General features: G+C 62.3%; 26 protein-coding genes and 1 pseudogene (1 of these 27 only partly in view). 10 read left to right on the top strand and 17 right to left on the bottom strand.

Features of this window, described 5'->3' with window-relative positions:
- Together EKO19_RS26550 and EKO19_RS26545 are read right to left on the bottom strand one after the other, a co-directional pair.
- Positions 1–1,151, bottom strand: a 1,151-nt coding sequence (locus EKO19_RS26550) for an acyltransferase family protein (RefSeq protein ID WP_175597197.1), incomplete at its 3' end; no start/stop codon positions are given.
- Between the two features lie 184 nt (positions 1,152–1,335).
- Complete coding sequence (locus EKO19_RS26545; protein WP_129780196.1) at positions 1,336–3,447, bottom strand: carboxypeptidase-like regulatory domain-containing protein; 2,112 nt, start codon at positions 3,445–3,447, stop codon at positions 1,336–1,338.
- Positions 3,448–4,558: 1,111 nt separating this feature from the next.
- Here EKO19_RS26545 and EKO19_RS26540 point away from each other — a divergent pair.
- Positions 4,559–5,473, top strand: coding sequence for an SDR family NAD(P)-dependent oxidoreductase (locus EKO19_RS26540; protein WP_129780194.1), 915 nt, complete (start codon positions 4,559–4,561; stop codon positions 5,471–5,473).
- A 37-nt stretch (positions 5,474–5,510) separates the two neighbouring features.
- On the opposite strand, the gene EKO19_RS26535 is transcribed toward EKO19_RS26540, so the two are convergent.
- Positions 5,511–7,739, bottom strand: coding sequence for a TonB-dependent receptor (locus EKO19_RS26535; protein ID WP_129780192.1), 2,229 nt, complete (start codon positions 7,737–7,739; stop codon positions 5,511–5,513).
- Between the two features lie 313 nt (positions 7,740–8,052).
- Here EKO19_RS26535 and EKO19_RS26530 point away from each other — a divergent pair, with 313 nt between their 5' ends.
- Positions 8,053–8,640 (top strand): MarR family winged helix-turn-helix transcriptional regulator, encoded by a 588-nt coding sequence (locus tag EKO19_RS26530; RefSeq protein ID WP_129780190.1) that lies wholly within the window; start codon positions 8,053–8,055, stop codon positions 8,638–8,640.
- 29 nt (positions 8,641–8,669) lie between these two features.
- Here EKO19_RS26530 and EKO19_RS26525 read toward each other — a convergent pair whose 3' ends face one another.
- Positions 8,670–10,088 (bottom strand): Rieske 2Fe-2S domain-containing protein, encoded by a 1,419-nt coding sequence (locus tag EKO19_RS26525; RefSeq protein ID WP_217705603.1) that lies wholly within the window; start codon positions 10,086–10,088, stop codon positions 8,670–8,672.
- Between the two features lie 37 nt (positions 10,089–10,125).
- On the opposite strand from EKO19_RS26525, the gene EKO19_RS26520 reads away from it, so the two are divergent.
- Together EKO19_RS26520 and EKO19_RS26515 are read left to right on the top strand one after the other, a co-directional pair.
- On the top strand, positions 10,126–10,440 hold the full coding sequence (locus EKO19_RS26520; protein ID WP_129780188.1) for a 2Fe-2S iron-sulfur cluster-binding protein: 315 nt from the start codon (positions 10,126–10,128) through the stop codon (positions 10,438–10,440).
- Positions 10,437–11,663, top strand: coding sequence for an NAD(P)/FAD-dependent oxidoreductase (locus tag EKO19_RS26515; protein ID WP_129780186.1), 1,227 nt, complete (start codon positions 10,437–10,439; stop codon positions 11,661–11,663). The genes EKO19_RS26520 and EKO19_RS26515 overlap by 4 nt, the downstream gene beginning before the upstream one ends.
- 5 nt (positions 11,664–11,668) lie before the next feature.
- Here the strand turns inward: EKO19_RS26515 and EKO19_RS26510 are convergent, their stop codons facing one another.
- From EKO19_RS26510 to EKO19_RS26495, 5 genes and pseudogenes are all read right to left on the bottom strand, one after another.
- A complete protein-coding gene (locus EKO19_RS26510; RefSeq protein WP_129780184.1) occupies positions 11,669–12,979 on the bottom strand; it encodes a Rieske 2Fe-2S domain-containing protein in 1,311 nt (436 codons plus the stop codon).
- Positions 12,980–13,043: 64 nt separating this feature from the next.
- Complete coding sequence (locus tag EKO19_RS26505) at positions 13,044–13,940, bottom strand: hypothetical protein (protein WP_246038960.1); 897 nt, start codon at positions 13,938–13,940, stop codon at positions 13,044–13,046.
- A gap of 117 nt (positions 13,941–14,057) precedes the next feature.
- Positions 14,058–14,261 (bottom strand): annotated as a pseudogene (locus EKO19_RS40010) (Rieske 2Fe-2S domain-containing protein); the annotation flags it as partial.
- Positions 14,262–14,409: 148 nt separating this feature from the next.
- Complete coding sequence (locus EKO19_RS26500) at positions 14,410–15,222, bottom strand: TIM barrel protein (protein ID WP_246038974.1); 813 nt, start codon at positions 15,220–15,222, stop codon at positions 14,410–14,412.
- 54 nt (positions 15,223–15,276) lie between these two features.
- Positions 15,277–16,401 carry an alpha-hydroxy acid oxidase gene (locus EKO19_RS26495; RefSeq protein ID WP_246038973.1) on the bottom strand — a complete coding sequence of 375 codons (1,125 nt, stop codon included), beginning with the start codon at positions 16,399–16,401 and terminating at the stop codon, positions 15,277–15,279.
- Positions 16,402–16,631: 230 nt separating this feature from the next.
- On the opposite strand from EKO19_RS26495, the gene EKO19_RS26490 reads away from it, so the two are divergent.
- The 3 genes from EKO19_RS26490 to EKO19_RS26480 are packed head-to-tail and all read left to right on the top strand — an operon-like array spanning position 16,632 to position 19,644.
- Positions 16,632–17,561 carry an alpha/beta hydrolase gene (locus EKO19_RS26490; protein ID WP_129780176.1) on the top strand — a complete coding sequence of 310 codons (930 nt, stop codon included), beginning with the start codon at positions 16,632–16,634 and terminating at the stop codon, positions 17,559–17,561.
- A complete protein-coding gene (locus tag EKO19_RS26485) occupies positions 17,558–18,385 on the top strand; it encodes an SDR family NAD(P)-dependent oxidoreductase (RefSeq protein ID WP_217705602.1) in 828 nt (275 codons plus the stop codon). Before EKO19_RS26490 ends, EKO19_RS26485 begins: the two co-directional genes overlap by 4 nt.
- 17 nt (positions 18,386–18,402) lie before the next feature.
- Positions 18,403–19,644 carry an MFS transporter gene (locus tag EKO19_RS26480; protein ID WP_157995448.1) on the top strand — a complete coding sequence of 414 codons (1,242 nt, stop codon included), beginning with the start codon at positions 18,403–18,405 and terminating at the stop codon, positions 19,642–19,644.
- Positions 19,645–19,661: 17 nt separating this feature from the next.
- Here the strand turns inward: EKO19_RS26480 and EKO19_RS26475 are convergent, their stop codons facing one another.
- Entirely contained in the window at positions 19,662–20,420 is a 759-nt protein-coding gene (locus EKO19_RS26475; RefSeq protein WP_129780172.1) for a class II aldolase/adducin family protein, read from the bottom strand.
- 110 nt (positions 20,421–20,530) lie between these two features.
- Between EKO19_RS26475 and EKO19_RS26470 the strand changes: the two genes are divergently transcribed.
- Positions 20,531–21,481, top strand: a complete 951-nt coding sequence (locus EKO19_RS26470; protein WP_129780170.1) for a D-2-hydroxyacid dehydrogenase — start codon at positions 20,531–20,533, stop codon at positions 21,479–21,481.
- 167 nt (positions 21,482–21,648) lie between these two features.
- On the opposite strand, the gene EKO19_RS26465 is transcribed toward EKO19_RS26470, so the two are convergent.
- Both EKO19_RS26465 and EKO19_RS26460 read right to left on the bottom strand, forming a co-directional pair.
- Entirely contained in the window at positions 21,649–23,322 is a 1,674-nt protein-coding gene (locus EKO19_RS26465) for a cyclic peptide export ABC transporter (RefSeq protein WP_129780168.1), read from the bottom strand.
- 30 nt (positions 23,323–23,352) lie between these two features.
- On the bottom strand, positions 23,353–24,921 hold the full coding sequence (locus EKO19_RS26460; protein ID WP_281281110.1) for an FAD-dependent oxidoreductase: 1,569 nt from the start codon (positions 24,919–24,921) through the stop codon (positions 23,353–23,355).
- Between the two features lie 137 nt (positions 24,922–25,058).
- On the opposite strand from EKO19_RS26460, the gene EKO19_RS26455 reads away from it, so the two are divergent.
- A complete protein-coding gene (locus EKO19_RS26455) occupies positions 25,059–26,495 on the top strand; it encodes a diaminobutyrate--2-oxoglutarate transaminase (protein WP_129780164.1) in 1,437 nt (478 codons plus the stop codon).
- Between the two features lie 167 nt (positions 26,496–26,662).
- Positions 26,663–28,870 carry a TonB-dependent siderophore receptor gene (locus EKO19_RS26450; protein WP_129780162.1) on the top strand — a complete coding sequence of 736 codons (2,208 nt, stop codon included), beginning with the start codon at positions 26,663–26,665 and terminating at the stop codon, positions 28,868–28,870.
- A gap of 80 nt (positions 28,871–28,950) precedes the next feature.
- On the opposite strand, the gene EKO19_RS26445 is transcribed toward EKO19_RS26450, so the two are convergent.
- The 5 genes in view from EKO19_RS26445 to EKO19_RS26425 are tightly spaced (at most 8 nt apart) and all read right to left on the bottom strand, a layout consistent with a single transcriptional unit that may run on beyond the window.
- Positions 28,951–33,054, bottom strand: a complete 4,104-nt coding sequence (locus EKO19_RS26445) for a non-ribosomal peptide synthetase (RefSeq protein WP_217705601.1) — start codon at positions 33,052–33,054, stop codon at positions 28,951–28,953.
- 2 nt (positions 33,055–33,056) lie between these two features.
- Positions 33,057–36,176, bottom strand: a complete 3,120-nt coding sequence (locus tag EKO19_RS26440; protein WP_129780160.1) for a non-ribosomal peptide synthetase — start codon at positions 36,174–36,176, stop codon at positions 33,057–33,059.
- A complete protein-coding gene (locus EKO19_RS26435; protein ID WP_217705600.1) occupies positions 36,173–37,228 on the bottom strand; it encodes a TauD/TfdA family dioxygenase in 1,056 nt (351 codons plus the stop codon). Before EKO19_RS26435 ends, EKO19_RS26440 begins: the two co-directional genes overlap by 4 nt.
- 8 nt (positions 37,229–37,236) lie before the next feature.
- Entirely contained in the window at positions 37,237–46,347 is a 9,111-nt protein-coding gene (locus EKO19_RS26430; protein ID WP_129780156.1) for a non-ribosomal peptide synthetase, read from the bottom strand.
- On the bottom strand, positions 46,344–52,452 hold the final stretch of the coding sequence (locus EKO19_RS26425; RefSeq protein ID WP_129780154.1) for a non-ribosomal peptide synthetase. The gene runs 13,211 nt beyond the window's last position; the window shows 6,109 of its 19,320 coding nt (coding positions 13,212–19,320); the start codon falls outside the window, past its right edge; it ends in the stop codon at positions 46,344–46,346. The genes EKO19_RS26430 and EKO19_RS26425 overlap by 4 nt, the downstream gene beginning before the upstream one ends.

Below are 52,452 nucleotides of genomic sequence, written 5' to 3'. Positions count from 1 at the left end.
TGCGATGAGGCACGAAGCGCCGCCTGCCCGGTGCCCAAGGCGATCACGCCGCCTGCGATGGTCAGCGTCGCGCCGAGACCGACCGAACGCATCGGTCGCGCGGCGAGCCACGTGCTGGCCCGGACAGGATGCTCCAGCAATTTGAATCCCGCGGCGGCACACGCCAGCGTCAACACGCTGCAGACGAAGATTCGCTGCAGCGGATCTTCGACGTTCAAGATCGTCGCGTACACCACGATGGGCCAGTGCCACAGATAAAGCGAGTAGGAGTGTTTGCCCAACCATTGCATCACGGGCAGTTTGAGGAGCGTGGCCGGGCTCCCGGATTGGCCGCTTGCTCCACTGACGAGCACTGCGGCCGTCGCGGCGACGGGCACCAGCGCAATCCAACCCGGGAAGCGCGCTTCCTCCGTCAACCCGAAGAACGTCGCGATCAACCCGGCGAGGCCCAACCATCCCAGTAGCGCAGCACCCCGGAAGCGACGTGCCCAGTCCGTCACGGGCTTCAAGGCACACAGCGCGCCGATCCCGAATTCCCAGGCGCGGGTGGGGGAGGCGTAGAACGCCCAATCTTGTTTGCGATAGCTGAGCCACAGGCACAGCGCGAAGGAGAGCACCGAGAGCGCACCGATCGTGCCGGCCATGACGCGCACTGTCGGTCGCCAGCGCCACACGATGAGCAACAGCGTGGGCCAGATCAGATAAAACTGTTCCTCGACCGACCGCGACCAGGTGTGCAGAAACGGATTCGAGGCGCTTTCGGGGGCGAAGTAGTCGGCCAGCAGCGTCATGAAATAAAAATTGCTGGCGTAGAGCGAGGAGGCGAGCGCGCCCTTGGTTGCAAACAATTGTTCGGCGGGCGCGAGCAAGAACGACGCCGTCACCAACGTGACTACGGTGACCAACAACGACACCGGCAGGAGTCGGCGCGCGCGCCGACCATAGAAGCGCCACAGATCGATCGATCCGGTGCGCTCCAATTCGGCGAGCAACAAGCCGCTGATCAGATAGCCGGAGATCACGAAGAACACGTCGACACCGACGAATCCTCCGGACAGGGTCTTCACGCCAAAATGAAAGATGACGACCGAGAGGACCGCGATGGCGCGCAATCCTTCGGTGTCTTCACGAAACTGCTTGTCCAATGCCAAGAGATTCCCTGAGTGCCAATCGTCGGCGCAGCGCATGTTACCGACGTCTCGGCGGTCAGGCGACCCCTTCGTTGTTCAAGCAAAGGCTCGCCACGACGCGCGAGCTCGCGCTTGCCGAATCAAGTGGCATTCGAGCCGCCGCGCTCGCGCAAGTGTCAGCGGCGCGTCAGTGGTGATTGGAGCGTCAGCGACGCTCTCGTCGCTCTCGTAGTTGCTTCAGCTGCGCCGGGGCGATGGCACCACCCTGGCGCACGCGGTTCTTGGTGGCAAGCATGGGCTTGCTGCTGCTCGGAGCGGCCTCGCCAAACGGCTCGTAGTCATACATCGCGATGTAAGTCTGCCGCGATGAAGACTCATCCACACCTTGGCCGTCGTACAGATAGCGCACCAGCGAGTAGCTGCGAGCACCATCACTCGCGAGCGGAATGTGGCGCCGCTGGTCGTACACCACACACTGCGGATCGTCCAGCAAGGAACAATTGAAGCTGTCGAACGAATCACGCGTTCGCTCCAGGATCAAATCATGGCCATCAAGGTGCCAGAACAGTCCCCAGTTCAACCCCAGGAGGTTGGCCTCGGTCACATCCAACACGCTCACGTTGCCCGACTCATCGACGATTTCATCCTCTCGCGAGCCGGTGCCGTCGGCGTCGAGACGCGAACGATAACCTTTGATTTCCGGTGGCGCGCCCGCGTCGCCGATGCCGAGCCAGTAGTGGCGTCCCACAACGTTGTTGGGAGTGAATGAAAAGGCGGGCTCATCGGCAAGGATAGAGACGCTGGCGCCAACGTGGCGGTTGCCGTTGGGCAGCGTGAGGTCGTAAAACACATCCGTCGCAACATCCTCGACATCCCGCAATGACCGATACTTCGCGACAGTCCCGTCGGCAAACGTCGCCGTAACGACCTTGGCATTCGCATCCAGCGCCCAGGTGAATGTCTTACCGAACACTCGAGTCGTGCCCGTGCCATCGGCGTGCAGGTCTGCAATGTCCGGCATGACGATGACAGCGAACGGGTCATCCTCGTGCGGATCTGAAACCTCGTCGTACACCCACAGGGTTCGGGTCGTATCACCCAAATCGGCGGCGTCGATGGACTGAGTGTTGCTCGAATCGATGATGGTGCGGGCGGTAGTGAAAGTCTCGGTCTCTCCGGTCGGACCGCAATCGCGATAGGAGATGAGCCTGTCTTCAGTGACCGCCAGAATGTGATCGCTCAACTGCCTGAGGGTTGCGCCACGGCTGGTGTAGTCGAAGGTGATCTCCTGAACGCCATAGCCGAAGCCGGGCACCTCGGGACACACGCCACGCTCGATACCGAACGATTGGATCGGGCTCGCGTAGACAATGTCGATGCTTCCGCCCGAGACGCTCCAGGTCATGTTCCGGTGCCAGTAGCTGCTCGTCGCGGTACCGGTGCCGTCAACATCAAATGTATAGGCGATGGCGCGATCCACGCCTGCGTAGGTATTGGGAAGATCGCTCGGCAGGGTGGTCGCAATCAGATTGCCTGGCACGCTCGAGGGCGTGATGGGTTTGACCAGCGTCGCATCGCTGACGATTGAGTTCTGCGTGGCCACGAACGCTGCCTGGTCGAGCAAATACGCAGCGTCGATCAACTCCTCGCGTACGGTCGTGTTGGAGAGCAGGGCGGTCATCGATGGCTGCCCGTCCGGCATCGGATAATCCTCGGCATGATCGACCAGGAGCTTGATCGCGGTCGCCAGATCCAGGACGTCCTGACTGTTCAAGCTCGCGGACAAGGTCCGCATCAATGTTTCGCTGGTAACAGCCTGACCGCTGTTGGCTTCTCTCAGTAAGACTGCGAGCGCCGTGCTGACGTTGGTGATCTGAGTGGCAAAATTCTCGGTGCTCGACAGCGTCGCATCGCTCCCGGCTTGCACGAGCAACGAGGAGAAGGTTCCGAGCAGACTGGTGAACTCGACATACGACTGCGAGCCCGCCCCCTTCGCCGACAACGTCACGAAACCGCTGGTGGCATTCTGTGCCAGCGAGATTTCCAGACTGTAGTTGCCGTTCGCATCCGCGGTCGCCGTGAATGTCTGGCCACCGACAGTTGCCGTCACCACAGCGTTTGCAATTGGCGCATCGGTGACCGTGCCCGTGAGCGTCAGACGGCTCATCGTAGGCTGGGGCGGATTGGGATTGCCGCTCGGAGGAGGGGTCGTCGTCGTACCTCCGCCACCGCCGCCACCACAGCCCGCCAGAATTCCCAACAACACTGCAGTAAGCGTCACGACGCCCGTGCGCTGGGCGGCTCGGAAATGATTCATCGGGAAACGAGTCCTGTATCCGTACAAGCTGACGGCGCGAGTGTATCTATCGACGCCGTTCGGATACGTGATCCGATACAGATTTCAATCAGACAGCGGTACGTTCAGCCTGCCATTTTCACTGCTGTTTCATAACGTCGCGACAGATCTCAGCTGCCTTCAATCGTGCTTCCTGGCTGCCATAGGTAAATGGGCCAACCGACGCGAGCGTTCGGTCCATGCATGCTTCGAAGCGATCGGTAGCGGCTTCGGCGGCTCTCTCTTCAGGCCTGGTCGCACATCCGCTGAGTGCGGCCACGGCGATGACGATGCAGGCTCGGTACATGGAACATTCCCTGTGTGGCGAAGAAGCCCATAGGCTACGGCCCGCATTTGCGGTGTGGCTGTGATCGCAATCCCAATAGTCCGCCTATCGCGAAGCTCTTGTCCCCAATGGCGTCACTCCATGAGGCGCATAATGAATATTATGGTAAATTTGATATCGAGCGTGTTCCGCCGGACGCAGAGCCACTGGTCTGCATGAATCGGCCGGCCTCGATCCCTCATCCCTGCCTCAATCTCGTACTAAAGCCATATGGGCACGCCGCCGACCACACCCGTATGGACTTGAGCACTTACGGACTGTCCGTGCTCCTGTTGGCACGGCTCGGCGGCGTGCACCTCGATACCGCACGACGCTGGAAGCGCCTGGGACAGTTCCCACGGCGCTTGATGCCATTTGGTCGATCTGATCGTCAACGGCGACCTGAGTGCACTTCACGACGCCTGGAGCGGCTTCCGATTGCATCAAGGCCTCATCTGGACGCCTGAGAGCGAGTCGCTGCGGCCAGGAGATCTGCGAGCAATCCCGTTGCGTGCACAACAGCTGCAAGCCTTGCAACGCGACACTGCAATAGCCTCGCCGCCCCCCTGCGGCCGTCGCCGAGGCTCAAGAAACGCTCAAGCACCGGATACGTCAGGTCGTGGCCGAGGGCCTGGCGCCGGAAGCTCGCGTGAGAGTGACGCAGATCGTGTTCGGCCCGCCCTCGCTTCGCCCTGCCAATTCAGCTACGATCTTCCGTGGAAGATAACTTTGCCTTGGGTCGAGGCTAAAGCGGGCTCTGGAGCGCACATGATTCATTTGCAAGGGCAAGTTGTAGTCATCACTGGCGCAGGACGTGGCATCGGGCGCTCGCACGCTCTTGCCTTCGCGACTCGCGGCGCACGTGTGGTCGTCAACGATCTCGGCGTCTCCTACGACGGCGCGCGCGAGACCCTGTCGCCGGCGGACAGCGTCGTCGAAGAAATTCGCCGAGCCGGAGGCGAGGCAATCGCCGACTACAACGACATTTCGAATTGGGACGGCGCCCAAGCGCTGCTCGACGGCGCGCTACGAGCGTTCAATCGCGTCGATACATTGGTAAACAACGCTGCCATCATCCGACCTGCTCCGCTGACGGACACAACGGCACGAGATCTGGACGATGTCGTGCGAGTGAACGTCAAAGGCACATTTGCGCCGCTGCAGGTATTCGCGGCTCATTGGAAGACGGAAGGCACCCGATCGCCCGGTGGCCACAGTCGCAGCGTGATATGCACGACGTCGCGCGTGGGCTTTCGACCCGCGCCCTACTATGTCGTGTACGGCCTCACCAAATCGGCGGTTGCGTACCTCGTCGAGGGCGCCGCTGCTGAGCTTGCCGGACTGGGCATCCGCGTAAACGGGATCGCACCGCGTGCGGATACAAGGATGATGGGCGATGCAACGCGCAGACTGAACGAGATCGCAGGTTCAGTAGGAATTGCGGGGGTCTTCGGCGACTCATCCGCGACAGAACGCCCCGCGGAGCCGGTCGAGAGTATCTCCCCATTGGTACTGTGGCTCGCCAGTGCCGCATCCCGCGCGGTTACGGGAGCAATCTTCTCGGTCATGGCGGGACGCATCGCGCTGTTAGATGGTCGCCACGAGCGATCGGTCTTCACATTGCCAGTCACGCATACGCCTGAGGATGTTGACCACGCGCTGAGCGGTCTCGAGGCGCCCTGATGAGCGCCTCTTTGACGTTTGCTATTCGCGAAGAGCTTTAGAAGCTCGCACCGAAGCGGATGCCATAGGTCCGCGGCGGTCGAATGGTCAGAGAGTCTCCGCCGAACAAACCACCCGGCCCCGCGCCGACTTGATTGATCGAGGAGTACACCTCCTCACCGAGCAGATTGTCACCATACAGTGAAACGCTGTACTTACTCGTCGCGCCCAGGGTCCATTTGACCGAAGCATTGACCCATGTGTAGCTGTCCTGCTCCCGAGTATTGGCGAAGTCGAAGAAGAACCCGGAGTTGTAGTAGACATTGGCGCCCAGGTCCAATTGATTGGCCCCGACGGGGATTGCGTAGTTGATCGCGACGGTCGAGGTGAGCTCGGGAGAGTTCACGACATCGTTATCGGATGCATCCCTGGGTGTTGCCGTGTTGCCGATACCCGGCGCCGGCACCGGGACAAAGAGCGGTGCGGTCGGAAAGCTGTCGTACCTGGCGTGCAGGTAGGAACCCGTCCAGGAGAGTGTCAGCGAGTCGGTGAGTGCCGCGACGAATTCGTAGTCGAGACCATAGATCTTCGAAGATGCCGCGTTGAGCAGCGTACGGGTCGCACCGATGAACGCGTTGACCTGCTGATCCTTGTAGTCGTAGTAAAACAGTGCCGTGTTCACTCGCAGGCGCTGGTCTAGCCAGTCGGACTTTAGACCAATCTCGTAGGCCGTGATTTTTTCCGGTTCAACGACCAGCGCCACGGACGCCGGCTGCCCCGGGACACTCTGCAGCGTTTGAGTATTGAACAGACCTGACTTGAAACCGGTGGACACCTGCACGTAGCCGAGCGCATCCGGTGTAAAGCGATGATCGAGACCGACTCTGAAGGTCGTCTTCGGAAAACTCCTGTTGGCAATCTGAGTAACGCTCGCTGGCGGCGCCGCCGGCGCCGACTGGTCCAGCCGGAAGTCACGCTCATCGTTCGTGTATCGGACACCCACTGTGAGCCTCGTTTCGGCAGGCAATGGGATCGTAGCCTGCCCGAAGCCCGCCCACGAGTTCGTCTTCATCTCCGAAGTTACGGTCGTGTCATTCAAGCCGATTGCGTTCGGCTGCGGGTAGTCGATGAACACCGGGTGATAGCCGCTGATGTCCTGGTAGTAGTAGAGGCCAAGCACCCAGGAGACAGTCGCCGCCTCGGGTGAGAGCAGCTGCAGCTCTTGCGAGAAGGTTTCCTGCGTGGGTTCAAAGCGCTGGTGCGAACCATCGTTCGGACCGAGATCGAAGTCGACGCGACCGTCCCAGTCCTGCTCGTGGTACGCCGTGATCGAGCGCAGATTCAGCGCTCCGAGCTCTTGCTGCCAGTCGATGCTGCCGCCCTTCGTTTCAGTGATCACACCGGAGGGGTAGTTCAGATTCACATCGTAGAAGCCGCCGGAATACTGAAATCCGCCGCGGCCGCGCTGATCGAGACCGAGCTCGCCATTCCTGGGCAAGCGCGTCGCGAAGCCGGTCTCATTGTGCAACTTCGACCAATCGGCGATGAAGGTGATCTCGGTGTGCTCCGAGGGCGTCCAGAGCCACTTGGATCGAGCCGAGTAATCGTAGCTGGTATAAACATCGGAGCCGTCGAACAGATTCGTGCCATAGCCCTCGTTCTGATCGCGGTAGGAAAGTGCCAGATCGGCGGCAAGCGAGTCGCTAAACCCGGTGGTTGCATAGAGCTGGGCTTCGGTGGTGTCGTAGTTGCCGTAACCGACCATCACGTCAGCGGTCGTTTCGTGACTGGGTCGACGGGTGTTGATCTGGATCACGCCACCCGTTGCGTTCCGGCCGAAGAGCGTTCCCTGCGGACCTTTATCGACTTCGATCGAGGCAATGTTGTTCAGCCCCATCAGGCTATTGCCTTGCGCGGACATATACACGCCGTCGACAAACAAGGCCACGGTGGCCTCAGCGCCTACCGACGAAACGGCTGCGCCCACCCCGCGCAAGAACGGCACGCTCGAAGCACCAATCGCCTGGAACTGCAGCCCCGGCGTGACCAGGGCGACATCAGTGACCGAATCCACACCCGCGCTCTGCAATTGCTCGGCAGTGAACGCGCTGATAGCGATGGGCACATCCTGCGCCGATTCGCTGCGACGCTGCGCAGATACGATGACCTGCTCCAGCGTCACCTGCTCGACTGCTCGGTCCGGAGCGATTGGCGCCTGCGCGCTCACCCCTGCTGATATCGACAGCCCGCCGACCAGCACGACCGTCGATTTGAACCCACCTGTCATACCGCGCCCCCTCTGTCATCCAGCTGTTGCTTCCGCCACTGTGTGCGGAGTTTTGTTCTGAGCTTCCGCAGAAGACATTAATCTTCCATGGAAGACGATATTAGAATGGGCGCAAACCCAAGCTCGCGTCAAGTACCATCGTAGCGGAATTCGGCGCTCGCTGACTCACACAGCAAGCGATGGGATTGAGCGACATTCGGCCTTCAGCGCGTCTCGCCACCTTCGCCGGATACCTCCCCTGTTCCGCTCCATCGCTGGCAGAGCTAAACTCACACCTTACGATGTGGTCGGAACGATGGAGCGAGTCACACCCATGGGCGAAACGCAAAGGCGAGCTATCAGTCACATTGAAGACGTAGTCACGTCCTGGGAGCGGGAACGACCGGATCTCGACCTGTCGAATTTCCTGCTCGCCATTTGCGTGATGCGCCTGGGGCGGGTGCTGGACGACGCATACGATCGCCTATGCAGGTCCCGCTTTGGCGTAAGTGGCGCGGATATGCGCGTGCTCTTCGCACTTCGCCGCGCCGGCAAACCGTATGCACGACGCCCCACAGACCTTTTCAAGGCGTTACTGGTCACCTCTGGCGCCATCACCAAACAGGTGGACCGCCTGCGTGATCTGGGATTCGTGGATCGAATCAGTGATCCCAGCTACTCCGGTGGCGCCCTCATCGCACTCACCACCAAAGGGCTCAAGGCGACCAATGCTGCTACCGATCTGTTAGCAGAGGGTTCTCCGATCGCAGCGGGCGTGCAGCGGATGTCCGCAGCCAACCGAGCCGCTGTTCGACAGTTCGTTCAACAAATGCTCGAGAGTCTCGAGCACAGCGCCACGGAGGACGAGACTGAGCGACCCAAGCCCTTACGGGCAGGGCGTCGGCGCGCTGCCAAGGTCTAGTCCTTCCAATTAATAACGGGGGCGCCCTGCTAAGCGTTTGCGGACTCAGCATTCTTCCAATGCCCCGGCGAAAGCTCCTGCCAAGTAGTGCGTGCTGATGAGGCAATGAACGTGTCCGGCGCGCCTACGTCGGTCACATCACCAGGCATGGCCACCGGGTCACCCCCTTGCTCCACATTCTTCGCCGACCGCAGCAACATCTTGCGGAGCGCAACCACCGCCCGATCGGCCGGGACCAGGTGCTCCTGCGAACGATCGATGATGGGCCCCATTGACAAGGACATCGCGGCATCCTCCTGCTCGATACCGTTGAGGCCACTCCAGCTCTCCTGCAAACGCTGGCGGTCCTGCCCGAAGCGATCATCCCAAGTAGCCCGGTACATACAATCGCGTTCACTGTAGACTTTCGGATCGTCGAGACCCAACAGTGCGATGTTCTTCGCCCTGTCAACGGGCGCCTTGCCGTGGATCACGATGAACGTGCTGGTATGCTCGTCGTCCGCAGGCGTTTCGAAGACAGTGTAGAGCGTCGTCGGCGCGGGAATGATGCGCGTCGAAGGCATGATGAATGGGACGACACGGACGTTCAACTGCGCATCGCCACTTCGTCGATCCGTGCGGAATGCGGCGTAGTAGAACCCGAAGTCGGTCTCGCTCAACTCCAGCTCCGGATCATTGTCCTCCACTGCCAGCACCGCGGGATTATCTTTGTCCGGATTGGGCGTGAACGTCGCATTCATCCAGCCGGGACGTGCGATGTTGCTGTGAAGGATACCCACATGCGAACTGTCGAACCCCCCTTCTACCAATTGCAGGTAGTTGGCGTTGACATTGATGCGAATCACCGTGCGATTCGGCTCGGGCGCATCCATGAACGCGTATCGCGTGAAGGGGGGTTGCTTTTCTTTCGGACCTAAATAGGCCCACACCAGACCGCCCTCTTCGCGTACTGGATAGGCTCTCGCCCTGACAGTGGATTTGATCGCGCGCATCGAACAGTTCGGAGCATCCTGCAGCGTCCCGTCTCTACCGAATTTCCAGCCGTGGTACAGGCAGCGGATGCCATTGTCCTCCACCCTGCCGAGCGCCAGAGAAGCGCCGCGGTGCGGGCAATTCTCTTGAACCAGACCGACCGCGCCGGTGCTGTCACGAAAAGCCACGAGGTTCTCGCCCACCAAGCGAACCCTGAGTGGGTCGCAGTCAGCCTCGGGTAGCTGTGCGCTCGTGCACACTGGTAACCAGAAGCGTCGGAAAACATTGCCCATCGGCGTGTTCGGTCCTACACGGCAGATGCGTTCATTGTCTTCTTTGCTCAACACGGTACGGCCTCCCAGCAGCGTCGACGCCCAGGTGATGCGTCGTCTCTTACGTTTCTTCCATGGAAGATCGCATCGTTTGCTGCGCAGGTCAAGCTCCGCCGACCGACTTGCATTCAAGTTATCTTCCATGGAAGATCACTATTCACGTGCATGCCGGGGATCGCGGATGACAGCGCTGCGAGTAGTAGATATGCAGGGCAACGAGCATCGAGTCGATGGCCTTGCGGGCCGCAAGCTCATGGAAGCCCTTCGGGAGTTTGATTTCGGAGTAGCGGCGATCTGCGGGGGGATGTGTTCCTGCGCAACGTGCCACGTCTACATCGATCCTGAGTGGCTCTCCCGACTGCAGCCAGCAGAGCCCGCCGAGCGTGACCTCCTCGCCGAGCTCAGGCATGCACGCCCCAACTCTCGCCTGTCTTGCCAGATCGATCTCACCGACGCCTTGAACGACCTGGCCCTCACGATCGCACCCGAAGAATGAGTACGCTCCGGCAGATTGTAATCGTCGGTGGCGGCCAGGCCGCCGCCCAGGCGGTCGATACGCTTCGGCGTCGAGGCTACGACGGCGGGCTCACGCTGTTGAGCGACGAACCGCATCTACCCTATCAGCGCCCCCCGCTATCGAAAAAATTCCTGGCGGGCTCGTTTGAGCGGGATCGCCTGCTGATCCGGCACGCCGGTTTCTACAGCGAGCATCGTATCGATGTTCGCCTCGGGTACCGCGTGGTGCAGATCGATCGAGACCAAATGCAAGTATCGGGCGCGGACGGTTCCAAGTACGACTACGACGCGCTCCTGCTCGCGACCGGCAGTCGCCCCCGAAGGCTATCGATCGAGGGAGCCGATCTGCAGGGCGTCCATTACTTACGCACAATCGCCGATGTCGACCGCCTTGGTCGCGAGCTCGTGCCTGGTCGCCGAATCGTCATCGTCGGAGGCGGCTATATCGGGCTCGAAGTCGCGGCTACCTGCCGCGAACGGGGCTTGGAGGTCACCGTACTGGAGATGTCCGATCGGTTGATGAATCGCGTCGTCTGCCCTGAGATCTCTTCGTTCTACGAAGAAGAACATGCCCGCCGCGGCGTGGATATCGTCTGCCGAGCATCGGTGCAGGGAATTCATGGCGATGAGCACGGGCGTGTGCGATCGATCATCTGCTCGGATGGCAATCAATATATCGCAGACATCGTGTTGATCGGTGTCGGCGCCCTCCCCAATGACGACCTGGCTGTTGCGGCCGGATTGGACTGCGCGAACGGGATCATGGTGGATGCTCACTGCCGTACGTCCGATCCTCGCATCTACGCAGCAGGTGACTGCGCATTGCATCGGAGCCATCAGTGCGGCGGATCGGTGCGCCTCGAGAGCGTCGACAACGCGTTCGAGCAAGGAACGAACGCCGCGTTGGCGATGCTTGGAGAATCTCCACGAATGCCTGCCATTCCATGGTTTTGGTCCGATCAGTACGATCTGAAGCTGATCATCGTGGGCTTGTCGACAGGCTACGACCGTACCGTGTTACGCGGCCGTCCGTTCGATCGCAGCTTCAGCGTGTGCTACCTGCGCGACGGTGAGTTGATCGCGATGGACACGATCAACAACGCCAAGGATCAGATGGCCGCGCGTAAGCTCGTCGGTCAGAGAAACCGGCCAATCCTGGACAGACTGGCCGATACGAGCCGCCCGCTTCGTGACTGCTTCTGAGACCTCTAAGCCACTGGCTCCGAAGCCGCCGCCGCCGAAGGTGGACGGTGTGTCGGCACGAGAGTTCGCCAATTCTGATTCGGCGCCAGCGTTCCATGAGTACCGCGAATGTCTCGAGTGTTTGCCTTTGAGGCGAGAGGTTCTGCGCCTTCAGCCACCCGCTTCGCCATGTTGAGCAGCACTCGATACAACCGACCGATCGCATGATCCGCAATGCAGAGCATTTCCTTGGATCGATCCCTGATGGCGCCGCCGGAAACCGATACGGCGACATCTTCCTCGGTGAAGCTGAAGATGCCGGTGAAATGGCCTTTGCGCACCAGCTCGCGATCTTGATGCCAGCGATTCTCTCGTGAAGGCCGAAGTGGACCGTCGATCGTACCGGGCGTGAGCCCGTGTCGCGCCAACGCTTCATCATCCAGCCCGACAAATTTCAGCTGCTGACTTCTGAGCGGCTCTTCGCCAATCGGGCGCTCGCTGTTCCACCAGACATGATAGAACCGCGTCACCTCGTCATTGACCGGCACGCACGCAAAGAACAGATCTCCATTCGGATTGTTGATGAAACAAGGGGCGATGAACGCGGCCACGCGGGCCTCGATGCGATGTCCTTCAGGGCCTTCGATGTCTCGCATGGCGACATAGTGGAAGCCGAAATCCGTGAGCTCCGCCTCGATCCTCGGCGCGGCATCGAAGGCCATATGCTCGGTCTTTCTGGCAAAATCGAGCTCTGACTTATCGGCTTGACTCAGCGGCGTGATGTGCAAAACGCTCAGGTGCGAGGAGTCGACCAAACCCTCCATGATCTGGACGAAATTGCAAGGCACCAGCGCCATCGCGTTGATGCGGTGGGCATCGGTCACTTCCATCCAGGGCCACTCCGGGAAGGATGGTTGTAACTCGGTGGGACCCAGATAGGTCCAGATCAAACCGCCAGCCTCGCGCACTGGCCACGCCTTCGCGCGAATGCGGTCCTTGAACCTGGCGTCTGGAACATTGGGCGTTTCCAGCACCTTCCCATCTACAGCGAACTTCCAGCCGTGATAGATACATCGCAGTCCGCAGCCCTCGACCCGCCCCAGCAACAGCGAAGCGCCCCGGTGACAACAGGCTTCGTTGAGCAGCCCGACGCGACCCTCCTCATCTCTGAAGGCGACGAAATGTTCGCCGAGCAATTCCACGTGCACGGGATCTCCGCCGGGTTCGGGCAGTTCCGAAGATGCCAACGCCGGCAACCAGTAGCGGCGTAACGCCGCGCCCATGCCCGAGCCTGGACCCACCCGGCACATCAGCTCATTCTCCGCCTGCGTCAGCATGATCGCCCCCGTCGCTATTCACAACCATCGAATTGAATTAACAAAGCCCGACAACTCTCCGCGATCAGCCCGCGCCTCGTCGATGCAAAGGCACCAGGGATCGCCAGTCCTTCGCATCTGACAGCTGCGCGTTGAGACCGCGCGCGACAGCTAGATCTATACCGGTCGCGAGTCCGATGGGAACACCACCGCCGAGCACTCGCCGAACCGAGTCGAGATACACGCGATGCAGGCGTCCCACAGCAAGATCCGCTATGGAAAGCATCTCCTTGGATCGATCCCGAATCGCCCCACCGCTTACCGAGACGGCAACATCTTCCTCGACCAAACCGGTAATGCCGCTGAAGCTCTGATTGGTGCGGATCGCCTTGCGGTCCTGATGAAAGCGATTCGAGCGTGCCGGACGCCGCGCTGCTGTGCTGTCGGCAGCAATGCCATAAGCCTGCATGGTCTGCGCATCAAGTCCGACAAAGCGCAAGGTTTCGGTTCGCAGCGGCTCCTCCGCCACAGGCCGCGTCGCATCCCACCAGATATGAAAGAAGCGCGAGCGGGTATCGCTGGCAGGCACCACAATGGTCGCCACGTCGCCGTTCGGATTGAGCACGATACAGGGCATCACGAAAGCCGTGACCCGGGCTTCGCGAAAGCCGTTCAGGCCATCGCGCAAAGCGACGTAATGGAAACCGAAATCGGTGCCCTCTTCTTCGATACGAGGGGCCAGATCGAACTGCATGCTCGCTACTTTGTCGGCATAGCTGAGATCCGATGTGAGACTGGCACGCAAACCATTGTTATGAAGAATCCCCAAGTGAGACGAATCGACCAAACCTTCCAGCACTTGGACGAAATTACAGTCGAGAGAATGGTGGGTGACCAGCACCTGCGGGTTCGGCAGCGAGTGCCATGACCAGTCCGGGAAGGCCGGCTGCAGCTCTGCCGGCCCCAAATAGGTCCAGATCAATCCGCCGGCCTCGCGCACCGGATGAGCGCGCCCGCGAACTCGATCCTTGAATTTGGTGTCCGGCACATTTGGCGTCTCGAGCACCCTGCCGTCAACAGCGAACTTCCAGCCGTGATAGATGCATCTCAACCCGCACCCTTCCACACGCCCCAGCAACAGCGAGGCACCTCGATGACAGCATGCTTCATCGAGCAGCCCGACGCGCCCCTCGCTGTCTCTAAACGCGACGAAGTGTTCCCCCAATAACTCCACATGCACCGGGTCTCCACCGGGCTCGGGCAGCTCCGAAGACGCCAACGCCGGCAGCCAATAACGGCGCATTGTCGTGCCCATGCCTGTGCCCGGCCCGACCCGGCACATCAGCTCGTTATCCGCTTGCGTCAGCATCTCGCCCCCTAAAGGCTTGCCGTGAGCTATCCTATCTTCCGTGGAAGATGATTGCTACCCCCTCGAGGCACTGCAACCCCGCTCAGCCGCGAAGTGGCGCTCGCGCCAGCAAGCTATCGACGTGTCGAAGGAAAGCAATTCCTCTTTGTTCGGCTTCGACCCCTGGAGTGGCCCACAGGTGCTCCAGCTCTATCAGTCCCGAATACCCTCTTGCAACCAGCCCGTTGAGGAACGGCAGCATGGCAATCTCGCCCAGTTCGGGCTCGATACGCCCCGGTACATTGGCCACCTGAATAACTTCCACCGAGTCCCAAACAGCCTCGAGATTCGTCAACAGATTGCCGTCCATGATTTGCACGTGGGCGGTGTCGAAGATCAGTCGAACACTCGCTCTCGCCACGGCTTTAGCAACGAGATAGGCGTCACCGATGTGTTGCAGCAACATGTCCGGCACGGCCTGCGCGTTGATCGTCTCGAGACACAGCACCAACCCATGCCGTTCGGCCAACTCCGCCGCCTCGCGCAACGCATCCACAAACCGTGCAAGTTGCAGGCTCAGAGGCATTCTCGGGTCGAGCCCGCTCAATATGGCGATCCTGCGCGCGCCGAGCCGCTGCGCGGTGTCGATGGCGATATCGAGCTCACGCATCCTGATGTGTCGATCATTCGCATCGCTGCTGCCCCAAAGCGGCGCCTTCGCAATTTCCATGGGTGCGTAGAGCATGGAGCCGGGCTCCAGGGACAGTTGAGCGAGCGTGCGTCCGATGCGATCGACATCATCGCGAGGCCGCTGGCGAGCCAATGCATCTTGTACACCGGCAAAGCCGAGACTGTGTGCGAAGCGAATCTGCTCGATGGCATCGGCGGCCTTCGCACTGAACGGAAACAGGGGCATCTCGAGCGAACGAAAGCCGAGGTGAGATGCATAGCGGAGCTGCCAGGTCATCATTTACTCCCGTTTCAGCAAGCAGCTCACGTCGAGCTGTTTGGCGCTGTTACAGCCAATCAATGTAAGACAGCGATCGAGTTCATCTGCGAGGATTGCGAATGCGCGGTCCGCTCCGGCCCGGCCACCCGCACCCACGCCGTACAAGCCCGCTCTGCCTGCCATTACAGCGGTGGCTCCGAGTGCAATGGCCTTCGCGATATCGGACCCACGGCGAATGCCCCCGTCGAGATAGACTTCGGCCCGGCCGGCGATACTCGCGACGATCTGAGGCAGCACCTCGATGGACGAGGTCACCCCATCCAGTTGTCGTCCTCCGTGATTCGAAACGGCCACTGCATCCACGCCGAGGCGAACTGCTTGCTCTGCATCGTCCGGCCGCAGCACTCCCTTGAGCACCAGCTTGCCGCCCCACTGCTGCCGAATCCAATCGATGGCGTCCCATGTGACACCCGCATCCATGTTCGAAGTCATCAAGGCCGCCAGCGATGTCACACTCGCGCTGCGCTTTCCATCGACGAAGTTCTGCATTCGTGGCACCCCATACGTCAAGATGTGGCGCGTCCATGTCGGACAGCGAACGAGGTCCCACACAAGACGGCTGGTAGGACGCAGCGGCACCGTGAAACGATTTCGCTGATCGCGCAGCCTTCGGCCGAGAATCGGCACATCGACGGTCAGTACCAGCGCCTGACATTCGATCGCCTTGGCCCGGGATATCAGCGCTCGGACCAGGTCACGATCCTTATACGGGTAAACCTGAAACCACAAACGGCTATCCGGCGCACGCTCGCGTATTGCTTCCATACGTACGCTCGAGGACGTGCTGATGGTAAATGGCACCTTCGCAGACGTTGCTGCTGTCGCCAGCAAAGCATCGGCTTCCGCCCAGACGAGTGCAGCGAGTCCAGTGGGTGCCACGATCAGCGGCAGCGCTGCGACTTCTCCCAGAATTGCGGTGCTGCAATCGCGCTTCGTCACATTCCTCAGGACCCGAGGCAGCCAGGCGAGTCGGTTGAAGTCATCCTGATTCCAGCGCAGCGTCAACTCATCGTCCGATGCACCATCGATGAAATCGAATACCGCGCGGGGCAACCGCCGGCGCGCAAGTTGCCGCAACTCCTCCACCGTGCTCGCAGTAGCGACACTCAAGGCAGCCTCCTCGGCGGAATGTTCAGCCAATACCCCTGAAACAAACGCATGAACTCAAGCAAGCCTTGGTCCGGAGCATCTACAATCGCTGGCACCGAGCGTACGCGCGATCGCGACCAGATCAGGTCGCGTGCAGCGGCTTGTAACAATCTTCCACGGAAGATACCATCTTTCGAGCGAGTCAAGTACCGAACCGGAGCTGACGCATGGTATTCGTTCATCCCAAGCTGCGTCCGATATTGGAGGCGGCACGCGGACTGCCCACCCTCGCAGACCTCGACGTGCAGACGGCGAGGGCTCAGATTGTCGCGCGAACTGCGGCGCGCCCCGCAGGCCCCGCCATCGATGAGGTCTTGGACATCGAGGCGGTTGGCTCGCAGCGTCCGATTCCAATCCGGCTGTACCGGCCTCGGAATGCCCAAGGGCTAGCGGTCGCGTTTCACGGTGGTGGATGGCTGATGGGCAGCTGCGACAGCTTCGATGCAACGTGTCGGCACCTGGCGCGCGAGTCCGGGCTTGCCGTGGCGAATGTCGAATACCGGCTGGCTCCCGAACACCCATTTCCTGCTCCGTATCAGGATGCAGTCGATGCCAGCCGCTGGTTGGCCCGCAACGCGTCGTCGCTCGGCGTGCCTCCGGATCGTATCGTCATACTCGGCGAGTCGGCCGGCGGTAATCTTGCGGCTGCTACGTGTCTGACTCTGCGCGACGAAGGCGTTGCAGGCATTCGACTACAACTCCTCATCTATCCGGCGGTAGACGCACGTCAACGTGCCGAGTCGTTGAAGACCTTTGAGGTTGGATATCTACAAACTACGAAGGACGTTGCCTATGCCTATCGGACCTATGGTGTCGGCACCCACGTCGATGCCGAAGATTGGCGCGTCTCGCCGCTACTTGCGAGAACCCACGCAGGGCTGCCGCGCACGCTCATCATCTCGGCAGAGTGCGATGGCACTCGCGACGACTCGGCAGCATATGCTCAGAAGCTGCTCGAAGCCGGCGTACCTACAATTCACGTTCAATACCAAGGCATGTTGCACACCTTTTTTGGCATGCGCGGGATTGTGGATGAAGCAGCGGAGGCCCAGCGTCAGGCGGCAGCGGCCATGCGCGTGGCAGTCTTAGAGCGATGAAGGTGAAATCCATGACCTATGCGGACAGCAATCACGTTCCGGACTATCTGCGGCTGCTTCGCCTGGATCGCCGCGGCTACATCGTACTCGGAGCGGGAGATGGTATGGGACGACAGGCTGCGCATGCTCTAGCGCAAGCAGGAGCGCGCATTCTGTGCGTCGATCGCGATAGCACGCTCGCCGAGAAAATTGCGGCAGAAACTGACGGGGTTGCAGCGACTGGCGATGTCACCTCTCGCTCGGAGATGGAGCGCATCTTCGCGCTCGCGCGGGACCAACTCGATGCACCCCTCGCTGGGATCGTCGACGTCGTAGGGATGGCAATCACCAAACCACTAGCGCAACTCGACGATGCCGGCTGGACGGCCCAATTCGACGTCGTCCTTCGACATGCCTATCTCGCGCTGCAGCTCGGAAGTCGCGCGCTACCAGGGGGCGGCTGCATCACATTCGTTGGCTCGATCTCTGGCGAAGTCAGTGTTGCCAATCAGGCCGCGTATGGCACCGCCAAAGCCGCTCTACACCACCTGGTACGCTGCGCAGCTCATGAACTCGGGCCATCGGGGATCAGAGTCAACGCGGTTGCGCCCGGATTTGTCCGCACCCCAAGGTTGCTAAAGGCGCTGAGCTCCGAATTCTGGGATCGAGTCTCCAGCGCCAATCCGCTTCGTCGTGTCGCGGTACCGGCAGACATCGCCGCAGCGCTTCTGTACTTATCGAGCGATCTTGCCGGGTATGTGACAGGCAACGTGCTGACGTTGGACGGCGGCACCTCGTCGGTTGCCGCGTTGCCCGATTTCACTGTGCCGACACTGGGGAAGTGAGGCTGATGCGATCCTCCATGCATCATGCAACGCTGAATCGTTGGTGGACCGTTGCAGCGGGAGCTTTGGGCGCCGGCGTGGGCGTCGGCGTTCTTGTGATCTACACCTTCGGGGCGTTCGCCGCGGAGATGGCAGCTGAGTTCGGATGGTCACGCTCGGTCCATTCGAACGCTCTCACCGTATTCCTGGTTGCCTCGGGAATCGGCAGTTTGTTACTCGGGCAATTGATGGACCGTTTCGGAGTGCGCCGGGTATGCGCGGCACTCGTGGCCGCGTTCGGCATCACTGTCGCATCGCTCGCCTTGATCCCGCCAAAGATCTGGGTGCTCTATGCACTGTTTGCCGTGATTGGTTTGACTGGTTCCGCGGCTACAGCCATGCCGTATGCGGTCGCCATAAGAGCGCTGTTTGATCGCGAGCGGGGGCTGGCGTTGGGATTGGTGAACTTCGGTGCCGGCATCGGCTCCGCCATCGCGCCCTATTGCGCAAAGATACTTGCCGAATCCTTCGGCTGGCGGGGTGGCTATATAGGCGTCGGCATTGCCGGCCTGCTTCCGGTCCTCGGCTTGCTCCTGCTGGTACGGGATCCAGCGTCGTCGAGAAAACAAAAGACCTCTCAGCCGCAAGAGGGCTGGCTCATTCAGCTGGGCCGTCCGACGTTCTGGTTGATCACCATTCCTGTTGCAGCGATTTCGATCGCTACCTTCGGTGTGCTTGGATCCATGGTGCCGCTCCTGCAGGACCGCGAACTTGGCGCTCAATCGATCGCCATTGTCATGTCCTGCGTCGGTGTCTCCTCCTGGATCGCGCGACCCGTGGTCGGCTACGCGCTTGATCGAGCATTCGCTCCCTACGTCGCGGCCGCATCCTTCGTGTTCGCCGTTGGCGGCTTGGTGCTGCTGACGCTAACCGATCACATCGCAGGCACGATCGCCGCGGCAATCCTCGTGGGGTTCGCTTTGGGATCCGAGGGCGATCTCGTAACGTTCCTGGTCAGTCGCTACTACCCTCCTGCCATTTACAGCCGCGTGCTTGGCGCCGTCTGGGTGACCTGGGCGTGGGGCGGCGGCATCGGTACGTTCTTGGCGGGTGCAAGCGACCGGATGTTCGGCTCCTATACGCCGGCCATCGTCGTCTTCGCCGCGATGCTCACGATTGGCATCATCGTAGTGTGCCGACTCGGCCCCTATCCGTTCCCCGCGGCGGATAAAACGGCCACGAGTTTGCTCCGAACATCCCAAAAGGTTGCCAGCGCCTGACTGGACTCGAGTAGTTCTCAGTTGCGGTAAGACGCGTCTGTCCTCTCGAGCAGGCGCAGTAGCGCTTTCCAATCATTGGCGATTGCGGCTTCAGCGTGGTCGAAGATGGTCGCGGTGGTGTTGATTGATTCTGCCGACGGCATGCGCACGCGGGCACCGCCCGCAAGTGCTCCCACCTGTGCCTGGCAGGCGCGCTCCAAATAAAGCATGAGATTGAATGCCTCGGCGATCGTCGAACCGCAGGTCAACAGGCCATGATTGCGCAGGATCATTGCTTTGTGAGGACCGAGATCGCGAGCCAGTCGCGCGCGCTCCGATTCGTCGAGCGAAATACCCTCGTAGTCGTGATAACCGATGCGATTATGGAAACGCATCGCGTGTTGAGTTATAGGCAGGAGCCCCTGATCCTGTGCCGCCACAGCCATCCCTGCGGTCGTGTGAGTGTGTAATACACAAGCGATGTCAGGACGCGCCGCATGTACCGCACTGTGAATGACGAAGCCGGCCGGATTGATGCCCAACCCAGTGGGATCGATCAACACTCTGCCGCCTGCGTCCACTTTCACGAGGTTGGTCGCGGTGACCTCCTCGAAAAGTAATCCGAACGCGTTCAGCAGGAATTGCTCGCCTCGATCGGGGACGCGCGCCGAGATGTGCGTGTAAGTCAGATCGCTCATCCGGAAGTGCGCCACCAACCGATAGCAAGCGGCCAGATCTCTGCGCACCTGTGCTTCGTCAGCATTCGCTGCCGTCATCAATGAATGCGAAACGCTCATACGCCCCCCTTCACCCAGCCCTCATGTCGCCGGCCCCAACCTGGTCGGTGGATGATCTTCCACGGAAGATATGAGACTATAAAAGCGCCCCGATAGCAACCGAGATCGCCATGCCGTTCCAGGTTCTGATCTTGATCTCCGCCGCGCCCTTTGCAACAGCGCTGAAGGACGCTCTGACTCGCGCCTTTCCCGACCTGACAGTGCACGTCGCTGCCAACGCCGTCGCCGCGATGCCGTTTATCGCTGCCACTCAAGGAATGCTGACTATCGGGAGTGCCTTGACCGACGAGCTGCTGCAATCCGCGGAACGACTTGTCTGGATCCAGTCGTTGGGCACGGGCACCGACGGCATCGTGGATCGGCCGTCGCTACGTCGTGACGTCGTAGTCACCAATGCCCGCGGGCTCTTCGATGACGCCGTATCTGAATGCGGTATCGCTCTGATGCTTGGGCTCGCGCGCAATCTGCCCCGCCTCTTCCAAAATCAGGCAGCCCGACGGTGGGATTTCTGGACTCCGGTTTTGCTTGCGGGTAAGTCGGTGGGCATCATCGGCTTGGGTGCCATCGGCACCACTCTGGCGCGCAAATGCAAGGCGCTCGGCATGCGAGTGGTCGGAATCAGCAATCGCCGTGAAGCACCGGATTGCGACCAGATAACCTCGTACCATCAGCTCGTCGATACGGTCCGTGACCTGGACTTCGTGGTGCTCGTTGCTGCACTCACGCCTCAGACGCGCGGCCTCATCGACCGACGTGTGCTCGCGGCCATGCGCAGCTCCTCCTATCTGATCAATCTTGGCCGTGGGGCGATGGTCGTCGAGGCAGATCTTATTGCAGCACTGCGAAGCGGAACCATCGCTGGCGCAGCGCTCGACGCGTTCGTGCAAGAACCCTTGCCGGAGGACAGCGAGCTATGGTCGGCCCCGAATGTCATCATCTCGCCGCACCTGGCTGGCCCGCACGACTCCCATTTGGAACACGTGATAAAGATCATCGAACAAAACATCAGAGCGCTCAGAGACGGCGCCCCGGACTCCGTGGTCAACGTCGTTCAACGATGATAGTCGAATCAACGCAGCGGAACAGGAAGCGATCTACGAACTCGAGCTGACAGCACGTGGCGGCCAATGAAGCGCATGGTCTCGCACCTGGTCCCCCCTGCATCCGCTAGACAGGAAGACCGTGATCACCTTGCGAGCATTGACGCAGCCCGTTCCGTCGGCCTGAACTACCGGATCGGCGTCACGCGGTCCGAAGGAGAGCCGCGCAATCGCTGGGCGACCTCCGCGTCCATGAGCTTGCCGTTCTCGAGCCGAATGACCCGATCAGCGATGTGGAAGTAGCGGTCATCGTGGGAAATTGCGATCACTGCTTTGCCCTGCAGGCGCAGCTCGCTCAGGATCTCGTGATAAAAAACCTCCTTGAAGGTGGGATCCTGATCGGCGGCCCATTCATCGAACACCATCACCGGCCGGTCTTCGAGACAGGCACACACCAATGCCAGCCGTTTACGTTGTCCTTGTGACAGCGCGCGCGTCGTGAACGCGCCGTCTCGCAGCTGCACCTTGTGATGTAGCTGCAGTCGACCGATCAGTCGATTGCCGCGCACCTCCAGCTCGGCGTCACTTGCCTCCAGCAGCGTCTCGAACAAATGAAAGTCGGAGAAGATCGCCGAGAACCGCTGACGATACTGGTCGCGATTCGCAGCGTCGATATGCTCGTCATCGAGCAAGATCACGCCCTGTTCGGGTGGATACAGGCCGACCAGCAACTTGGCCAGCGTCGTCTTGCCGCTGCCGTTGCCGCCCACGATGAACGTCACCTCGCCGGGGCGGAGCGTAAGATCGATCGGGCCAAGCTCGAAAAATTCGTTGCTCTGCTCATGGTAGTAGCGATGCGTGACGCCGCGGAGCGTGAGATTTCGAAACGTCGCAACAGGCGCGGCCGCGGGCATGTGTTCCGTCGGCGCGGTCGACCGTGTCAGGCTTTCGATCTGCTCCGCGGCGACCTTGATGAGATTGAACTCTGGCAGACTCAGCAGCAGTGTCTGCAACGGTCCCACGAGGTACACCATCACCAGCGCCAGGCCGGTCAGCACTCGCGCGCGATCGGGAATATCGCCCGCGATCACGAACAGCACGAACCCAAGAAATGCATAGATCAGAAAGTTTCCCCAGCTCGATGCCGCCACGAACACCGACATGCCAATCGTACGCCGGCGGCGCACGGTCTCTATGGACTCGCGCAGCACGGTGTCGCTGAACATCGATCGCCTGCGTCGATTGAGGCGTAACTCCTTCGCGCCTTCCGTGAGCGAGCGAAAGCGCTCGAACAGCCGCTCCTGCTCGGCGCTTGCGGCGCGCAGGTGCGAGAGGGCTTTCAAATTGGCCAGGTGATAACCGTAGGCCCCCAATGCCACGAACGGCAACGTGACCAGGAAGATGCGGGGCGAGAGAGCGACCAGATAGACCAGGCAACCCAGCACCATGGCGCCATTCGTCAGCACGTTGGGCACGGCGACGAAGAACTCCGTCACCCGCGTCGTGTGTTCGGTCAACGCGGCAACGACACGCGGCGAGCCGATCTGTTCGAGCTGCCGAAACGGCGCGACGAGGATCCTGGAGCTGAGAAACCGCTGGAGTGCGGCACTGGCATCCTGGCGCAGCCGTTGAAACAGGATTCTGGCGAACATGCCCACGAGCATGGAGGTCAGCGCGGTGGCCGCGAATTGCAACGCCAGGCGCGCGGCCGCCCCTTCATCCGACGTCAACGCTCTATTGATCAGGGTCAGCAGCACCACGCTGGACACACCCGACACGATGCTCGCCAGCGCCGCCGCCAGCATCGCCCCACGAAAGCGCTTGACCAGAAAGGCGAGCGCAGTAATTTCGTGAAGCCGCATGCTCCAAGGACGAATGGCCGCGGCGGATGTTTAATCTTCGCCCGCGCGGGAAGTCATGGACCGCGGCTGCTCCGACCGCACCCGAGTATCGATGTCCGCGATCGCATGGAAGGCCGCATGAATCGCCCCTTCCTGCCAGCCGGCATGCCGACTCACTTGATCTCCGATGAGGTAGTGCCCCCCCACGGGCGCCTGCAGACGGGTGAACCAGCGCTCACACAGATCGCCTCGCCAATCCACGACACTACCCAAGATGTGATTCATGCGGTGCCAGACGACGCTCACACCACTTTCCACGTGACGGCCATATGCCGGATGCAGCCTTGCTCCCTGAGCGATGGCGAGCTTCAGCCGCTCGGGCGGTGACAGCAGGGCGAATCGATCGCTGGCCGCGTCGTTGTCGTAAATGTATGCGCCGACCAGGATGCCTTTGTCGCGATGAATGCCATGCGCGGGATACCAGATCTGCATGATGTCTTGCTGGGTCCACGAGATGCCGCCGTAGATACCTTCCGACTCCCAGAATCGCTGCTTCATCTGCAAGCCAATCTTGAGATTCTTGACGACGGGCAGCGACCCGAACCCCTGGGCGTAGTCGGCCGGAAAATTGTGTTCGATGCCCGCCAGCACGTTCATCGGAATGCTGTTCAGGCAGAAGTCGGCGTGAAGGGTTCGACGGTCGTTGCCAGTTCGATAGACGACATCGACGCCCTTCGGCCGCAGCAAGATGGCTTCGACGGGCGAATTCGTCCGCACCCGAGAGCCGACCTTCGACATCAGCGCCGCCACGATTCGATCCATGCCGCCCACCGGCTCCAGCATCATCGCGGCCTGATCGGACTGTTCCGTGAAACTCATCCGATACATGAACTCCGACCGGAACAACTCGGCCGCATCGAGAGGCTGCCTGAGCGCGCTGGGCACGTAGCAGTTATGCATGGCGTAACCCGCGCGTCTCGATCCTCGATACGCAAACTGCCGGTTGAGAGCGCCGAACTGGCGCACGTAATCCATCACTCTGTCGTAGTCGGCGGTCGTGAAAGGCGCCTGCATCTGCTCCGGTCGCAACGACTTCGCCATCAGTTCCGCCACGAAGCCCCGAGTGTCGCCAATGTATTCACGATGGCGGATCGGCTTCCCGCCGAGCATGGCATCATCCTGGATCAACGCATTCCGGTTCTCGTTGATGAATGGTGTGAGCTGCACGCCAAGCTCTCGGCAGTAACCGAGCAGCGCCGCATGATCTCCGGGGATGCGCGCGGCACCGGCGTTGAAATACAGATCGGGATCGCGATCGAAGCGACAGGTTTGCGGGGCGCCGACTTCGTCGATGAAATCGCCCGAGCGAAGCGTCCAGTTCCGTCCGCCCACCCGATGCGATGCCTCGATCACTCGCACGTCATAGCCTTTGCGGCTCAACTCACAGGCTGCCACGAGCCCTGAGATCCCCGCGCCAAGGATGACGACGCGCCTGCGTTCTCGAGCAGCCAGCGGCGCAATGTCGGGCCGCTCGACGCGACCGACCTCGGGCACCAACCCAAGCGCGAGCGCTGCTCGATACACGGCGGACGAGCCACCGACGGCACCGACTCCATTCAAGAACTCTCGGCGGGACAGTGTCGTACTCATTCTGATAGCAGGACGAATGGCGACCGTCCTTGTTTACCCTCTCGCCCGGTAAACGGTGGCGCCCGCTGTTCGTCATGGTCAGATAAGAGATCCACGCGTGAGCGGCCATGCAAACCAGCACTGCAACGACTGTGACGAGCGGCGGAATCGACGACGACCTGGGTCGACGCCACGACGCGCTGTCGCGACCTTACGATTTCGCGTCGAACGCATTGCTCGAACGTCAATCGGCGCGGGAGTCCAATGCACGCAGCTATCCGCGGCGAATTCCCCTCGCGCTACGACGTGCGGCCGGCATTTACGTCGAGGACGTCGAGGGACGGGTTTTCATCGACTGCCTGGCAGGTGCCGGCACGCTCGCGCTGGGACACAACCATCCGGTCGTGATCGCCGCGATCGAACAGGTCCTGAAAGATGGATTGCCGCTGCTCACGCTGGATCTGACGACGCCCGTCAAGGATCGCTTCATGCAGGATCTGTTCGACACGTTGCCGTCGGAGCTCGCGCGTGACGCGAAAGTTCAGTTCTGCGGCCCCACCGGGGCCGACGCTGTCGAGGCCGCGCTGAAACTCGTCAAAACCGCGACCGGTCGCGGCACCCTGCTCGCCTTCCATGGCGCCTATCACGGCATGACTCAGGGCGCCCTGAACCTCATGGGCAGCCTCTCGCCCAAGCGTCCACTGCAAGGCGTGTTGCAAGGAGCGCAGTTTCTGCCATTTCCTTACGACTATCGATGTCCCTTCGGACTGCGCGGCGATGCCGGTGTGCAAGCGGGCCTCGCCTATATCGGCACGGTGCTGGATGACCCCGAGTCCGGCGTCCCGGCGCCGGCCGGCATGATCTTCGAAGTGATTCAAGGTGAAGGCGGTGTGATTCCGGCGCCCGATGAATGGGTTCGCGGCGTTCGCAAACTCACGACACAGGCGAATGTCCCGATGATTGTCGATGAGGTGCAGACCGGCTTCGGACGCACCGGACGAATGTTCGCTTTCGAACACGCCGGCATCACTCCGGACGTCGTGACTTTGTCGAAGGCCATCGGCGGCAGCCTGCCGCTATCGGTGGTGATCTATAAGAAAGAGCTGAACACCTGGCTTCCCGGCGCGCACGCGGGGACCTTTCGTGGCAATCAGATGGCCATGGCCGCCGGCTCGGCGACCCTTCGTTTCATTCGCGCCGAAGGCCTGCCGGAACAGGCGCACGCCATGGGAGCATTGCTGGTGCGAAAACTTCGCCAGCTGCAGAACGAATATTCCCAACTGGGCGATGTCCGTGGCCGCGGCCTGATGATCGGCGTCGAGATCGTCGATCCCGACGCTGGCCCGGATAGTCACGGCCGGCCCAAAGCCAACCCCGCCCTGGCCAGCCGCATTCAGCGAGCCTGTCTCGAACGCGGCCTGATCCTGGAGCTCGGCGGCCGGCACGGCAGCGTCGTCCGCTTGTTGCCGCCACTCATTATCAATGAGCGTCAGATCGATCGCGTGTTCGAGATCTTTGCCGTGGCTGTGGCAGCCGCAGGTTCCCAGGGCGACTCCCGGCGGTAACCGAGAAAACGGAAAAAAACAAACCCGCTTCATATAAATGCCAGGGGCCAGATTTCCTGCGCATCCCTGGTGGCCACTGCCGTGCATCCTGTGATACTCTGATTACCAATGCGAATTATTCGCATTCGCGTAATAACAAACAACGTGCTCACGGAGAATCGAGTCAGATGCGTGGTCTTGGCCGCACAACCCGTCTTGCCCAGTTCATCGTCGCCGCCCTGGCGACCTCTTCATGGACGGCGCACGCGCAAACCAGCCCGGCAGCCGCCGGCGAGCCCCAACAAAAACTAGGCAAAATCAAAGTCGAAGGCACATTGGACGCCACCACCGAGGGGTCGGGCTCTTACAAAGCCGAAACACTGACCCTGGGCAAATCCGATCAATCGTGGCGCGAGATCCCGCAGTCGGTCAGCGTCATCACGCGGCAGCGCATGGACGATCAGAACCTGATCTCGCTGGAAGACGCGTTGACTCAGAGCACCGGCTTCACGGTTACGACCCAAGGCCCGGGCAGCGGCGCCATCTACGCTCGCGGTTTCCAGGTCGACACCTTCCAGTTCGACGGCGTGCCGCAGGTCGATCCGAATTATTCCTTCAGCAAGCCCGACCTTGCCATCTACGATCGCGTCGAAGTGCTGCGAGGCTCGGCGGGCCTGCTGCAAGGCTCCGGCAATCCAGCGGCGACCATCAATCTCGTTCGCAAGCGTCCGACGGGGGAGCTCGCGATTTCATCGAATGTTTACGCGGGCTCCTGGGATTACTACCGCGCTGAGTTCGATATCGGCGGTCCCGTGAATGAATCCGGCAGCTTGCGCACACGCGCACTGGTCGCATACGAGGATCGCGACTATTCGATCGACGTCGCCGAATCGCAGAAGCTGGTGGCCTATGGCATCGCCGAATATGACTTGGGCTCGGCCACGACCGTCACCGCGGGTGTACTGAGGCAGACGTTCGATGCCGTGCCTCTCATCAACGGCTTGCCTCGTTACAGCGATGGCCGGAGTCTGCCGCTATCGCGCTCCGCCTACCTCGGGCCGGATTGGAACGATTGGGCCTTCGATACCACCCAAGCGTTCGCCTCGCTCGAGCATCGGTGGGCCGAGGATTGGAAAGCAAAACTCTCGCTGGATCGCGCGTGGGATGAATGGGATGCCAAGCGCACCTTCACCCAGGGCCGCGCCGCGGGCGGTGCCGTCGATCCGGCCACCAATGCGGCCACGATCAGCGGCGCCCTGCGCCACGACGAGAACGATCGTTACGGTCTCGACGCCAATGTGTCCGGCTCCTACTCCCTCTTCGGTCGGTCGCACACGCTACTGGCAGGCGCCGGTTTCCGTCGCTATTACGGCATCGGCTTCGGCGGTGCCGATCTGCCAAACATCCTGGTCGGCAACGTCCTTGCCATCGATCCCCATTCGTTCCCCGAGCCCGCCGACCCTGCATTCCGGACTCGCGCCGTCAGCGACACCGAGCAGTACGGTGTCTACGCCAGCACCAACCTGCACCTCAACGAGCGGCTGACGCTGGTCGTGGGCGGCCGCTTCGACTGGTACGACAACGAGTTTCGCAGCGGCAACCTGGTCACGGGCGTGGTCACCAAGAGTCCCGACTACTCGCTGGATTCCAACTTCACGGCGCGGGCCGGCGTCGTCTGGGACCTGACCGGTGCCTGGTCGTTATATGCGAGCTACGCCGATATCTTCCTGCCCCAGACCACTCAGTTCACACGCACCGGCGGCGCGCTCGACCCCATCGTGGGGGCGAACTATGAGGTGGGTACCAAGGCCGAGCTGATGGATGGCCGGATGAATGCCTCGTTCGCGGTCTTCCGTATCGATCAGACCAACCGGGCGCAGGAAGACCTGAGCCAGCCTTGCGCCGGAGCGCCGGTGACGGGCTGGTGCTATGTCACCGAAGGTGAAGTGATCAGCGAAGGTTTCGAGGCCGAGGTCTCCGGCACGCTGCTCCCCGACTGGCAGCTGTTCGCCGGCTACACGTACAACACCACCGAGTATGAGAAGGATCGGATCAACGAAGGGCGTGCTTTCATGAGCCGCACGCCGAAACATCTGCTGCGTCTGTGGAGCAACTATCAGCTGCCGGGCAGCCTCAACCGATTCAGCGTCGGCGCCGGCGTCAATGCGCAAAGCGCTTACTACGCCCAGAGCGGCACCATGCGCGTGGAAGAAGATAGCTACGTGACCGTCAACGCCCGGCTCGCGTGGACGCTCAGTCGCCGATTCTCCGTGGCATTGAACGGCAACAACCTGTTCGATGAGAAATATTTTGCGGCCATCGGCGTCGGCAACCAGAATGTCTATGGCGATCCGCGCAACGTCATGCTGACGTTGCGGGGCAATCTGCTGCCCTGACCGACATGCTGGCTCATTGACCGAGGGTTCACACACTCGGTCAACACAGCCGACTGCCTTTGTATCAAGTAGCAGTGCGCTCAGCGCAACGCCTGCTCCAGCGATTCGATTGTCTCCGCCGCGCGGACCGCTTCGTAGTGGTCCGCGTGAACTTCATACTGTCGAGTGTGCGGCGACTTGAACCACTCCTGAAATCGTTCCCGATCTTGCGGCGTGCGCTGATGTGCCCACCACACGCTCATCGGGGCACGCAACGGAGCTGGATCTATTGCGACACGCGCCATTGCATCGAGCGCACGCCCGGTCAGGAATAGCGTTGCGAGCTCGGCGGCTCCCAGCCGGGCATGAGGTCGCAGCCCATGTTCATCTGTCAGGGCGAGCACTTCGTGTAGAAGTGCAACCAGCGTCTCTGGCGCATTGACCGCATGACTGATTCGTTGGCGAATCGCCGCCGCAGCTCGCTGTTCGACTCGAGCCTCGGGAGTAAACAACGCTGCGATGAAACTCAGCAGCCCCGCTTCGGCGGTGACGATCGCACCGGGTGTCCGCGGCTGCACGTAAGGATCGATCGCGCCAACGAAATCGACCCGCCTGCCCTCGCTCTCCAGGACGCCTGCGACCAAGGGAGCGATCGCGCCGCCGACACACCATCCACACAAGCGGTAAGGCTCCCGAATGCCTGCGGCGACAATCGTTCGGGCATGCACTCTCGCCAACGCATCGAGCGACGCCAGGCTCGCCCCGTCGCTGGCGTGGGAATACGGGAGCGCCACCACCGGACAACGACGATCGAGCGCCTGGGCGAGCTGTGTGTAGTCGAGAATGTTGCCGAGCCCGTCGTGGATCATGGTCAGCGGCGGCACGTCGGGCACAGCGCTGTTGAGCCGTGTCCAGGCCGCGTGGGCGCGCCGGCTCGCCAGTTGTTCGAGGCTCGGCGAGGTGAACAAATCCTTCAGCTCGATGGGCGGATGAACCTGCAGTCTGCGGCGCATGATGTCGATGACACGCAATGCCATGAGCGAGTGCCCGCCGAGCTCGAAGAAGTTGTCGTTGCGGCCGACGCGTTCGACACCGAGCACCTCGGCCCAGATCGTTGCAATCGCCTGCTCTATCGCGCCCTGCGGAGCGACATAGCCGACATCGCCGGTGAGCTCCGGCAGTGGCAAGGCGGCGCGATCGATTTTTCCGTTCGCGTTCTTCGGCAGCACGGGGAGCACCACGATCGCACTCGGGATCATGTAGTCCGGCAAGGACGCACTCAGCGTCGACTTCAGATCCGCGCTACGCACGTCGTCGCCGGCGACATAGCCGATCAAGCGGGCACCTTTCTCTGCCGCTTGTGCCACCACGAGTGCTTCCCGAATCCCCGACTGCAACAGCAGCTGTGTCTCGATCTCACCCAACTCGACGCGAAAGCCCCGCACCTTCACCTGATGATCGACGCGGCCGAGATATTCCAGCCGGCCGTCCCGGTTCCAGCGCACCACATCGCCCGTGCGGTAGAGCCGCCCGCCTGCCGCATCGAACGGATCGGCAATGAAACGCTCGGCGCTCAAGCCTGGGCGTCCGTGATAGCCGCGCGCCAGCAAGTCGCCGCCGATATAAAGCTCGCCAGTGGCGCCCGGCGGTGTGAGATTCAGATCGATATCCAGCACATAGGTATGACGACCCGCGAGCGGATGACCGATGGGAATCAGCGTCGGCACGGCGGCATCGGCGCTGCAGTCGTGTGCCATCGCAGTCACGACCGTTTCGGTCGGCCCATAAGTGTTCAGCAGCTTGACGTTTCCAAGACCTGCCTCGCGCCAGGCCTTCACGGCCTCGGCGGGCATCGCCTCGCCGGTGGCCTGCACTTGCCTCAACGCGCCGTAGTCGCGAGATCCGACCCGGGCGAAATCCTGCGCCAGCAGATTCCAATACGCCGTTGGCAGATCGGCAATGGTGATCCGCTTGTCGAGCAGCTCGCGATGAAACATCTCGCTATCCCACAGTGTCGGACCGCGCAGGACGACGGCCGCGCCGACGATCAACGGAGGGAAGAGCTGCTCGACGAACGCATCGAAGTTGATCGTCGAGAACTGCAACATGCGATCGCATGGCGTGAGACCGAAGTATCCCACCGCAACCTGGCTGTGTTCGCTCAGACTGGCATGCGAGATACCGATTCCCTTGGGCTTGCCGGTGGATCCGGAGGTGTAGATCACGTACGCGAGCTGCTCGCCATGCACGTCGACATGAGGCTCGTCGTCAGCCTCGTTGCCGACATCCAGCGTTTCCAACGTCAGCACTATCGCCGAACCCGCTATCGAAGCATGATCCTGCAGGTCCCGCTGCGTCAGCAGCAGCTCGATGCCACTGTCCTCGACCATGTAAGCTCGTCGCTGCGCCGGATAATCGGGATCCAGCGGCACATACGCGCCGCCCGCTTTCAGGATGGCCAGCAGCGCCACGACCATCTCGCACGATCGCTCGATCGCGAGGCCCACTTTGCTGTCAGCCGCGACACCCAGCGCGATGAGTCGATGCGCCAGGCGATTCGCGCGTCGGTTCAGCTCGCCATAGGTCAACACCTGCTGCCCGCAAATCAGCGCCGTGGCCTCGGGTTGCTCATGCGCCCGTCGCGCGATCAGTCGATGCACGGGCTCGACATTCGCGTAGCGTCGCGAATTCACGCCCCAACGCTGCAGTTTCGCACGCTCCGCTTCGCTCAGCAGTTGCACCTCGCGAACCGCCTGCTCGGGACATCTCGCCAGCTCCGTCAGCACACGAAGATAGTGCGCCCCCAGACGAACGACAGTCGCCGAATCGAACAGCTCAGCCGCGTACGCGAAGCTCACGAGCGCGCGACCATCGCTTGCGATGCGACTGTCCATCGTCAGCTCGAACTGCGCTCCCTGCTCCGTCAGCTCATAGCCTTCGAGGATCAGGTCGGGCAGCGCTGGCGGTACCCGATGCTCCTCGCGCTGATGATTGAACATCACCTGGAAGAGCGGACTGCTGCCCAGAGTTCGCGCGGGTGCAAGCGCCTCCACCACTTGTTCAAACGGCAGATCCTGATGACCCTGAGCACCGAGCGCCGCGTCCTTGACTCGTCCAAGCACGTCCAGCAGGCTCATACGTCCGTGCACCTTCGTGCACAGCACCTGCGTGTTCACGAAGAAGCCGACGACTCGCTCGGTCTCGGCGCGATGACGATTCGCGATCGGCACGCCCACACGAATGTCCTCGTGGCCCGTGTATCGATGTAGCAGCACCTGAAACCCCGCCAGCAGCGCCATGAACAACGTCGCCCCTTCGGACTGCGTCCGTCGCCGCAGCTCTCGAGTCAATTCCGGATCGAGCTCGAACGCATGACATGCGGCCGTATAGCGAGCATCGGCATTTCTCGGTCGATCCGTGGGCAACGACAGCACGGGGTGTTCCGAGCCCAACTGCTCGCGCCAATAGGCTAGCTGTGAATCCTTCTCCCCTGCTTCCAACCAGTTCCGTTGCCACACGGCATAGTCCGCGTATTGAATCGGGAGCGCTGGCAACGCCGGCAGCTCGCCACGGACTCTCGCACGATACTGCTCGACGAACTCATCGATCAGGATTCGCATCGACCAGCCGTCCGACACGATGTGATGCATGATCACGACGAGCACGTGCGAGTCGGCCGCGATCCGGACCAGCGCGATCCGCAGCAGGGGACCGTGCTCCAGATCGAACGGCCGGTGATGAAAGCGCGTCACTGCGGCTCGCACCGCCGCCTCACGTTCCGACACAGCCACATCGCTCACGTCGATCTCCTCGACATGTGCCCGTGATTCCGGCCGAACAATCTGCTCGACCTCCCCCTCCGCTCCGCCACGGAACACCGTGCGCAACGACTCGTGTCGCGCGACCAATCCATCGAAGCTACCCTTCAACGCACTCGCGTCGAGGCGCCCCGACAGCTTCACCGCGCTGCTGATGTGATAGGCCGTGCTGGATTTATCGAGCTGCCACAAGAACCATTGCCGCAGCTGGGCGTAAGAAAGCACTTCGCGCGCCGACACCGCCGGGACGATGGGCAACCTGCCGGGACTGAGCCCGCTCACCCTCATCTGACGAAGCCGGGCCTTGCGGGCGGCGGGTGCCATCGCCGCAAGCTGTCGTGCAATGGACTGGAGTCGCTCGCTTGCCGACTGGTCCGCTGCCGACACGATCACTCCTGCGCGTCGGCCATGAGACGCTCCATCGCGGCCACGTCGTCCAGTCTCACATCCAGACGTTGACGGACTTCGCTCGCAAGCTCGGCGAGCGTGGCGGTCTCGAATAGCGCCTTGAGTGGCAGATCCACCGCCATGATCTCGCGGATCCGAGAAGCCACCTGCGTCGCCAATAGCGAATGACCGCCCAGCGAAAAGAAATTGTCGTGCAGGCCGATGCGCTCGACCTTGAGCACTCCCTGCCAGATCTGCGCCAACGCACGCTCCGTGTCGTCGCCCGGAGCAGCATAGGGTGCGCGCAAGCCTCGATCGAGTGTCTTCAGCAGCACCTGCCGATCGAGCTTGCCGTTCGGCATGAGCGGCAGGCTCGCGACTGGCACCAGATGCGCGGGCACCATGAAGGCCGGCACCAACCGCCGCAAGTGCGCCAGCAATTCATCACGCAAGGCGCGATGATCCGTGTCCGTCGCCGCGAGCACGAAGAAGCCTGCGAGTTGCTGCCCCAGCTCGTCGCTGTCGTGGACTAGAACGGCAGCTTCGCGCACACGCGGGTGGGAGCGCAGCGCGGCCTCGATCTCATCCAGTTCGATCCGATAACCGCGCACCTTGACCTGGCGATCGCCGCGCCCCAGGAATTCCACTTCGCCATCCGGCCGCAACCTCACTCGATCGCCGGTGCGGTACAACCGCTCGCCGGAGCCGAACGGATCCGCGACGAATCGCTGTGTCGTCAGCGCAGGCCGTCCGAGATATCCGCGCGTGATGCCTTCGCCGCCGATGTACCATTCTCCGGGCAGTCCCACCGGGCAAGGTTCCAGGCACTCGTCGAGCACGTAGCCATAGATCGAATCGACCGTGCGTCCGATGGGCACCCGCATCCCGGGCGCCCAGCGCGCGTCGATCGTGAACGCGTTCGACCACACGGTACCTTCCGTCGGGCCGTACTCGTTGACGAGGGTGGCGGCTGGCGCCTTGCGTCGATGCGCCTCGATCACGTCGGCATGACACGCCTCACCGGCCACGATGGCGCACTGTAAATGGCCCGCGTCCTGCACCGCTTGCAGGATCTGTTTGTAAAAGGATGGCAGCGCCAGCAAATGTGAAATCCTCGCGTGCGTCACCAGCTGCGCGAGATAAGCAGCATCCTGGTGCCTGCCTTCCGGCGGGATGTACAACGCGCCTCCCTGAGCCAACGTCCAGTAAATCCCCGCCACCGAGCTGTCGAACGACGGCGATGAAAGCAGCAGAAAGCGCCGTGGTGCGCCTCGATAGAAAGTGAATCGGGATCGTGTCGATGCCACCGCATTGGCGTGAGCGACCATCACGCCCTTGGGCCTGCCGGTCGAGCCGGAGGTGTAGATGACGTAGGCCAGCTGCTGAGGAGAGATCCGAAGCGCGGCAAGATCTCCCGGCGTCTGCTCACCTTCATCGATATAGACGAGCCTGATCCCGGAATCCGAGAAGGATCCCCGCTCGTGCGCGCGACCGATGACGACGGAAATGCCGGCATCCGCAATCATGCCGTCGAGCCGGTTTGATGGATAGCCGGGATCGAGCGGCACGTAGGCCGCGCCACTCTTCAGCACCGCCAGCATGGCGGTGATGAGATCGACGGAGCGTCCGAGATGGACGCCGACACACGACTCCGCCGAAACACCTCGGCTGCGCAGTCGACGAGCGAATACATCCGCACGGTGATCGAGTTCCCAATAGGTCAGCTGCTCATCGTCGCACACCACCGCGACGGCATCCGGCGTGCGCACCACTTGCGCTTCGAACAGGCCGTGCAATGTCCGGGGCTGCCGATCATCATGCTCGCGCGGCTTCGTCTCCTGCCGAGACTCGCTCAGCAACTGCGTCCGCTCCGCAGGCCGGAGCATCGACTGCTCGAGCCAGCGCCGTTCGGGCTGCCGGCCCAACGATTCCAACAAAGTGACGAACTGGTGGCTCCACGTTCGCAACGTTCCTCGAACATGAGTTGCGACGCCTTGCCAGCGCAGGACGCGTCCACCGCCCGCATCGATACACAAACACTGCAGGCGTGCATCGCCCGGCGCCAATTCGATGTGCCGGAGCTGCCACCCCTCGGACCACGGGCGCTCCCGAACGTAAGCAAACTCGATCCGCGATCGGGTTCGATCGATGCGGGCCAACCGATCGCTATGAGCGGCGGCATCGAAACACTCCTGCCACGACGCCGCGTTCCGCAATTGTTCGGCCACGGACTGTATCAACGCGTCGCTCGACAGCTCGGCGTCGAAATGCAACGACACCGGCAGCTTCATGACGAAGCATCCGAGCGCTCCGTCCAATTCCGCGCTCCGCACATCGGCATGCCAGTCGATCGACAGGTCATCGGTCTGCATCACGCGCGCCATGAAGCCGCCCCAGGCCGCGAGCAACACACGTTCCAACGGCAGGTTCAGACGCTTCGCCAGCTTGCCGAGCGCTGCGTCGGCTTCATCGCTCAAAGCCACGCTTTCACTGTCGCCGGCGTCCGCGTTCGCATCCATCTCGAACGGCAGCCGCTCGCTGCCCTTCGCACCAGGTAGCTGTGTTTCCCAGAAGCGAGCGCCTTCGCTGCCCAGCTCGCTGGCAATCAACTCACTTTGCCAGGCCACATAGTCGGGATACTGGATCACGTCAGCGGCAGGACTTCGCGTCACGCAGGCCTCGATCAACGCCTGCAAAGCCATTGCGTCCAGACTGTAAGCCGGTGCTGCCAGCGCCCAGCGCACCCGGCCCGCCGCTGCCGGAGCGAGAGCAGCCCCAATGACCGGACCGTCGCGAAGACTCAGCCGCGACCGAGCTGACTGCATCAGCGAGCGATCGTCGACTGTCGCTTCGAGCGTAGTCCACGCCGCGGGCAGCTTCGTCTCCACATGCTGCATCGGATATCTCAGGCCAATCACCGGGCGATAGCACGTGCGAAGAATTTCATGACGCCGGATCTGCTCATCGAGCGCGGCCTGCAGCACCTGCGCCTGCCCCAGGCTCGCCGGTCCTTCGACCAGAATCACGTTGACCGGCGCACGTGTTTGCCAGTCCGCGACGTGGACCGAGCACTGCTGCGACGATAGGAGATATCCAGCCGAAGACTCTGCCTGCATTTTCATGCCTGCTCCTGACTTGCAAGCGCGACGTCGACGCTACGACACGGCTGCGCCATGGCGACCATCACGCGGCGCGCTCCGCTGAAAGGACGACGGGCATGCAGCGCGAGCATGTTGTCGAGCATCAGCACATCTGCCTGTTGCCAAGGAAACTGCACCATCACCTGCCGATACTGCTCCTGCAGGTGCCGGATGTGCTCAGGCTCGATGGGAGAACCGTCGGCATGGAAAGTATTCTGCGGCAGCTCGTCCGCCCCGAACTCGCTGCGCAGGCGATCTCGCGCGGCCTCGGGCAGCGTCAACTCATGAAAGAACGTTCCGTGGTTGAACCATACCGACTCTCCCGTCTGCGGATGTCGGACCATGGCCGGGCCGATCTGCCGCGTTCTCAAGCGATCGCCCCCCTTCCACTCGACGCGAATGCCCACGCTCGCGCAATACGCTTCGACAGCCCCTCGATCGGTTGTTTGGAACACGGTCTGCCACGGCAGCCCGAAACCATCGCCGTAGTTGCGCACATACATGATGCCCTTGCGCAGCAAGGCATCGCGCACCTCCGGCCGGATGCGTTTGAGCAGCGCCCGGGTGCTGCCGATCGGCGTCTCACCGCCCACCGTCGCCGGCACCGCGCAGTACAGGAAGATCTGCAGAGGGAACACCGGCGAGTACGAATGTTCGTTGTGCGGGAAGATGCTTTCCGCCTCGGGATAATCGGTGGACGTGTAGACATTCAGATCTTCCTGGATGCGCGTTCGCGGCGACGCTCTGAATTTGTATTCGAGCGCGCCCTCGGACATGCCTTCGACACAGCGATTGAAGTCCTCGGCGCTCGCGACCGCGAAGCCGCGAAACAGAATGGCGCCGCATTCGAGCAAGTGGCGCTCGATCTCCACGCGATGCTCCGAGGCCCAGGCCGGCAAGCTGACGCCAGCGATCGCGGGCTCGCACAACCAGGGCAGGTCGCAGTCTGGCAGCAGACGACTCCAGCGCACCAACTCGCGCGGGCCGTGATTGCTCGACTGCCGCTGCACGCTGCCGATTCTCGGTGTCTTCATAGTGGAGCTCATGGCATCACCGATCGTCCTCGCAGACTTCCCCGCCACTGTGCCAGCTTGCGATCGCGCCGCTGCAGCGCTCGCGCTTCGAAATCCCGCCGGATCCGTTTCGCTTCGTCCGCCAGAGCGGCGAGCTCGACCTCCGGTTGCGGCAGCATGACCTTCAGGATGGAGAGGATCTCCAGCCCCATGCACTCCAGCGTCGCCGGCTCGAACAACTCGCGGTCGTACTTGGCTGCGAGATGAACCCGCTGCGCATCGGCATGGAACATCAGGATCAGGTCCAGTTCCACCTGCGCAGGCTCGATCGGATACTCATCGATGTGCAGCCCTGGCAGCGCCAGCGCCGCCGCGCCATCGTCCTGATAGAGCACCTTGAGCTGGAACAGCGGCGCCCGCCCGTCGCCCCGTCGCTCGGAACGCAGCGATTCCACCAGGCGCTCGAACGGAAGATCTTGATGGTCCGCCGCGCCCAGCACGGTGTTTCTGACTTGCGTCAACAGCTCCCGGGCCGAGCGCGACGCGTGGCAATCGATGGGCAAAGCCACCTGATTGACCAGGAAGCCGACCAACGACTCGGTCCGCGGATGATTGCGATTGGCAAAGTCCGTTCCGACCACGAAGCGCTCCTGCCGCGATCGTTCCCTCACGACGACACTGACCGCTGTGAGCAGCACCATGAACGGCGTGACTCCCTGCGACTCACAAAAGGTTCGCAGCGCTGCTGTGGACTCCGCGTCGAGCGACGTTCGCATGACGCCGCAGGGATGACTTCTCTGCGCTGGCGGCGACTGGTCGGGCGGTACGACGAGCGGCGGCACACCGGTCAGGCGCTCCGTCCAGTAGTCCAGCTGACGCCGCATCTCGCCCTGCTCCAGCCACTCGCGTTGCCCGATGGCGTAGTCGACGTACTGCAACGAAGGCGGGACCAGCGCAGGAATTTCGCCGCGTCGCCTGGCCGCGTAAGCGGCGACAAAATCCTGCACCACCAGCGCCGTGGACCATGCATCGGTGACGATGTGATGCATGACGACGCACATGACGTGCTCGTCTTCGGCCAGACGATACAGCTGCACTCTCAGTAACGGTCCGCGTTCGAGATCGAACGGCCGGCGGATCGTCTGAGCGATGTGCTCTTGCAGATGGCGCAACTGTGAATCTCCCTGCCACCTGCCCAGATCGGTGACCGCCAGCTCCGGTGCCGATGTTTCATCCAACACCTCTTGCCACGCCGTCCCGTCCTCTTCCCGGAACACAGTGCGGAGCGAGGCATGTCGTGCGACCACGAACTGACACGCGAACCGCCAGGCTTCGAGATCGAGCGGCCCGGCCAGGCGCAGCGCGCTCGCTGAGTTCATGCTCGCGGAGCGAGGATCCAACCGCCACAGAAACCATAGTCTCTGTTGTGCATGGGAAAGCGCGGGTCGACTGGAAGTTGCGGCATGAAACACCGGCCCCGAGCGCGCCGTCGGCAGCGACTGAATCAAACCGGCCTGCTCCGACAGACACGGATGCTCGAACAGCGCTCGCAGCGACAGCTCGCAATCGAACACGCGACGTGCCTGCGACACGATTCGAATCGCCATCAGCGAGTGGCCACCGAGCTCGAAGAAGTTGTCGCCTCGGCCGATGCGTTCCACACCGAGCACTTCGGCCCAGATCTTCGCGAGCGTCCGCTCGATCGGGCCCTGCGGCGCCTGATAGTGCCCGGCCTCCACCTGCTCGGGCTCGGGTAGCTGCTTGCGATCGACCTTGCCGTTGGCATTCAGCGGCAGCTGATCGAGCAGGATGAAATGCGCCGGCACCATGTACTCGGGCAGCACCTGCGCCAGGCGCTCGCGCAGTCGCGGGCCGAGCTGCTGCATGAACACAGCTCGCGCGGGATCGCTCGCGAAGACTCGCCAGCTCGCCGGTGGATCGGCGAGCTGGTGGGCTCGCGTCACCAGTGCAAGTCGCGCCGGATCGATGAATTCCACATCGAACGCGCCATCGGTGTGCTGCTCGCTCCACGAGATCCGAACGTGATAGCCGTGCTCATCGCCCAAGGCCCACAGCGTTTGAGGATCGATGCCCATACGCTCGGTTCGCTCGAGCCGCGACAACAATTCACCGACCGTGCTGCGACCCTCCAACGACTCCAGCAGCCGCCACGCCGCCAGGTCGCGTGACATACGTCGGTTCGGCACGGCGCGTAGGAGGACTGCGGGCGGTCGATGTGCTTTCAGATGAGCGGCGAGCCGCTCGACGGCATCGGTCCCGCAGGCATCGAAGACTCGAGCAGTCGGTCGCTCGACGCTCTCTTTGCGTATCGCCACGTCATAACGATAGCGCGTCAGCTCGTTGTCGAAGCCGCCTCGCTTCAATGAGATCTCCACGCTTCCCATGCCGAGGTGCGCGGCCAAGGCATGGAAGAACGCCGGATCCAGCACGAGTTCTTTGTCCTGCGAGACCGCGCGAGCGATGCGGTTCTTCAACTGCCGCACCGACGTCTGAGCCGAGGCTTTGTGAAGCTGCACCGATGCGTGCAGCAGGGGCACGTGCGCAAGATGCCGCAGGTCACCGATGAACAGTTGCCCTCGCGGAGCAAGCACCCGCGCCGCGCCCTCGAGGACTGCCAGCAAATAGTCGACATCCGGCAGATACTGAGCCACGGAATTCAACACGACGGTGTCGAACTCCCCCGGCTGGATGCCGCTGAAGTCCGTGGCCTCGGCCTGGCGAAGGTGCACGTGCGCAAGCTGCGGTTGTGTTTCCGCCCATGCCCGCAGACCGTTCACTGCGCGAGCCGACAAGTCCGTGCCCGCATAAACGCGAGCCGCTGGAGCGAGCTGTTCCACCAGCAGCCCCGCACCGCAGCCCACTTCCAGGATGCGCTCGGGCCGAAGGGCGCGAATGCGTTCGACCGTGTTTTGCAACCATTCCCGCATCTCGATCTCGGGAATCGGCCGGTCGGAGTAGCTGCTGTTCCAGCCCTGAAAGCTCGGCGCCGTTCGCTCGATCTCGTACGTGGCGTCGAATACCGACTCCCACTGCGTCACCAGCTCGCTGCGCGAAGAAACATCGGTTGGGCTCGTTGCGCCACGAACACCGTCCTCGTCGGGAACGACATAGGCCAGCAGCCGCTTCTGGTCTGCCTCCCCCTGCGACAGCACGATCGCCTGACGCACTTCGCGCTGAGCCAGCAACTGCGCCTCGATCTCACCCAGTTCGATACGAAAGCCGCGAATCTTCAGCTGCTGATCGATGCGGCCCAGATATTCCAGCTGGCCTTGCCGGTTCCAGCGTACCGAGTCACCCGTTCGATACAGTCGTGCGCCGCTCGCTGCGAAGGGATCAGCCACGAAGCGCTCAGCAGTGAGCCCGGCGCGCAGCAGATATCCACGAGCCAGGCCGAATCCGCCGAGATACAGCTCACCCGCGACCCCCTGCGGCACCAGATTCATCTGCGAGTCCAGCACATAGGCGGCGCGCTCGCCCACGACACTGCCGATAGGAAGATGCGCCTGCTCGATCGCTGCCTGCGAATTGGCGCTCCAGGCGGTTGGCGTAATCACTGTCTCCGTCGGACCGTACGCATTCACCAGACGTTCCGGAGTGAACGCACGCTGTGCCGCCTCGAAATCGCTACGCGCCCAGGCTTCACCCCCCGCGATACACAAGCGAACCGGCAGGGTCCGGCCCCGCAGCGTCTCGAGAAACCGCCGCAAGTAGGCCGGCGGCATATACAGAATCGAAACGGCCTGCGCCGCGATCAGTTGCTCGACGTGCTCGAAGGTCTTGTCGCCCGGCGTCGGCAGAACGATCGCCGCCCCCGCCAGCAATGGCAACATCCATTGCTCCCCGGCCGCATCGAAACTGATCGAGGCAAACAGCAACTGACGATCCGCCGCAGTGATCCCATACACCTGCTGGATGGCGCGCAAGTGCATGGATAAGGCGCCGTGCGGAACCGCTACGCCCTTCGGCCTGCCCGTCGAACCCGACGTGTAGATCACATACGCGAGGTTGTCCGCGTGCACTGCCCTTCGAGGATCGCTCTCCAACTCGGCACTCAGATCGAGAGCATCGATCAGCAGCGGCTCGACACCCGCGATCGACGGCAGACGCGCGACGATCGCACGCTGCGTGAGCAAATGCCCGATACCGCTGTCCTCCACCATCGACTGCAATCGGTCCTTGGGATAGTCGGCATCCAGCGGCACGTACGCACCGCCCGCCTTGAGCACGGCGAGCAGCCCGATGATCATCTCGAAGGAGCGCTCCAGCGCGATGCCGACCCGAGTCTCGGCGGTCACGCCCAGGGCGAGCAGCCGATGCGCCAGTCGATTCGCTCGGGCGTTGAGCTGCCCATAGCTCAGCTGGCCGTCACTCGCGATCAGTGCCACCGCATCGGCGTGCGATCTTGCCCGCTGCTCGATCAGCGAATGCACCGGTGCGTGATCCGCAGAGGCTGATGCGCTCACTCCCCACTGGATGAGCTGCTCCGCATCGCCATCGTCCACCAAGCGCACATCCGCGACGCGCAGATGAGCGGCATCGACGATTGCGTGCAGCATCTTCACGTAGTGCCGAGCGAGCTGCGCAATGCTCTCTTCTCGGAACAGCTCTCGCGCATACCGGAACGACGCGTAGATCGTTCCATCCGCGCTCTCCACGGTTTCCAACGTCAGCTCGAACGGCGCGTGCTGCTCACCAAGACCGTAGCTGCTCACGACCATCCCCGGCAGCTTCGCCAGGTTGCGAAAGTCGCGGCGCTGATGATTCATCGTCACGGAGAACAACGGTTGATGACTCGCGACGCGCTCGGGTTGCAGCACCTCGACGAGTTGATCGAACGGCAGATCCTGATTGTCCTGTGCCGCCTCCGTCGCGACTCGTGCCTGCTCGAGCAGCGCCGTGAGGCTCATCTCCGCATCGACCTCGCCCCGCAGGACCTGCATGTTGACGAAGAACCCGACGATCCCTTCGGTCTGCGGACGATTCCGGTTGGCGTTGGGCATGCCGATCCGGATATCGCGCTGGTCCGTGTACCGATGCAGTAACGCCTGCAATCCGGCGAGCAGCACTGTAAACACCGTGGTACGGCGCTCATTGGCTCGTTGGCGGACGCCGTGCGCGAGCGAGGGCGCAAGCTCGAAATCATGAAGCGCGGCGTGATAGACAGGTTCCATCGGCCGCGAGCGATCGACGGGTAACTGCAGCAGCGGCTGGTCATCTCCCAACTGCGCCTTCCAATACGCCAGTTGCCGCTCTCGCTCGCCGGCCTCCAGCCAGTTCCGCTGCCACACCGCGTAGTCCAGGTACTGAATCGGCAGCAACGGTAGCGTCGCTGACTCGCCCCGTGTGCTTGCCTGGTAATGCTTCACGAACTCATCGATCAGAATCTGCATCGACCAGCCGTCGGAGACGATGTGATGCATGACCACCACCAACACGTGCTCCGCAAACGACACGCGGATGAGGCCCACGCGCAGCAGAGGTCCTCGCTCCAGGTCGAAGGGAGTCTGATGGAATCGCATGACCTCGGTGCGGACCCGCTCATCGCGCTGTCCCGCGTCGTACTCGGTCAGGTCGACATTCTCGAGGTGCGCGCCGACAGTGTTCAGAACGATTTGCTCGGTCTGACCATCGGCGCGCGGACGAAACACCGTACGCAGCGATTCGTGCCGGGACACCAACGCATCGAAGCTCGTCCTCAACGCGTCCGCGTTCAACGCGCCGTCGAGCTTCAGCGCGCTGCTGATGTGATATGCGGTGCTTTGACGGTTCAGCTGCCAAAGAAACCACTGGCGCGCCTGGGCATACGACAGAGGCTGGGGAACAGTCCGCTTCGAGTGATCGAGCGTCGGGATGGCAACGGTCGGCTCGAGCGCTTGAGTCGCGAGGCTCGCGGCCAGCTCGTGCAACTGTTGATGCTTGAACACGGCCCGAGGAGCCAGCGCAATCCCACGTTTGCGAGCCTGCGCCGCCAGCTTCAGGCTCAGGATCGAGTCCCCGCCCAAGGCGAAGAAGTTGTCCTCACGACCGACCCGCTCGACGCCAAGCACGTCTGCCCACAGCGCCGCCAGCACACGCTCGACTTCACTTCGCGGCGCTTTGTATGTCTGATCGTTGGCGGCCTCCGGCACCGGCAGCGCTCGTCGGTCGATCTTGCCGTTGGCGTTCTTCGGCAATTCGTCCAGGATCACGATGCCGGACGGAATCATGTAGTCCGGCAATGTTTCCTGCAGGCGTTCGCATAGCGTCGAACCCTCGATCCGATGACCGGCGTGGATCGTGACGTATCCGTACAGCTTGCCATCGCGGGCGATCGCGGTCGCCTCCTCGACCTCCGGTTGGGTCAGCAGCAGTTGGGCGATTTCATCGAGCTCGACCCGATAGCCACGGATCTTCACCTGGTCATCGACACGGCCCAGGAATTCGACACTGCCGTCCGGCAGCTGGCGCACTCGATCGCCACTGCGATACAAACGACCGCCGAGCTCGAAGGGACTCGCGACGAAGCGCTCGGCACTCTGCGCTGCGCGGCCCTGATATCCTCGGGCAACGGCATCGCCCCCCAAATACAACTCGCCGACTGTCCCTCGCGGCACCGGCTGCAACTTACCGTCGAGCACATAGGCAGCGCTGTTCGACAGCGGCTTGCCCACCGGTAGAACCGTTGCCTCGCGCCTCGCATCGCCGGCCTCTTGCGTGAGGATGCCCACCGTCGTTTCGGTCGGCCCGTAGTGATTGAGCACTCGCGTCGTCGGGGAGAGCTGGTGGATACGATCCAGCAAGGGCCAGTGAGTCGCTGCTCCACCCAAAATCAGCGTGTGTCGTGGCAGGGAATCTTCCGGCCGAGAGGCGTTGAGCAACGCCTGCAGATGAGCGGGCACGATTTTCAAGACGTCGACCGAGTGCCGCTGCATGTACTCCGCGAAGCGATCCGCATCGAAAGCACGCTCGGCGCTGATCAGATGCAACAGCTTGCCGTCGCTAAGCGCGCCGAACAGCACGGTGTGCCCGAGGTCAGCCGCGACAGTCGAGACCATCGCCATGCTGATCACGCTCTCCGGCAGATTCAGTCGCGTGAGCACGCCACTCACATAGTTGGCCAGCGCTCCGCGACTGACGACGACACCTTTGGGACGGCCCGTGGAGCCCGAGGTGTAGATGATATAGGCGCCCTGCGTGGTGTGAGGCGTTCTCACCGGTCTCGCAACAGGGAATGTCACACCCTCGTTCGGCACCAGTGGCCAGACCGGCACGCCAGGCTCCCACGCCAATGCCTCGGCGCTCAGCAGCAGAGCGATGCGGCTGTCTCGCGCCTGATACGCCAGGCGCTCCGCGGGTATCGCTGGATCGAGCGGCACATATGTGCCGCCTGCCTTGAGCACGGCAAGCAGCCCCACCACGAGCTCGATCGAACGCGTGCCGTGCACGCCGACGCACACTTCGGGTCCGACGCCGAAGGCGCCGAGACGCGCCGCCAGCGTATTCGCCCAGGCATCCACTTCGCCGCGCGTGATCGATCGCTCCTCTTGCCGAAGCGCCAGCGCGTGAGGTGCCGTCAAGACACTCCGCTCCCATCGCGCGACCACATCATCGTTCTCATTCAACGATAGACGCTCGCCGACTGCGACAGAGAGATCTTCCGTCGGCAGGAGTGCGATCATCGACGCATCCGGCGCCGTCACCACGCGTTGCGCCAACGCCATGAAGACACCGGCAAGTCGAGCGACGGTGGCTTCGTCGAAGATGTCGGTCGGATAGGTGAAATCGCAGCGGATCCCGTCCTTGCCGGCCGTGAAGTCCAGACTGAGATCGAAATGCGCGTGCACCGCTTCCACCGGCGTCGTGGTCACGCGCAAACCGCCGAAATCACGCAGGTCGACCCTGTCCTGTTCGGTGCACTTGACCTGAAACAGAGGATTGATACCGCTGTGTCGTTCCTTCACCAAGCTCGAGACCAGCAGATCGAACGGACAGTCGGCGTTCGACTGCGCCTCGAGCATGGCCTCTCGCGCAGCGGTGAGCAGCGAACGAAAGTCGGTGTGCAGCTCGACGCGCGTCCGCACGACCAACACATTGGTGAGATAGCCGACGAGACGATGCGTCTCGGCGCGACTCCTGTTGGCGACTGGGACACCGATACAAATGTCGTCCACGCCGCAGTGACGCGCGACCACAGCCTTCAGCAAGGCCAGCATGACCATGAACACGCTGCCGCCGCAGCCTTCAGCGAGCTCACGCACCCCCGCCGCCACCTCTGCGGTCAGCCAGAAGCGATATTGTGCCCCGCTGTCGTGACGAACCACCGGTCTCGCACGATCCAACGGCAGCGGCAATGCCGAATGCTCCGTTCCGAGCCGCCGCTGCCAGTAATTCAATTGCCGATCGAGCTCGCCGGCGGCAATCCATTCACGCTGCCACAACGCATAGTCGGCGAACCGAATCCTCAGCGGCGGCAAAGCAGGCTCGACACCGGCGAGGCGGGCTTCGTACAGGGCCGCCAGATCCTCGATCAGCACCGCGATCGACCAGCCATCCGCCGCGATGTGATGCACGACGATGCCGAGCCAATGGCTGCGCTCGTTCAATCGCAGCAGCAACGCCCGCCACACGGGACCGTTTTCCAGATCGAAAGGCTCGCTGGCATGCTGTTGCAAACGCAGCCGCGCCGGCGCTTCGCGTTCCCCGGCAGGCAGTGTCGTCAGATCATCGAATCGCAAGGCGCCCGATGAAGGTGCCAGGATCTCTTGTTCGGGCTCGCCGTCGGCCGCGGGCCTGAATACAGTGCGGAGCACCTCGTGCCGTCGGGCCAGATCATCCATCGCTGTTTCAAGCGCGCGCGCATCGAGCGAGCCTTCGAGCACCAGCGTGCCAGCCATGTTGTAAGCAGGGCTGTTCGGCGCCATGCGCCACGTCAGCCACAATCCGCGCTGTGCGTAGGAGACGGGCCTGCGTGCCGGGTCCGAGAACGGCACGATGGGAAGGGTCGACGTCTCGACGCCCTGTTGTATCAATCGTCGTAGCAGTACCGTACGCTTCTCGCGATCCAGTAGTGCGATCCGAGTCGCGAGCCGATGCGCCTCGGACTCGGTGTCGATCTCGATCTGGGATAGCACGACAGTCACTCCACTTCCGTGAGCAGCGCGTCGATGGCCGCCAGTTGTCGAGCGCGCTGCTGACCGAATTTGCCGCGAAAACCTTCCGTTGCAGCCAGGGCGGCGAGCGTCGGTTTCTCGAAAACGACGCGAATCGGCAACTCGACGCCGTGGCGTTGCCGGACCAGGGCAACCATCTGCATGGCCGTCAGCGAATGACCGCCGAGCTCCAGGAAATTGTCGTTTCGTCCCACGCGCTCCACGCCCAGCACGCTCGACCAGATCGCGGCGAGCGCTCGTTCCGCCTCGCTCTGCGGCGCTTCGTAGTGGCCCGTCGCGTGATAGGCGGGTTCCGGCAACGCTTTACGATCGAGCTTGCCATTGGCGTTCAAGGGCAATTTATCGAGCACGACGATGTGTGCCGGCACCATGTAGTCCGGCATTGCCTCCAGCAGTCGTTCACGCAAGCGGCCGCCGAGCTGCTGCAGACATAGCGCACGTGCCGGATCGCTCGCGAGAGCACGCCAGCCTTCGGGCAATTCGACAGACCGCGGCGTCGATGCAGGCTGAGCCCTGGCCCTGCCCGGATCGATGAATCGCGCATCGAACGAGCCGTCCGTGACATTGGGAGTCCAGGAGATCTCCACGTGATATCCGTGCGCCTCCCCCAGCGTCCAGAGCATTTCCGGATCGATGCCGGCGGGTGCTTCCTTCTCCAGTTGAGCCAACAGCTCGCCCACCGTCATCTGCTCATCGCCCGCCTGCAAGCGACGCCACGCCGCCAGATCTCGCGCCAGCCGGAGATTGGGGATCCCTCGCATGGCGATCGCCGAAGATTGTTTCAGGGCGAGCTGCGCGGCCACGCGCTCCAGCACATCGGGTGCCGATCCGTCGAACGTTTCGTGCGTCACTGGCTCGACCCGCGCCCCATTCATCACCACGTCGTAGCGATAGCGCGTCAGCTCGTTGTCGAATCGACCTCGCTTCAACAGGATCTCGACGCCGCCCATGCCGAGGTGCGCGGCGAGTACGTGAAAGAACGCCGGGTTCAGCACGAGCTCTTTGTCCTGCGCGACCGCGCGTGCGATGCGACTCCTGAGCCGCCCTACCGTCGTCTGAGCGGACGCCCGCGAGAGCTGGACCGATGCATGAAACATCGGTACGTGGTCCAGGTGTCTCAGGTCTCCGATGAACAAGCGACCTTGCGGCCCCACCACGCGAGCCGCCCCTTCGAGCACGCCCAAGAAATAATCGGCGTCCGGCAAGTACTGCGCGACCGAGTTCAGCACCAGCGTGTCGAACGCTCCTTCGCGAATGCCGTTGAAGTCCGACGCCTGAGCATGCTGGATCGACACATGCGACAACGCCGACTGCGTGCGGATCCAGGCGCTCAGATCTCTCACGGCGCACGCCGACAAATCCCTGCCCAGATAGTTGGCAACGCGCGGCGCCAGGTGTTGCACCAGCAGTCCCACGCCGCAGCCGATCTCCAGGATGCGCTCGGGCCGCAGCGACTGAATGCGCGCCACCGTGTTCTCCAACCACTCCTGCATCTGTGCTTCAGGAATCGGCAGATCCGTATAGCTGCTGTTCCAACCGCGGAAACTTGGCGCCGTCCCCTCGCCCTCATAGGTGCCGTCGAACACCGACTCCCATTGCGCGACCAGCTCGCCACGCGAAGCCACATCCGCATCGCCACCGGCGGTATCGAGCGCGCTCATCTCGGGAGCGACATAGGCGATCAGTCGCTTGCCGTCCTTCTCCCCCTGCGCCATCACGACCGCCTCGCGCACTTCGGGTTGCGCGAGCAGCTGAGACTCGATTTCTCCCAGCTCGATCCGGTAGCCGCGGATCTTTACCTGGTGATCGATGCGTCCCAGATACTCCAATTCGCCACGGGCATTCCAACGCACCCAATCACCGGTGCGATACAGCCTGCCCCCCGACTCGCCGAAGGGATCCGCCACGAAGCGCTCGGCTGTCAGTCCCGCGCGATCCAGATATCCGCGGGCGAGGCCTGCGCCACCGAGATACAACTCACCTGTCACGCCGATCGGCACAGGCATGCCCCGAGCATCCAACACATAGGCACACGTCCCCGGGATCGGCGTGCCGATGGCGATCGACTCCTCGCCACGCCGAACGAGTTGAATCACACAACCGACGGTGGACTCGGTGGGACCGTACTCGTTGTAAACCTGCATCGCCGGGTTCAGGCCATGCAACACACGCACCTGCTCGGCCGACAGCGCCTCGCCGCCCACAATGGCCAGACGAATGCGCGCCTTCGGCAGACCCAGCTGCCCCAGCAAGGAGATGTGCGAAGGCGTGAGCTTGATTGCGTCGATCGAGCTGTCCGGCGCGAAGCTGGCTTTCAAGATGTCGGCAACCGGCAGCTCCTCGGCGAAGACTCGCAGCGTCCGCCCACGCAGCAGCGGGACGAACAGGCTGGTGACGGTCAGGTCGAACGAGAGCGAGGAATACAGTCCGAAGCTGCCCCCGTCGGGCGCGTCCTCGAAGTAGTACGCCTGCGCCCAGCACAGATAGTTCGACAGGCTGGCATGCGAGATCTGACTGCCCTTTGGCCTGCCCGTCGATCCCGAGGTGTAGATTACGTACGCGAGATTCTCCGGATGCAACGTCACGTCGGGATCAACCGCCGACTCATGGGGGGTATCGATCTCATCGATCGCGAGGACGCGGACCGCGTCGGACGTTGGCAATCCGCTCACCAGTCGCCGCTGAGTCAACAGCAGGCGCATGCCGCTGTCGTCGACCATATAGCGCAGTCGCTCCAGCGGATAGCCGAGATCCAGCGGCACATAGGCGCCGCCCGCTTTCAGAATCGCGAGGATGGTGACGACCAGCTCGGTCGAACGCTCCATCGCGATACCGACGCGGACCTCGGGGCCCACCCCTAGTGCCATCAATCGATGCGCCAGCCGGTTCGCTCGGACGTTCAACTCCGCGTAACTCACTCGTTCGTCGTCGAAGGTCAGCGCCGTCGCCTCCGGCGATTGAGCCGCCCGGCGGGCGATCGAGTCATGAATTCGCTCGGTCCGTGCAAGACGGCTGGGACTGACGCTCCACCGCGATAGTTGCGTCCGCTCGGCCTCGGTCATCATCTCCAGCTCGCACGCAAGCCGTTGCGATTGTCCGGCCAGCGCCCCGATCAACTCAGCGAGACTGTGGTGCAGATACTCACAAACGCGGGTCGCGCTCAACGAAGGCACGACCTGCGCCTGCAGCTCGAACCGCTCACCGCTGTCGTCCACCGACATCGTGATCGGATAGTTCGTACGCTCTTCGTTGCTGAGAACCTCCATGCCCTCCCAGACATGCACCGCGGATGGATCGGAAGCGGCCGCGCCATGTCGATAGTTGAACAGCGCCGAGAACAGCGGCGTGCCCTTGGGCAGGCCACTGCAGCGTTGCGCCAGCGGCAAGCTGGCATGCTCGTGCTGCATCAGGTCCGTCAGTACCTCGTGAGTCTGTCGCAGGCATCGCGCCACGCTGTTCGTGCCAAGCTCGATGCGGATCGGCAGCGTGTTGATGAACAAGCCGAGCGCGCGCTCGGCACCTTCGCCGCCATGCATGCGCCCGAACAGCACCGTCCCGAACACGACATCGCTCTGACCGGTGGTCTTGCCCAGCACCAGCGCCCAGGCCAGATGGAACAGCGCCGCCGCGCTCACGCCATGGCGCTGAGCCTGTTCGCGCACTTGTTTCGACAGCTCCGCCGGCAGTCGCAAGCGCGCTTCCGCCACGTCATCGCCGCTGCCCCTCACATCCAGCAGCCCGAATGGCGCGGTCGGTTCGTTCACCTCGCCGAGCATCTTTCGGAAGAACGCTTCGTGTCCCGCGACACTATCGCTGCGGCGAGCTCGAGCCACGAAGTGCCGGAATGAAATGGGCTCGGGCAGCTCCGCCTCCCGTCCCTGCTGGATCAGGATGATTTCCTCGATGAAGCGTCGCACCGTGGTGTTGTCGTCGATCAGGTGGTGACTGAGCAGCCTGAGCAACCAGCGTCCCTGCGTCGCCTCGCGCAGTGCCACCGCATGAAACATCGGCGCGCGCCGTACGTCGATCTTGAAACGACGGGGATGCGCATGAGCGTCCAGCAATTGGACCGCTGCTTCGGTATCGCTGGCCTCGGGGACATCGAGCCACTTCACCCGCAGTGGGGCACTTCGATATATCACTTGAACCGCTTCGGTGAGCCCCTCCCACACCACGGCGGTACGCAGAATGTCGTGCCGCTCGATCACTCGATTGAAGCTGTCGACAAAGCTCTCGAGCTGCCGCCGGCTCTGAAACGCAAAGGTGTTCTGCATGACATAGGCATCGCCTTCGGTCTGCAGCAGGTAATGGAAGAGCATGCCTTCCTGCAGCGGCGCCAGCGGATAGATGTCTTGAATGTTCGCCGGACCTCCCGGCACGGTGGCCTCGATGGCGCGAATCTGCTCCGCCGTCAGTTCGACCAGCGTGAGCATGCCCGGCTCGATCGCGGTACATCCCGTTGGAATGAGGTTCGGCGGCACGAGCATGTCGGGTGCGTCGGCCTCCAAAGCAATGGTGCGTGCGAACGCCGCCAGCTCCGGCTGCTGGAACAGTGAGCGCACCTGTGCCTGCCAGCCGCGAGCTCGCAAACGGTCGACCACGCGCAACGCGAGCAGTGAATGCCCGCCCAGCTCGAAGAAGTTCGCGTTGCGGCCTGCCCGCGAAACGCCGAGCACGTCCGACCAGATCGACGCAAGCGCTGCTTCGATGTCTCCTTGCGGAGCCTGGTACTCCGTGGTGCTGACCGAGCCCGGCTCCGGCAACGCCTTGAGATCCAGTTTGCCGTTCGCATTCAGCGGCAAACGCTCGATCTCGACGATCGCGCTCGGCAGCATGTGATCCGGCAGCACGAGTGACAGCCGCTCTCGAATCCGCACGGTATCGAGCGCAGTGCCTTCGCGACCCACGACATAGGCCACGAGGCGAACACCATTTGCACTTCGATTCGCGGTCACGACAGCCGCACTCACGCCGGGCTGCTCGCGCAGCTGCGCTTCGATCTCCCCGAGCTCGATGCGGAAGCCGCGGATCTTGATCTGATGGTCCAGCCGCCCGAGGTATTCCAGCTCGCCCCGCGCGGTCCATCGCACCAGATCGCCGGTTCGATACAACCGCGCTCCATATTCGGAGAACGGATCTGGTATGAAGCGCTCCGCCGAGAGACCCGCGCGATTCAGATAGCCACGCGACAGGCCGTCGCCCATCACATACAGCTCGCCGGGCACACCGGTCGGCACCGCATTGAGATGCGCATCCAGCACACGGACGCCCAGATCGGGAATGCGTTCGCCGATCGGACTGCATGCCTGCTCCAGGTCACGCTTCATGATCGGCCGATAAGTCACATGCACGGTGGTCTCCGTGATGCCGTACATATTGATGAGCCGCGGCGTGAGATCTCCGAAATGATCGAGCCACGGCCGCAGGCTGCGCGGTTCCAGGGCCTCGCCGCCAAAGATCACCACGCGCAGCGCCAGATCGGTGCCGTCGTAGAGCGCAGGGACCTGCATCAGCTGCTGGAATGCCGACGGCGTCTGATTCAGCACAGTGACCTGCCGCTGACGCAGCAGCGCGAGAAAATCTTCTGGAGAGCGACTCACCTCATACGGCACGATCACCAGGCGACCGCCGTGGCACAACGCGCCGAAGATCTCCCACACCGAGAAATCGAAGGCGTAGGAATGGAACAACGTCCAGACGTCGCGCTCGTTGAAATGAAACCACTCGTGGGTCGCCGCCAGCAGCCGGCTGACGTTCCGGTGCGATAGCTGCGCTCCCTTCGGCCTGCCGGTGGAGCCCGAGGTGTAGATCACATATGCCAGATGATCTGGATGCCACGGCAGGTTCGGATCGTGAGCCGGCTCGTCGCGCAGATCGATTGTCTCCATCCGCAACGACTGCACACCGTCCACGATCGGCAAGCGATGTTCGACCGCCCCCTGGGTCAGCAACAATCCGATGCCGCTATCTCGCATCATGTAGCTGAGCCGATCGGCCGGATAGCGTGGATCGAGCGGCACGTAGGCAGCGCCGGCCTTGAGAATGGCGAGCATCGCGACGATGAGATCGATCGAA

The sequence above is a fragment of the Peristeroidobacter soli genome, assembly GCF_004138485.1.
GTDB lineage: Bacteria > Pseudomonadota > Gammaproteobacteria > Steroidobacterales > Steroidobacteraceae > Steroidobacter > Steroidobacter soli.
This window is presented reverse-complemented; position numbering and strand designations above follow the sequence as displayed.

Excerpts from the sequence above, each read along its gene's own strand:
- EKO19_RS26535 (WP_129780192.1), bottom strand. The coding sequence starts at position 7,739 with ATGACAGGTGGGTTCAAATCGACGGTCGTGCTGGTCGGCGGGCTGTCG.
- EKO19_RS26440 (WP_129780160.1), bottom strand. The coding sequence starts at position 36,176 with ATGAAAATGCAGGCAGAGTCTTCGGCTGGATATCTCCTATCGTCGCAG.
- EKO19_RS26500 (WP_246038974.1), bottom strand. The coding sequence starts at position 15,222 with ATGCCCCTGTTTCCGTTCAGTGCGAAGGCCGCCGATGCCATCGAGCAG.
- EKO19_RS26435 (WP_217705600.1), bottom strand. The coding sequence starts at position 37,228 with ATGAAGACACCGAGAATCGGCAGCGTGCAGCGGCAGTCGAGCAATCAC.
- EKO19_RS26490 (WP_129780176.1), top strand. The coding sequence starts at position 16,632 with ATGGTATTCGTTCATCCCAAGCTGCGTCCGATATTGGAGGCGGCACGC.
- EKO19_RS26485 (WP_217705602.1), top strand. The coding sequence starts at position 17,558 with ATGAAGGTGAAATCCATGACCTATGCGGACAGCAATCACGTTCCGGAC.
- EKO19_RS26480 (WP_157995448.1), top strand. The coding sequence starts at position 18,403 with ATGCATCATGCAACGCTGAATCGTTGGTGGACCGTTGCAGCGGGAGCT.
- EKO19_RS26470 (WP_129780170.1), top strand. The coding sequence starts at position 20,531 with ATGCCGTTCCAGGTTCTGATCTTGATCTCCGCCGCGCCCTTTGCAACA.
- EKO19_RS26515 (WP_129780186.1), top strand. The coding sequence starts at position 10,437 with ATGAGTACGCTCCGGCAGATTGTAATCGTCGGTGGCGGCCAGGCCGCC.
- EKO19_RS26465 (WP_129780168.1), bottom strand. The coding sequence starts at position 23,322 with ATGCGGCTTCACGAAATTACTGCGCTCGCCTTTCTGGTCAAGCGCTTT.
- EKO19_RS26530 (WP_129780190.1), top strand. The coding sequence starts at position 8,053 with ATGGGCGAAACGCAAAGGCGAGCTATCAGTCACATTGAAGACGTAGTC.
- EKO19_RS26510 (WP_129780184.1), bottom strand. The coding sequence starts at position 12,979 with ATGCTGACGCAGGCGGAGAATGAGCTGATGTGCCGGGTGGGTCCAGGC.
- EKO19_RS26450 (WP_129780162.1), top strand. The coding sequence starts at position 26,663 with ATGCGTGGTCTTGGCCGCACAACCCGTCTTGCCCAGTTCATCGTCGCC.
- EKO19_RS26540 (WP_129780194.1), top strand. The coding sequence starts at position 4,559 with ATGATTCATTTGCAAGGGCAAGTTGTAGTCATCACTGGCGCAGGACGT.
- EKO19_RS26525 (WP_217705603.1), bottom strand. The coding sequence starts at position 10,088 with ATGGAAGATAACTTGAATGCAAGTCGGTCGGCGGAGCTTGACCTGCGC.
- EKO19_RS26520 (WP_129780188.1), top strand. The coding sequence starts at position 10,126 with ATGACAGCGCTGCGAGTAGTAGATATGCAGGGCAACGAGCATCGAGTC.
- EKO19_RS26545 (WP_129780196.1), bottom strand. The coding sequence starts at position 3,447 with ATGAATCATTTCCGAGCCGCCCAGCGCACGGGCGTCGTGACGCTTACT.
- EKO19_RS26475 (WP_129780172.1), bottom strand. The coding sequence starts at position 20,420 with ATGAGCGTTTCGCATTCATTGATGACGGCAGCGAATGCTGACGAAGCA.
- EKO19_RS26455 (WP_129780164.1), top strand. The coding sequence starts at position 25,059 with ATGCAAACCAGCACTGCAACGACTGTGACGAGCGGCGGAATCGACGAC.